This window comes from Streptomyces sp. NPDC048441, from assembly GCF_043200235.1.
Classification (GTDB): domain Bacteria; phylum Actinomycetota; class Actinomycetes; order Streptomycetales; family Streptomycetaceae; genus Streptomyces.
The window spans coordinates 1-57,350 of record NZ_JBICXM010000003.1; the positions used below are offsets into that span (position 1 = coordinate 1).

Here is a 57,350-nt window from a genome sequence, read left to right on the forward strand (position 1 = left end):
GTGTTTCTTTTGTACTGTGTTTCTGTGTTTCGTTCTTGCGTTTCCGACTCTATCAGACTCTTTCGTGTCCGATTTCCTCGGTGCCTTTCCGGTTCTCGCTCCGGCCTTTCGGCTTTCGCGTTTCCCTTTCCGGCGAGTCCGACTCTACCAGATCCTTTCGGGCCTGATTCCCAGTCAGCGGGGCTTGTCTTCCCGGCTGTTGGGCCGTTCCGACGTCTCAAACTCTAGCGGTTCTTCCCGGCTACTCATAATCGAGTCCTGGAATTGAATTCGGACATGCCGAAATCGTTCCCGGTGGGATGTCGTGCAGGGTTTGTTTGCCGCTTCTCAGCGGCGGGAGGTGCTGTCGCAGAACCGTTACGGCTCCGTGGCAACCCGAAGAACCTTACGGATCGGCTTGGTGACTGTCAAACGCCCGAGGTCGAGCGCTTCAGCCGCTCTCAGTCCAGGTCGGTGAGGCGTCCGCCCGCGTCCGGCTGGGCGTGCTCCACCCTGCGTAGGAGGCGAGTCAGTACCTCTCCGAGGGCGCCGCGCTCCTCCTGGGAGAGGTCCTGGAGGAGGTCCTCCTCGAACACCGTCGCGAGGCGCATCGCCTCGAGCCACTTCTCGCGGCCCTCCGCGGTGAGCTCGACGATCACTCGTACACGGTTGGTCTCGTCGCGGTCCCGCGTCACCAGGCCCTCCGCCACCATGCGGTCGATGCGGTGGGTCATGGCCGCCGGCGTGAGGCCGAGGCCTTTGGCGAGCTCGCCGGGGCCCATTTGGTACGGGGCGCCGGAGAGGACGAGGGCCTTGAGGACCTCCCACTCGGCGTTGCTGATGCCGAGGGTCGCGGTCTGCCGCCCGTAGGCGACGCTCATGCGCCGGTTGAGGCGGCCGAGGGCCGAGACGATCTCCTCGACCTGCGGGTCGAGGTCCTGGAACTCCCGCTGGTAGGCGGCGATCTGCTCTTCGAGAGTCGGCTCAGTGGGGCCGGGAGTGTCACCCATGGCCCGCAGTATGGCACGGCCTCGCTTGGCGTTGAAGTCCTTCTGTGTGTATTGTTTAGCTTCTAACTTTAGCTTCGAAGTCTTCACATCTAACTCCTAAGGCAGGTGAAAGTGACCAGGGCGATGGGCGCAGCGATGCGTCGTATTCAGGTCGGCAGCGCGCTCAGCGCGTTCGGCGTCGGGTTCACGGTTCCGTTCCTCTACGTCTACGTGGCGCAGGTGCGGGATCTGGGAGCCGGTGCGGCGGGCATCGTGCTCGCGGCCTTTGCCATGGCCGCGCTGATCGTCCTGCCCGTCACCGGGCGCGTCATCGACCGCCGCGGCCCGCTCCCCGTACTCATGGGAGCCGCGCTGACCGCCTCGGTGGGTGCCCTCGCCCTGGGCTTCGCGAACAGTGAGCCGACGGCGATCGTCTCGGCGGCCCTTCTCGGTGCCGGTACCGCGGTGATGCAGCCGGCGCTCGCGACCATGATCGTCTGGTGTTCTACGCCCACCACGCGTACGCGCGCCTTCGCGATGCAGTTCTTTCTGCAGAACCTGGGGCTCGGTATCGGTGGGCTCATCGGCGGGCAGATCGTCGACGAGCACGACCCGAGCAGCTTCACGACGCTGTTCTCCATCGAGGCCGTGATGTTCCTGGTGCTCGCCGCGATCGTCGTCTCCGTGCGCCTTCCGCACGCGCCGTCCATCCAGGGCGCCGTGCCCAAGGACGGGTCCGCGCCGCAGAGTGGTCTGCGGGCGATCCTTCGGCACAAGGCGATGGTCCAGCTGTGCGTGCTCGGCTTCGTGCTGTTCTTCGCCTGCTACGGCCAGTTCGAGTCGGGTCTCTCCGCGTACGGCGTGGAGGCGGCCGGGATCTCGCCGTCGACCCTGGGCATCGCGCTCGCCGCCAATACGGCCGTGATCGTCATCGCGCAGTTCGCCGTCCTGAAGTTCGTCGAGCGGCGCAAGCGGTCGCGCGTGATCGCTGCCGTCGGTCTGATCTGGGCCGTCGCGTGGATCGCGGCCGGTTACGCGGGGCTCGGGCACGGCAGCCAGGCCATGGCCACCGCCGCGTTCATCTCCACGTACGCGCTCTTCGGGCTCGGTGAGGCGATGCTGTCGCCGACCGTCGCCCCGCTGGTCGCCGATCTGGCTCCGGCCGGGATGGTCGGTCAGTACAACTCGGCCTTCGCCCTGGTGAAGCAGCTGGCGCTCGCGGTCGGTCCTGCGGTCGGCGGTCCGATGGGGGCCGCGCTGCACGGGCCGTACATCGTGACGTTCCTGCTGTTCTCGCTCGGCATCACGGTGCTCGCGGTACGACTGGGGCGGCAGCTCACTCCGCTGCAGAATCAGCCGTACGTGGCCAAGAGCCGGGTGGTCGCACAGGGCGCCCCCGAGCCCGTACCGGCCAACTCCTAGGGCGTTACCGGGCCACTACCCGCGCGGCAGGGCGAATTCGCACCAGACCGCCTTGCCGCCGCCCGGCGTGCGTCGTGAGCCCCAGTTCGAGGCGATCGTGGCGATGATCGCGATGCCACGGCCCGCCTCGTCCGCGGGGTCGGCGCGGCGGCGTCTGGGCAGGTGGTCGTCGCCGTCCGTGACCTCGATGATCAGTCGGCGGTCCGTGCGGCGCAGGCGGAGCCTCATCGGTGGGGTGCCGTGCTGGAGGGAGTTGGCGACCAGTTCGCTGGCCGCGAGGACTCCCAGGTCGTGCAGTTCGGGCGGGAAGCGCCAGCTGGCGAGGACGCCGGTGGCGAAGGCACGCGCGCGTGGCGCCGCTTCCACGCCGCCGAGCAGCTCCAGGGCGGCGTTCCGGAACAGCTCGGCGTCCAGGCCGGTGCGTGCCGGGTGCTGGAGGACGAGGACCGCCACGTCGTCGTCGTGGTCGGCCGTCACTCCCAGGGCGCGGATCAGGCGGTCGCACACCACCTGGGGTGTGCCGGTGGCGCCCGCGAGGGCGCGCTCCAGGGAGGCGACGCCTTCGTCGATGTCCTCGCTGCGCCGCTCGACCAGGCCGTCCGTGTAGAGGACCGCGGTCGAGCCGGGGCCCAGCGGGACCGACCCCGAGGTGTGCAGCCAGCCGCCGGTGCCGAGCGGCGGGCCCGTGGGCTCCTCCGCGCGGTGGATCGTTCCGCCCTCGTCGCGTACGAGGATGGGCAGGTGCCCGGCGGAGGCGTAGACGAGGCTGCCTTCGTTCGGGTCGTGCACCGCGTAGACCATCGTCGCGATCTGGCTGGCGTCGATCTCGGCGGCGAGGCCGTCGAGGAGTTGCAGGACCTCGTGCGGGGGCAGGTCCAGGCGGGCGTAGGCGCGCACGGCCGTGCGGAGCTGGCCCATGACGGCCGCCGCGCGGACACCGCGGCCCATGACGTCGCCGATGACCAGGGCGGTGCGGCCGCCGCCGAGGGTGATCACGTCGTACCAGTCGCCGCCGACCGCTGCCTCCGTGCCGCCCGGTTGATACGTGGCGGCGATGCGCAGGTCGTCGGGCTGCTCCAACTCCTGGGGAAGGAGCGAGCGTTGCAGCGTGACGGCCGTCTCGCGCTGGGTGCGCTCGCTGGCCCGCAGCCTCTCGGCGGCCTCCGCGTGGTCGGTGACGTCGGCCGCGAAGACGAGGACGCCGTCGTCCTTGAGCCCTGCCTCGGAGCCGCTCACGGGGAGCGTCACGGGGGTACAGGTGAACGTGTACGAGCGGCCGCTCGGGGTCTTGCGGGACTTGACCGTGCGCGGCTTGGAGCTGCGCAGGACCTGGTCCAGGAGGGGCAGCAGGCCGAGCTCGTCCAGCTCGGGCAGTGCCTCGCGGGCCGGTTCGCCCACGGGGCGGTCGCCGAAGGCGGTGGCGTACGCGTCGTTGACGTACGCGATGCGGTGCTCGGGGCCGTGCACCAGGGCGACGAGGGCCGGGACGCGGTCGAGCACCTCACGGGTCGGCAGTTGGTCGACGCCGGCGGCGACGGGGGTGAGGGTCGTGCCCTCCTTGCCGCCCTCGGCGCGGGCCGCGGGGACGGAGCTTTCGGGTCGCTGTGGCGGGGAGATCCCCAGGTCGGTGCGCGCCGCGGCGCGGCGCTGCGTTCCGGGGAGCCGGGCGCTCCAGCGCGTGAAGTTCACTGCGGTAGGCCTCGTGATGTCGCTTCTGGATCGGGCGGGGGTTTCCGGCGGTCCTGGCCCGCCCATGGTCACACGAACAGTCTGGCCGACCGGACTGACATCCGTCAGACGCCGGTGTCTCGCGGGGAGTTCCGGCCTCCGGTCAGGAGGACTCCTTCGGGCCTCTGCCCCCGGCAGCGAGTTCGAACTCCGCACGCGGGTGCTCGAGCGACCCCAGGGAGACGATCTCGCGTTTGAACAGGCCGGACAGGGTCCATTCGGCGAGCACCCGGGCCTTGCGGTTGAGGGTGGGTACCCGGCTCAGGTGGTAGACGCGGTGCATGAACCAGGCAGGGTAGCCCTTCAGCTTCCGTCCGTAGACATGTGCGACGCCTTTGTGGAGGCCCAGGGACGCCACGGAGCCCACGTACTTGTGCGTGTACTCCTTGAGGGGCTGTTCGCGCAGGGACGCGGCGATGTTGTCGCCGAGTGTCCTGGCCTGGCGTACGGCGTGCTGGGCGTTGGGGGCGCACTCCTTGCCGGGGTCGTCCGCGGTGACATCGGGGACGGCTGCCGCGTCTCCCGCGCCCCACGCGTGCGCGTGCCCGTCGACGGTCAGCTGGGCGGTGCAGTTCAGGCGGCCGCGTTCGTTCAGCGGCAGGTCGGTCGCGGCGAGCACCGGGTGCGGTTTGACGCCGGCGGTCCACACGACCGTGCGAGTGGGGAAGCGCGAGCCGTCGTTCAGGACGGCGACCCGGTCCTCGCACGAGTCGATGCGGGTCTCCAGGCGTACGTCGATATTGCGGCGCCGCAGCTCACTGACGGTGTACTTGCCCATCTCCTCGCCGACCTCGGGGAGGATCCGCCCGGAGGCCTCGACGAGGATCCACTTCATGTCGTCGGCCTTGACGTTGTGGTAGTACCGCGAGGCGTAGCGGGCCATGTCCTCCAGCTCGCCGAGTGCCTCGACTCCCGCGTATCCACCGCCTACGAAGACGAAGGTGAGGGCGGCGTCGCGGACGGCCGGGTCGCGCGTCGACGAGGCGATGTCCATCTGCTCGATGACGTGGTTGCGCAGGCCGATGGCCTCTTCGACGGTCTTGAAGCCGACGCCGTGCTCGGCGAGGCCGGGGACCGGCAGGGTGCGCGAGACGGAGCCGGGGGCGAGGACCAGTTCGTCGTACGTGATGTCGACGGGGCCCGCGCCCTCGTCCTCGGTGGCGAGCGTGGTGAAGGACGCCGTGCGCTTCGCGTGGTCGACCGCCTTGACCTCACCGATGACGATCCGGCATCTGTCCAGGACACGGCGGAGCGGGACCACCACGTGCCGCGGCGAGATCGAGCCTGCCGCGGCTTCGGGCAGGAACGGCTGGTAGGTCATATACGGGTCGGGCGTCACCACCACGATCTCCGCTTCGCCCCGCTTCAGCTCCGGCTTGAGCTTCCGCTGGAGGCGCAGCGCGGTGTACATGCCGACGTAGCCGCCGCCCACAACGAGAATGCGCACAGGTTCCTTCACCACCCCATGACGCACCCAGCTCTGGAGTTTGTCCACAGCCTCGACAATTTGTGTGACCGGTCGGGGCGTGCGACGCGCCGAAGGGGCCTTGGCGGCGCGCATGAAAGGTGTGCAGGTCAGCGGGGCAAAGAGGGGGGAAGTCAGGGGGTGCAATCGGGTCGGAACCGGCGCGTACTCCGATCGGGGGGCGGTCCGTGCGGAACCCGCCCCTTCTGAATTGACTCTGGCTCAACTATGTTCGTGTGCTGTCGGGGTGTCGGGGGATGCGCTCGTCGGGTCCAGCTACGGGGCTCGGGAATCGGGCTTGCTCCTCACACTCCGGTAGTCAATGGCGGGGAGTGTCTCCGGGGGGAGACGTCATTACCGGGGGAACGCGTATGCATATTCAGGAATCTCACTGGACTTCGACTTCGGCGTCGGCATCAGCCCTCGCCACCAGCGGGAACGGACGCGACATGGGGGACGGACCGCGTTCGACGCCGCTGCGTGTGGACGCACAGCGCAATCTCGAGCATGTCCTTCGCGCGGCGCGCGAGGTCTTCGGCGAGCTGGGGTACGGCGCGCCGATGGAGGACGTGGCACGGCGCGCACGGGTCGGCGTGGGCACGGTCTACCGGCGCTTCCCGAGCAAGGACGTGCTGGTCCGGCGCATAGCCGAGGAGGAGACATCCCGGCTGACCGACCAGGCGCGTTCGGCGCTCGGTCAGGAGGACGAGCCGTGGTCGGCGCTCTCGCGCTTCCTGCGGACGTCCGTCGCGTCGGGCGCGGGGCGGCTCCTGCCGCCGCAGGTGCTCCGGGTGAGCGTCGCCGACGAAGTCGCCGGTGCGCGGGAGGACGACGCGCGGGTGCCGCAGCAGCGGCAGGCGGCTCTGTCCGGCCCTGACCTGCGGCTCGTCGAACAGCGCTCGGCTCCTGCCGAGGAGTCGGTGGCGGACGACCCGGGCGCGGTCGAGCTCCTCGACGTCGTCGGGCGCCTCGTGGACCGGGCACGCGCGGCGGGCGAGCTGCGGGCGGACGTGACCGTGGCGGACGTGCTCCTCGTGATAGCCACGGCGGCGCCCGCGCTGCCGGACGCGGCGCAGCAGGCGGCTGCTTCCTCACGGCTGCTGGACATCCTGCTCGAGGGACTGCGCTCGCGCCCTACGGTGTGACGCGGCACCGGGGAAGCTCAACTGCCGTTAAACACACGGCGGTTGAGTCTTCCCCGAATGAGTGAACGGTAGTGCTCGAATCCGGGAAATCACCTCGGACGGGTGGTTGACCGTCATCGCCGTACGCCGGAGCACGACCGTATGACACTCTTTGCGGTGGCCGGGTCTGAGTCTGCAAGCGGGGGCTTCCGCGATGAGTGGTGACGGGCGGGACGAGTCGTCCCCCGCCTTGGGCGAGGAAGCCGCTGGGCTGCCCTCTCGACAGGTGCCGAGTCAGGGCGGGCCCGGAGGCAGCGGGCCCGCGGGCAGCGGCCTCGGCGGTGCGGATCCCGTCGGCGCGGACCCCAGCGTTCCACCGCAGCGGGAAGGTGTCCGGGGCGAGGCGGCCGCGTCCGCCGCTCCACCGGCCGAGGTCACGGCACCCACGCCCTCGGACGCCCCGCCGTCCGACAGTGACTTGATCGCCCGGATGCGGGCGGGCGACGACACCGCGTACGAGGAGCTGTACCGAAGGCACGCCGAAGCGGTGCGCCGGTACGCCCGCACGTGCTGCCGGGACGCGCACACCGCCGACGACCTCACGGCCGAGGTCTTCGCGCGGATGCTGCAGGCGGTCCGGGGCGGCAGCGGGCCCGAGCACGCGGTGCGCGCCTATCTGCTCACCACGGTGCGCCGCGTCGCCGCCGGGTGGACGAAGTCGGCGAAGCGGGAGCAACTGGTCGAGGACTTCGCGGTGTTCGCGGCACAGTCCGCGCGCAGCTCCGAGGTCTCGAACGACGACACGCTCGACCTGGGCGCGGACGTGCGCGCGATGCACGAGGCCGAGCAGACCATGGCCATGCAGGCGTTCCGGAGCCTTCCGGAACGCTGGCAGGCCGTGCTGTGGCACACGGAGGTCGAGGACGAGTCCCCGAGCGACGTCGCCACGCTCTTCGGCCTCGACGCCAACGGCACCCGCGTGCTCGCCAAGCGGGCCCGCGAGGGGCTCAAGGAGGCGTATCTCCAGGCCCACGTGAGCACATCGCTCGCCCAGAACGAGGAATGCGCTCGCTACGCCGACCGCCTCGGCGCCTACGCCCGCGGCAGCCTGCGCACGCGGGCCGAGCGCGGCCTGCGCGCCCACCTTGCGGAGTGCGCCAAGTGCCGCCTGGCCGCGGGCCAGATCAAGGAAGTCGCGAGCGGGATTCCCGGCGTCGTGCCGATCGCGGTCATCGGTTGGTTCGGTGCCGCGGGGTACGCGAAAGTGGCCGCGCTCGTCGGCGGTGGCGCCGCGGGTGCGGCGGGCGCAGGCGCCGCGGGTGCGGCAGCGGCGAGCGGCGGTTCGTCCGGTGGCGCCGCGGGCGGTGCGGCCGCCTCCGAGGGGCTCGGTGCGCCCGCGAAGGGCGGTATCGCGGCGGCTGTGGTCGTCGCGGCGGCAGCCGTGGCGATCGCCCTCACCGCGGGCGGCGGCGACAAGCCCAAGGATTTGCCGAACGCCGAGAAGCCCCCGGCGGTGCAGCCCGTCGAGCCGAGCAAACCGCCGCCCCCCAAGCCGAAGCCCAAGCCCCCGCCGCCGGCCCCCGAGCCGAAGCCGACGCCTCCCCCGAAGCCGAAGCCCAAGCCGACCCCGACGCCCACCCCTAAGCCGAAGCCGCCGGCCCCCGAGCCGAAGCCGACGCCCAAGCCCACGCCCTCCAAGCCGAAGCCCAAGCCGCCGCCTCCGCCGCCGCCCGCCCCGGTGGTCTACCAGTGGAGCGAGCTGGAGTACGGCGTCGTCGGTGACGGCACCAAGCCCGAGATGCGGCTCGGCGAGAGCAGCTGGGTCTGGCAGCGGAACGGCTTGTCCATCGGCGGCCGGCAGTACGGCCATGGTGTGACGGTCCACGGGCAGTCATCGGTCACCATCGATCTGAACCGGACGTGCTCTTCGTACGAAGCGGTCGTCGGTGTCGACGACATGACGATGGGCCTCGGCAAGGTGCGCTTCTCCGTCTTCGGGGACGGTGCGCGCCTGTGGCAGTCGCCGCTGATAAATGGCGGGGATCCGGCGGTGCCAATGCAGGTGAACCTGACCGGGCGCAAGACGATCCGCCTGGTCGTCGAGCCGCACTCGCCGTTCGACTCGGCCGCGCTCGCGGACTGGGCGCAGTCGCGGTTCCGCTGTACGTAAGCGCTGTACGGGAGCGCTGTACGGGAGCGCTGTACGTAAGCGCTGTACGGGAGCTGCGGGTCGTTACAGCTCGGTCCAGTCGAGCTCGTTTCAGCTCGTTTCAGCTCAGCTCAGCTCAGCGAGTGCCTCTTCGGCGGTGAGTTCGCTGCCCGCCGCGCGCTCGGCCTCGTACCGGCGCGGGCCGATGGCGGCGAGCGCCGCGCTCTCGATCCGCTCGGCGTCGACAAGTTCCGGCATGGGGCGCGGATGGGGAGTCCGCAGCCGGGTGCCGCAAGCGAGCAGGCGGGCCGCGCGCGGATGGTCGTCGAGCAGGCTCACCAGGGCGGCCCCACCGTCCACGAGGCCCGCGACGATCATCTCCGCGCAGTCCTTCTCCAGGGCTTCGCGCAGGCCTTCGGCGAGGATCGGCAGCGCCTGCTCAGGCCCGGACTCCGCGGCCACGATCTTGGCCTCCAGGCCTTCAAGCGCGGCGTTGAACTGCGGTGGCGGCGTGCCGCGCGAGGCATCCTCACGGCACGCGTCGCACAGGGCGCGGGCCTTGACGACGTCGCCGTCGTCCAGCGCCATCAGCGACTGCAACAGCCGCAGGAAGGCGCGGGAATCCGCCACCCCATAGCGGTCGGATTCGACCTCCGCCTCCTGGAGGGTCTTCGCCGCCACCGCACGGTCGCCCTTGCGGTAGGCGATCTCGGCGAGCCGGACGATCAGGAAGGGCGTCTCCGCGTAGGCACCGACCTCTTCGGCGAGCCGCAGCGCGTCCTCGAACGCGATGCGTGCCTCTTCGTGGCGGCTGCGCGCCATCGCGGCCTCGCCCGCGGCGCTGGACACCTGGGCGCGCATCCAGCGGTCGCCCGCACGTGCGCTCAGGACGCGCAGCTCGGCGATGTCCTCGTCGACCCCGCTCAGGTTGCCCGGAGCGTCGACCGCCACGTGCGTACGGAACATCAGGCTGACGCCCAGCTCCCAATCCCCACCGAACCTGCGGCAGTTGTCGACCACCGCGTCCAGGGCGGGCCTGGCCATCATGAAGCCGTCGAGGAAGAAGACGGCGATCGGCCAGATGATCCCGGGAAACCTGGCCGCCGCAGGCACCGGCCGCGCGAAGATGTCCCGCAACCGCCCGATGTACGCGCGATCGATGTCCCCGGACAGCATCTCCGTCGGCCTGGACTCCGCCACCAGGAAGAGGTGCAGGAGGCGCAGGCTCATCCAGGGCCAGTAGAGCGGGTCGCCGTCCGAACCGTCGAGGATGCCGCCGGGGGTGCCATCCGGCCCCTCGGGCCCCTCCGGCTCCTCGGGCCCCATCGGCTCCTCGGGCCCCATCGGTGGTGCGAGGCGCAGGATGCGGACGATCCACTCCGTGCTCTCCCTGCGGTAGTTCCGCAGCCACCAGAACCAGCCCATGCCCAGGGCGAGGGCCAGGGCGTCCTCCTCCGCGGGGGACTCGATCGTGCGCTGCAGCGCCGCGCGGATGTTGTCGAGATCGGTCTCAAGGCGCTGGATCCACGGGAGTTGCTCCCCCGAGCGGAGCAACGGCTCGGCCTGTTCGACCAGGGCGCGGACGTACGCGGTGTGGCGGCGGCCCGCGGCGGCGCGGAGGTCCGGCGTCTCGGCGGCCCGCTCGGACGCGTACTCGTGGATGGTCTCCAACATGCGGTAGCGCATGTCGCCCCTGGCCGTGGGCTCGGCGATGAGCAGGGACTTGTCCACCAGGGCGCCGATGAGGTCGGCGGCGGGCCCGGTGCAGACGGCCTCCGCCGCCGCGAGATCCCAGCCGCCCGCGAAGACGGACACCTCGCGCAGCACGGTCCGCTCGGCCTCGTCGAGCAGCTCCCAGGACCAGTCGACGACGGCGCGCAGGGTCTGCTGGCGGGGCAGCACCGTGCGGCTGCCGCTGGTGAGGAGGCGGAAGCGGTCGTCGAGGCGGTCGGCGATCTGGCGCGGGGTGAGCAGGCGCAGACGGGCGGCGGCCAGCTCGATGGCGAGCGGGAGGCCGTCGAGGCGGCGGCAGATCTCGGCGACGGCCTCGGGGTCACGGGTGGCGTCGAAGTCGGGACGCACCGCCGCGGCGCGCTCGGTGAAGAGGCGGTGCGCAGGATCGGGCGGGAGCGGCTCCACGGGTCGGACGAACTCACCGGGCACGCCCAGGGGTTCGCGGCTGGTGGCGACGACGGTGAGGTCGGGGCAGTGCGTGAGGAGGGTCTGGGCGAGGTCGGCGGCGGCGCCGATGACATGTTCGCAGTTGTCAAGGAGCAGTAGCAGGCTGCGCGGGGCGCAGTACTCGATGAGCAGGGCGACCGGGTCGTCCTGCGGCACCGTCAACTCGCTGGTCATCAGCACGGTCTCGCGCAGACCGAGCGCGCTGACGACAGCGCCGGGGACCGCCTCGGGATGGTCGAGCGGTGCGAGCTCGGCCAGCCATGCCTTCGGATGCCCGGTGGCGGCTTCCTCGGCGAGGCGGGTCTTGCCGGAGCCGCCGGGTCCGGTGAGGGTGACCAGGCGTGCCCGTCGTATGTCTGAACGGATGGCGGCGAGTTCCGGTTCCCGGCCGACGAAGGAGGTCAGGCGGGGGCGGAGGTTCCCTGTTCTGTCGGGCCTGTCGTGTCTGTCGGGGCGCTCTGCCCGTTCCGGTGGCCCGACGGTGGGCGCCGCGGCCTCTCTTGGGCTCAGCAACTCCGCGTGCAGGGCGCGGAGTTCCGGGCCCGGGTCCGCGCCGAGCGTCTCGGCCAGCGTGCGGCGCGCCTTCTCGTACGCGGCGAGGGCGTCCGCACCCCGGCCCGCGTCGCGCAGGGCGCGGATCAGGAGGGCGTGCAGCGCCTCGTCGTACGGCTGGGCGTCAGTGAGTTCCCTCAGCTCCGGTACGACGTCGGATGCGCGGCCCAGGTGCAGGTCGGCCTCGATCCGCGCGCGGATGGCCTCCGAGCGCAGGGCTTCGGGCCGGGTCGCCGCGCTGCGGTCGGGGAGATCGGCGAGGGCGGGGCCGCGCCACAGGGCGAGTGCTTCGCGCAGGGTGCGGGCGGCTGACGCCGGGTCGTCGCGGTCGAGGGCCGCTTTCCCCTCGCGTACAAGGTGTTCGAAGCGGTGCAGGTCGATGTCTTCGGGGATGGCGGTGAGGCGGTAGCCGCCGGGTTCCGATGCGATGGCGTTCTTGCCGAGGGAGCGACGGAGGCGGCCGATGAGGGCTTGGAGGGCGGCGGGGGCGTCGGTGGGGGCGGCCTCGTCCGGTGCCCATACCTCGGCGATGAGGGTTTCCGCGGAGACCGTGCGGTGGGGGGTGAGCGCGAGGGTGGCCAGGACGGCGCGGAGGCGTCGTCCCCCTACGGGCAGGGGTGCCCCTTGTTCGTCGTACGCCTCTGTGGTGCCCAGGATCCTGTACCGCACGGGGTCATTCTCGCCGGTGGGGTGGGTTGGGGCGCGGGGTTTCCTCTCCCAGGCCTGTCCCTTCCGGGACCTGCCCGGACTTTCCGGCTCCGACGAAGGCCGGGTATCCAGCTACCGCCCCGCCCCCAGCGCCCCCCGCTGCGGCACAACGCTCCCCGTGGGCACCGCCCGCTGCCGGGCCGGCGTCCCCGTCCAGCACGTCCCCCTGCGGGACAGCAACCGGCGGAGCCACAGCTCCGTGGAGACCAGGTCCGCCAGGCCGTCCAGCGGCAGTGGCTCTCCCTCTGCCGCCGAGCGCAGTGCCTTGCGGACCACGCGGGCCTCCACCAGGCCCGCCTGCGCGAGCAAGGGTGTGTCGAAGAGGGCGATCAAGTCGTCCACGGCCACCCGCAGGCCCGTGCGCGAGGCCGCGGCGGACGACGCGTGGGACGGAGCCCCCCAGCCGGGTGGCAGCTCGGCCACTCCGGCGCCTTCCAGGACCGTACGCAGGATGGCGGCGCGAGCCCCTGGCTGGACGCGCAGGGCGACGGGGAGCGCGCGGCAGGCCCGGACCACCTGGTTGTCCAGGAAGGGCGCGTGCAGGCGCTGGAAGCGGACCTCGGCGGCCTGCTCCAGGACGCGCAGGTCCGCCGCGTGCCGGGCGAGGGCCGCACGGGCCCGGAACTCACCGGGTCGCTGGCCGGGTCCGGCGCCGGGGCGCCCTGTCGTGTCCTGGAGGCGAACCGATACTTCAGCGAGGGCCTCGCCTGTCAGCCATCTCGCCGCGGGCCCGGGTCTGGCCCACGCGAGGGCGGCGAGCGATGCCCCCACGGCCCCGCCCGGTTCGTCGAAGCGGCGTTGCAGGAGGCGCTCGGCGAGCGAGTCGACGCCCGCGCGGTAGGACATCCGGGAGAGCTTGCGCGCGGCGCCGTACACGCGCGCGGGGACCATCACGGACCCGGCGGAACCGTCCGCCTTCGCCAACGCCGCGACGGGGCGCACCAGATGGCGGCGTCTGCGGTCCATCAGGAGGTCGGCGAGGCGTGCCGGATGCGCGTCGAGCACCTGCCGGGCGCCGTACCCCGTGAAGTGGTCCGCGCTGCCCGACGCGAGCCGCGTGCGGTGGCGTTGGGCGGTGACGAGGGACGCGCTCGGCTCATCCGTGAGAGGGCCGTCCAAGTCGGCGTACGGGAGAGCCTCTTCGCCCGCGGCGACCACTACGTGGTGCAGGCGGGGATTGGCCGCGATGGCGCCCGCCCGTTCGAGCTCGGCCTCGCGGCCGTTGACCGCGAGGTCGTTGAAGGTGACGGCGAGGAGCCGCTCCCCCGCGCCCGTGCCGTGGCCGAGGACCGTGCCCGGCATCCCCGGGAGGCCCGCCGCGAGCAGCGCGAGGGTGCCGGACGCGGGCCCTCCGGAGAGGTCGGCACCGATGCCGGGCACCGGCATTCCGCGCGCCGCACGCCGCTCGGCGGGCCCCATGCCGGGCACGGGCCCCGGGTCGATGTCCGCCCCGGGGACGTGCCGCGGGGCGCCTAGGCGGGTGCGTACCGCCTCTACGAGGGCGTCACGGACGCCGTCCACCGCGCTGGTCTCGTCGGTCGAAGCGGCGGCGACCGCGAGGGACGCCACGTGTTCGTACCCGGCGATCTCCCGTGCGCCCGCGCGCAGGATCAGGGCGTGCCCCGGTGGCACGCGCCGCACGCCCTGGTAGGGCGTCGAGTCCTGGAGCGCCTCCGGCACGTCGGGCGCCGCGAGCAGCGCCGCGAGGTGGCCGATGTCCAGGTGGGCCTCGATGAGGTCGGCGAGCGGCAGCGCGGCCGTCGCGAAGGCCGTGCCGTCCGCCCAGGGGGTGTAGAAGACGGGGCGCGCGCCCGCCAGGTCCCCGGCGACCATGACGCGGCGCCCGACCTGGACGACCGCGGTGTAGCTCCCGGACCACGCGGTCAGGTGCCGCAGGGCGCCGCCGCGTGCCGCGAACAGACCGACCCTGAGCTCCTCGTCGCTCGCCCCGCAGGTGCCGAGGACCGCGATGCGCGTCTGCGCGTCGGCCTGCACCGTGCGCACCTCGTCGGCACGCCAGTCACCCACCGCCCACAGCGGATCCGGGTCACCCCAGAGCAGTTGGGACCCCACGGGGTGAACGGTCTCGCCGTTCTCACCGGTGGCCCCGGCCGAGCCCACCATCGAAGGCTTCGCGGCAGTGCTGCTCCACCCCACCAACCACCGCATCGTTGCCTCCACAGGCTGTGGACAACCAGTGCATCGAAGAACTGGGGTCCCATGCTGCCACGAAGGAGGCGCGCAGGAAGGGCTACGGGGGTGCTCGCACTCCCTTTAATGTGGGCCGGGGGAGCGGTACTTGAAGGGCGCAACCATGCCCTTCCCCTTGTGCCGAGGCGAATTGGCCCGGCTTCCGAGGAGTCGTTTTTCGGCCAAATCAGCGGGGGAAGCTCGCGCGACGGAACCTCACATGGCAACACACAGTCCGGGAGGCGGCGTTCGCCCCCCGGACCGGCTCCGCCACCCGCGGGGATGAAGGTGGCGGTGTCCCCCAGCCCGCTGACTCCAGCGCAGCGGGCCGACCCACGCACCATCTATGGAAGCGCTCCCCTTATGGCCGGTGAAGAGCGCACACGTAGGCGCACGGCCACACACCCGGAGCACACCCCGGCACCTGCGCGCTTCCCTACCGGCAACAATCTCGCCATCCGGAACTGCGCCTCTTAACGCTTGGGATTCGGCGAACTACGCTGTGTGTGCTGATGTTTTCGCGGAGGCATATTCCTGGGGGCTCGGCCAAATGCTCTTGCGGTCGAAGTTCCCAGCCACGGCGGTCGTAGTCGCGGACGCCGCTGCCCCTGAGAGAACGCAGCACGAATGCCGCGCGGTCAAGCCACCGCACGGCAGCCGTCTGTGGTCGAGGGGTGGCGCATGTCCAGGGAGCAACGCGGGCCGAACGAAAAACTCGGCACCGTTCTCGCCCTCGCGGGAATCAGCAATGCGGGGCTCGCGCGCCGGGTCAACGACCTCGGCGCTCAACGCGGGCTGACGCTTCGGTACGACAAGACATCGGTGGCCCGGTGGGTGTCCAAGGGCATGGTGCCGCAGGGCGCCGCCCCGCACCTCATCGCCGCGGCCATCGGGCAGAAGCTCGGCCGCCCCGTTCCGCTGCACGAGATCGGGCTCGCGGACGCCGATCCGGCGCCTGAGGTGGGCCTCGCCTTCCCGCGCGACGTGGGCGCCGCGGTGAAGTCGGCGACCGAGCTCTACCGCCTCGATCTGGCGGGCAGGCGTGCGGGCAGCGGCGGCATCTGGCAGTCCCTCGCGGGCTCCTTCGCCGTGAGCGCGTACGCGACGCCGGCCTCGCGCTGGCTGATAACCCCGGCCGACAGCTCGGTCGCCCGTGACGTTCCCCTGGATGTGCCCCGCGAAGTGGGCCATGCCGATGAGAGCACGAACAGCGCGCAGCCGATGAAGGTCGGCCACAGCGACGTACTGAAGCTGCGGGAGGCCGCCGAGGACGCCCGGCGCTGGGACTCCAAGTACGGGGGTGGGGACTGGCGTTCGTCGATGGTCCCGGAGTGCCTGCGGGTCGAGGCCGCACCCCTGCTGCTCGGTTCGTACTCGGACGAGGTGGGCCGCTCGCTCTTCGGGGCGTCGGCCGAACTGACGCGCCTGGCCGGGTGGATGGCCTTCGACACGGGCCAGCAGGAGGCCGCGCAGCGCTACTACATCCAGGCCCTGCGCCTGGCCCGCGCGGCGGCGGACGTCCCCCTCGGGGGGTACGTCCTCGCCTCCATGTCCCTCCAGGCGACCTACCGCGGTTTCGGCGACGAGGGCGTCGACCTGGCGCAGGCGGCCCTGGAGCGCAACCGCGGTCTGGCCACCGCACGCACGATGAGCTTCTTCTGCCTCGTCGAGGCACGCGCACACGCGCGCGCCAGTGACGCGCAGGCGGCGGGTGCGGCGCTGCGGGCGGCCGAGGGGTGGCTCGAGCGTGCACGGGACGGTGACAACGACCCGTCGTGGCTCGGCTTCTACGGATACGACCGCTTCGCGGCGGACGCCGCCGAGTGCTACCGGGACCTGAAGGCTCCCCGCCAGGTGCGGCGCTTCACCGAGCAGGCGCTGTCCCGTCCCACGGAGGAGTTCGTGCGCTCGCACGGCTTACGGCTCGTGGTGTCGGCCGTCGCCGAGCTGGAGTCGGGGAACCTGGACGCGGCCTGCGAGCAGGGCACCCGCGCCCTTGAGGTCGCCGGGCGCATCTCGTCCGCGCGGACGACGGAGTACGTGAAGGATCTGCTGCACCGCCTCGAGCCGTACGGCGACGAGCCACGGGTGGTGGAGCTGCGGGAGAGGGCGCGGCCCCTGCTGGTCGCCCCCGCGTAGTCCGACGGGATTCCGTGCGGCGCCCCGCGTAGTCCAGCGGGGCTCCGTGCGGCGCCGGAACGGCAGCTCTGTGCGGCGCCGGAACGGCAACAGCAATTCCGCCCCCTGTAACCCTGCGGCCCTCGCCGGGTTTGAGGGCGTTGTCAGTGGCGCAGTGCACTATCGGGGTGGGAGGTGATGCGGGATGGTCCGGACTCTGGCGTACGACTGTGATGTGCTGGTGATCGGCGGCGGGATCGTCGGTCTGTCGACGGCGTATGCCCTCACGCGTTCCGCGCCGGGGACTCGGGTCACCGTCCTGGAGAAGGAGCCGGGCCCCGCCCGGCACCAGACGGGACGCAACAGCGGGGTGATCCACAGCGGGATCTATTACCGCCCCGATTCCCTGAAAGCTCGGTACGCGGTGCGGGGCGGCGCCGAAATGATCAAGTTCTGCGCGGAGTACGGCATCGCGCACGAAGTCACCGGCAAGCTGATCGTCGCCACCGAGCGGGACGAGCTGCCGCGCCTGCACGCCCTCGTCCAGCGCGGCCGGGAGAACGGCATTCCGGTGCGGGAGCTCGGCCCCGCCCAGATCACCGAGTACGAACCCGAGGTGCGGGGCCTCGCCGCCATCCAGGTCGGGACCACCGGGATCTGTGATTACGGGGCGGTGGCGGAGCAGCTCGCGGACGCCTCCGGGGCCGATGTGCGGTACGGCGCGGAGGTCGTCCGCATCGACCGGCGCCCGGCGCTCGGGGTGGCCGTCCGCACGGCCGACGGTTCGGTGGTGCGGGGGAAGGTCCTCGTCAACTGTGCGGGATTGCAGTGCGACCAGGTGGCGATGCTCGCCGGGGACGACCCCGGGATGCGGATCGTGCCCTTCCGTGGGGAGTACTTCGACCTGGCGCGGCCCGAGATGGTGCGGGGCCTGGTGTATCCGGTGCCGGATCCGGCGTTCCCCTTCCTGGGGGTGCATCTGACGCGGGGCATCGGGGGCGGGGTCCACGTCGGACCCAACGCGGTGCCCGCGCTGGCCCGCGAGGGGTACGGGTGGGGCGTGGTGCGGCCTCGCGAGCTCGCGGGGACGCTGGGGTGGCCGGGGGCCTGGCGGATGGCCGGGCGGCACTGGCGGTACGGGGCGGGTGAGCTTCGCCGGTCCTTCTCCAAGGGGGCGTTCACGTCGGCGGTCCGGAGGCTGCTGCCTGCGGTGAGCTCGGATGATCTTGTGCCGGTGGCCGCGGGGGTGCGGGCGCAGGCCGTCCTGCGGGACGGGTCGCTGGTCGATGACTTCCTGATACGGGAGGGGGTGCGGGCTGTGCATGTGCTGAATGCGCCTTCGCCTGCGGCTACGGCTTCGCTGCCTATTGGGAGGGCGGTGGCTCGGCGGGTGCTTGCGCTGCTGTAGGGGCGGGCCCTGCGGGGCTTCCCCCGATCCCGACCCTTCCCAACCCTTCCCAACCCTTCCCGCCCCTTCCCGAGACTGGGGCTCCGCCTCAGCGGAGATAAAATCGCCGCACTGTGTCTGAGTCCTCCCCCACCCCCAGCAGCCCCCGCCCCCCTCGCCCGAAGGGCGAACCCCGGTTCCCCGACGGGCCCGCGCCCGACCCCGCCGGGTCCCACTTCGAGCGGCGGATCCGGAGTTTCCAGCCCCGCAGGAGCCGCGTCACCGCAGGTCAAGCGGATGCGCTCCAGAGGCTGTGGCCCAAGTGGGGGCTCGACATCGACGGGCAGCGCACCCTCGACCTCGCCGAACTGTTCGGCACCGAGAACCCCGTCGTGCTCGAAATCGGGTTCGGCATGGGCGAAGCCACCGCGCAGATGGCCGCCGACGACCCGGAGACGGGAATCCTCGCCGTCGACGTGCACACCCCCGGCCAGGGGAATCTCCTCGGCCTGGCCGAGCGGAACTCACTCACCAACATCCGCGTCGCGAACGGCGACGCCGTCATCCTGCTCCGCGAAATGCTCCCGGCCGCCTCGCTCGACGGGCTCCGGGTCTACTTCCCGGACCCCTGGCCCAAGGCCCGCCACCACAAGCGCCGCATCATCCAGCCCGACTTCCTCGACCTCGCCGCCCCCCGCCTCAAGCCCGGCGCCGTACTGCACTGCGCGACCGACTGGGAGCCGTACGCCGAGCAGATGCTCGAGGTGCTCACCGCGCACCCCGCCTTCGAGAACACCCAGGCCGACGGCGGCTACGCGCCCCGTCCCTCCTTCCGTCCCCTCACCCGGTTCGAAGGCCAGGGGCTCGACAAGGGGCATGTGGTGCATGACCTGCTGTTCCGCCGGCTGTCCTGTCGTCCGCTCCCCGATACATCCGGCCATGGGGCCTGAGACACCGTCGCGGCCCACCCCCGTCCCTCGTTAGGGTCAACGGGTGGCCACCCGTTCTCCTCACCCGCACCCGATGCCCCCCGCAGGGCCCCCCGGGCTGCGGCACCCGCGCTGGTGGCAGCGGCGTGCGCTACGCGTCGCGGCCCTGGTCACGCTGCTCGCCCTGTCGGGCCTCGTGATCCTCGCCCTGGTCAGGGAACAGACCGGCACCGAGGGCTTCCTGGTCGGGCTCGGCCTCGCGACGCTGCCCGTGCCGCTTCTGGTGGCCGCCTTCCGCTGGCTGCAACGGGTCCAGCCGGGCCCCTGGCGGAATCTGCTCTTCTCCTTCGCCTGGGGCGCCTGCGCCGCGGCCCTCATAGCGATCGTCGCGAACAGCTTCGCGACCCGCTGGATAGCCACCGCCACCGCCGACCCCACCGGCGCCGACAACCTCGGCGCGACCGTCATAGCGCCGATCGTCGAGGAGAGCGCCAAGGCCGCGGCCGTCCTGCTCGTCTTCCTCTTCCGCAGACGCGAGTTCACCGGCATCGTCGACGGCGTGGTGATCGCGGGAGTGACCGCCACCGGCTTCGCGTTCACCGAGAACATCCTCTATCTCGGCAGCGCCTTCGGCACCGACCAGCTGAACGGCGGGACGGGGCTCGCGTCCGTGACGGCGGCGACCTTCTTCGTACGCGTCGTGATGTCGCCCTTCGCCCACCCGCTCTTCACCGTGCTCACCGGCATCGGCTTCGGCATCGCCGCGCTCAGCACCGACCGTCAGCACGTGCGCCGCGTCCTGCTCCCGCTCGGCGGGCTGCTCCTCGCGATGGGCCTGCACGCCCTGTGGAACGGCTCGGCGAACCTCGGAGAGTACGGCTTCTTCGTCGTGTACGCGCTCTTCATGCTGCCCGCGTTCGGCCTGCTCACCTGGCTGGTGATCTGGACGAGGCAGCGCAGCCTGCGCATCGTGCGGGCCGAGCTGCCCGCTTACGCCCTCGCCGGCTGGCTCACCGCGCCCGAGCCGTTCGCGCTCGGCACGATGCGGGCCCGCACGCTGGCCCGCGACTACGCCTCGTACACAGCGGGAAAGGCGGCGGCGCGCACGGTCGCGGAGTACGAGACGTACGCGACGGCACTCGCGCTCCTGCGCCACCGGGGGCGCCGCGGCCGGGCGGGCACCGACTTCGTCGTACGGGAGCGGGAGTTGCTGCACGCGCTGTGGGAGCGGCGCGACGCGGCACGGCCCGCCCTCGCCTACGCGGCGCGCGCGACGGCACCGGTGCTGGTGCCGATGCCGCCGCCGTACGGGTATCAGCAGCCGTACGCGCGGCTGTATCAGCAGCAGTACCAACAGCCCTATCCGCAGCCGCAGTACCAGCAGCAGTACCAGCAGCACCCCTACGGATATCCGTACGCCAAGCCCGCGATGCCCTACCCCGCCTACAACCCCTACAGGGGCTAGGGCCCTAGGCGGAAGCCGCCGTGAGCGCCGACACCTCGGCGTCCGTCAGCTCCAGCTCCCCCACCGCGAGCAGCGCGGGCAGCTGCTCGACCGTACGGGCCGATGCGAGCGGCGCCGCCACCGTCGGCTGCGCCGCGAGCCATGCGAGGGCCACGGTCGCGAGCTCGGCGTCCCGGTTCTTGGCGACCTCGTCCAGGGCGGCGAGGACCCGCAGGCCCCGCTGTGTCTCCAGGTGCTTGCCCGCGCCTGCGGCCCGCGCGCTCTCGACCTGCGCACCCGGGCGGTACTTGCCGGTCAGGAAACCGGATGCGAGCGCGTAGTACGGGACGGCGGCCAGGCCGGAGCGGGATGCGACCTGCTCCAGCGAACCCTCGTACGTGTCACGCGATACGAGGTTGTAGTGCGGCTGGAGCGCCGAATAACGCGCGAGGCCCTCGCGGTCGGAGAAGTCGAGGAACTCCTGGAGCCGCTCGGCGGTCACGTTGGACGCGGCGATGGCGCGCACCTTGCCGGACGTCACCAGTTCGTCGAGGGCGCCGATGATCTCCTCGACGGGGACGGTCGGGTCGTCGTAGTGCGTGTAGAAGAGGTCGATGTAGTCGGTGCGCAGGCGGCGCAGCGACTCCTCGGCACCGGACTTGATGGTGCCGGCGGACAGGCCCTTGTATTCGGGGTGGGCGCCGACCTTCGTGGCGAGCACGACGTCGGAACGGTTGCCGCGCGCGGTGAGCCAGTCGCCAATGACGGTCTCGGACTCGCCACCCTTGTTGCCGGGCACCCAGGCCGAGTAGACATCGGCGGTGTCGATGAAGTTGCCGCCCGCGGCGGTGTAGGCGTCGAGCACGGCGAAGGACTGGGCCTCGTCGGCCGTCCAGCCGAAGACGTTGCCGCCGAGTGCGAGCGGGAAGACCTCGAGGTCGGACGAGCCAAGCTTGCGAAGAGAAGTCATATGGGAGGCAACGTACTTACGGAGCGCAGCATTCCGTACACGCATCCCTGGGATCCATAGGAGCAGGAGCCCCGGACATGCCGAACCGGCAGCCCTGACGTCGGGGGGTTGTCGCCAGGACCGCCGGGGTACGGGGTTACGTCAGACCGTCCTGCCCTTGTCGCGCAGCCACGCCGCCGGGTCGACCCCGGTGGAGGCGCCGCCCGGGTGGACCTCCAGGTGGAGGTGCGCCCCGGTCACGTTGCCGGTCGCGCCTACGCGGCCGATGACGTCGCCGGTGGAGACCTTCTGGCCGACGCTGACGCTCATCGAGGACTGGTGGCAGAACCACAGCTCGGTGCCGTCGTCGAGTTCCATGACCGTGCGGTAGCCGTACGCCCCCGCCCAGCCGGCCTCCTTGATGGTGCCGGAGTGGATCGCCTTGATGGGCGTACCCGTGGGGGCCGCGAAGTCCAGGCCTGTGTGGTAGCCGGAGGACCACATCGAGCCGGGCTGACCGAAGGTGCCGGTGACGGTGTACGAGGCCACGGGCAGGATGTAGCTCTTCGCGAGCTTGGCGAGGCGCTCCGCCTCTGCCTTCCTCTTGGCCTCCGCCTCGGCCTTCTTCTTCGCGGCGGCCTTCTCCGCGGCGATCTTCTTCTCGGCCGCGGTCTGCTTGGCGGCGGCCTGTGCGGCAGCCTCCTTGACGGCGGCTTCTTCGCTCGCCTGCTGGACCGCGTCGTCCGCCTGGTCCTGCTGGTTCTCGGCCTGCTCCATGATGCGGGCCCGCAGTGCCTCGCCCGCGTCTGTGGTGCCCTGCTCGGCGTCCGATGTGCTGACGCCGGCGGCGGAGAGGGGCGCGGCGGCGGTCTGCACGCCGTTGTCGGCGGAACCGGAGTCGTCGGAGTCGTCGGATATCAAAGACCCCACGCCCGGCAGCGACTTGGCCTCCGGGAGCGAGTCCGTGACGGCCGAGAGGTCCGGCATCTCGATGGAGACCGGGGGCTTGCCGCCCTGCGCGGTGGCGATGCCGCCCGCGCCGACTGCGGCGATGACGCCTACGCCGAGAACAGTGGAGCTGCGGGCGAGCCCGCCACCGCCCCGCTTGTGGACGCGGTGCCTGCCGCGGACGGGACGGATGGAGTCCTCGGTGGGATTCCATTCCTCCCAGGAAGATGTTTCGTCGTACCCACCGAAATCGTCGTCATTCGGTACGTACACGCCTTGGGGGGCAGGGCGGTTGGACGCCACTGGGGCGCACTCCTTTCCTTCCTTCTCGCCTACCGGGTTAGCTGACGGGTTCGGAGCAGGAAGGTCTCCTACGAACAGCCGGCACGGATGCACAGCTGCCCGATTCACCCCATGTAGGTGGTTCCCCGGCTCCCTTGCGGGATTAGGCGCGTGCGCGCGGAGCCGACTCGAGTGACGGCTGGGACGACCGCGCTGCGTTATCGAACGTTAATAGACAGCAGGGCCGGAATCCAAGCTGTTCCGGCTGATCGTTAACGCCTTTGGCCTGCACTTAACGGGACACGGGGGGCTGGAACGGGGCGAGTTGACCCCAGATCTTCACACACCGGAGCTTCACATTTCCTGGACAGTGCGTCAGTTGCCGGACGGAGGGGTGTCCTTCAGTCACGTCCAGTGACATCAGGCGGAACGCGACGCGGTGAGGTGCCCGTCGCCGACGGCCGCCGCACCGCGAGCAGCGCCATGTCGTCCGTCGTCCCGCCCCCGGTGTGCAGCCACACTTCCTCGGTGAGCGTGGCGAGGAGGGTGTCCGGGCCGTTGGGTCCCGGGAAGATGCGGCCGCCGAGCCGGGCGGCCGGGTCGTAGAACTCGCCCCGGTGATCACGCGCCTCGGAGAGCCCGTCGGTGAAGAGCAGCAGCATCGCCCCCGGCGGGAACTCCGTCTCGTCCGCACGGTCCGGCCAGGTGCCGAGTTCGCCCATCCCGAGCGGCAGCGCGGGCTCGGTGGCGGACAGGACGCACAGCCGCCCGTCGCCGCGCAGGAGCAGCGGCCCCGGGTGCCCGCGATTGATGAGGCGTACGAGACCGCCACTGTGCGGGATCTCCGCGAGGACGGCGGTGGTGAACCCTTCGAAGGCGTCGAGACCGTCCCTGCGCGTGCCCTCACGCGCGAGCGCCCGCTCCAGGCGCTGCGCCACCGCCTCCAGGGTGGCCTCCTGCTCCGCGGCCTCCCGGAACGCCCCGATGACGACGGCGACGGCCGCCACCGCGCTCATGCCCTTGCCGCGTACGTCGCCGACGATGACGCGTACGCCGTGCGAGGTGTCCTGCACGGCGTACAGATCACCCCCGATGAACGCGTCGGCCTCCGCGGCCTCGTAGCGCGCCGCGACGTCGAGCCCGCCGATCCGGGGGTCCGGCTGCGGCAGTACGGCGCGTTGGGCGGCCTCGGCGATGGAGCGTGCGGAGGCGAGCTGTTCGTCGCTGCGGGATACGACGCGGTTGATGAGGACGGCGAGCACGGCCACGGTCGCCACCGTGATCAGTTCGGTGACGGCTTCGACATCGGTCGTGGTGCTGGTCCTGAAGTGCAGGCCGAGCACAGCGGCGCAGGAGCCGACGCCGGTGAGGGCGGTGCTGATCAGCGAGTAGAAGGGGGCGGCGACCAGCGGGGCGGCGGTGAAGAAGGGCGCGGCGGTGAACGCGGCCGGGGTCACGAGGTCGTAGACGATCCCGACGACGAGGAGCAGCAGAGGAAGGGTCCGCACGAACGCCCGCTCATGCCTGACGTCGGAATCCGTGCGGGGCACCTTGCGCAGGCCCCTGCCGCTTCCTCCTCGCTGCCCCACCGGTCTTCTCCTGCCGCGTTCCGCGGCCAGGACCAGATCCATGACCACGCCTCGTCCAGGGTTCCCGGCGCGGGGGCGCGGGGCGACCGGTGTGGGCCGATCGGGTTGAACCGCGCCCCGAAGCGGCGCTCACGCGGAAAACACCGAAGGCCCGGATCCATTACTGGATCCGGGCCTTCGGCCTTTAGTAGCGGGGACAGGATTTGAACCTGCGACCTCTGGGTTATGAGCCCAGCGAGCTACCGAGCTGCTCCACCCCGCGCCGTTGAATGCAACTCTACGCCATCAGAGGGAGTGAAGCGAACCAGCTCAAGGCTCAGGTGTTCTCGGCGTGCGTCAGCGTCTCCCAGGCCACGAACAGATCGTCCGTCCCCTCGGGCCGCCGCTCCTCCGTGTATTTCGCCGTCTCCGGCAGATCCAGCTTCAGCCGGTCCCGCAGGTGGTTGAGGCCGACCTCGGTGTCGGGCCCCATGTCGCGCTGCACCTTGCCGCCGCACAGCCAGCCCGGCGCCCGCGCGCCCAGCTGGTACTTGGAGTGGAACTCGAAAGCGGCCCGCAGCCGGTCCTTGACCTCGCCGTACAGATCGACGCCCTGGTGCCAGGCGGTCTCGGCGATGTGCGCGGTGGCGGCGAGGGAGTAGCTGGCGTGCTTGAAGTTACGGCAGGACTCCTGGGAGAGGCCGTCGGCGAAGGTCTTCTGCCCGAACCAGTACTTCTGGAGCTCCGCCGCGGTGTTGATGCCGCTGCCCTTCGGCGAGACCGGCAGCGGCCCGTCCGACTTCAGGTAGAAGTAGGCGGGCACCCGGGTCCTGAAGTGCGTCACCGCCTTCTCGAAGTCCTCGTGGTCGTCGAGGAAGACCGCCATGCCCATGGTCGCGTCGGCCATCACCAGGTCCCAGTTGCCGTTGAAGTCGGCTGACCCGTTGAGGACTTGGGGCAGATAGGCGGTACGCAGCATCCGCTCGAAACGCAGCAGCTCGCCGTCACTCCAGCCGTCGTAGGTATAGCGCACGGCTTCGGCCGCACGCGCCCACGAGGAGGCGGCCCAGGCCGTCTGGAGGCCCGCGTTGGCCTCCGTGTGCTTGGTGATCACGCCCGACCAGGCGTCCATGATCTGCACGGCCTTCTTGGCGTGCGCACGGTCGCCGGTGATGTTCCAGAGCAGAGCCTGGGTGTACGCGGCGATGGCGTCCTCGCGCTCTTCGACGCAGCCGTGGCCCGGACGGGTGTCGGGCGGGCACTCGACGACGGCGTACGGCTTGGCCTGGTAGTCCAGGGCCGCGTACTTACTGCCCCGCATCTGCTCGAACGCCTTCAGCCAAGGCTGTTCACGAGCCGCGACATGTGCGCGCACCCGCGCCAGCTGCCCCTTGCTGACGAGCACTCCGGGATGCTCGAAGGCCTGACCGGTGGGCCGCGCCCGCTCGGTCGCCCCCTCTGCCGAGCCGCTCCCGGACCCGCCGCAGGCCGCACAGACGCCGACGAGGAGGGGCCCGAGCATCATCACGAGAGCCCGTCGTACGAAACGTACGGAGCGGACGGAACCCATGCTGCACCTCCGGATCGACCACCTGGCAGGCCCAGCGTCGCTCGCGGACCGCGAGGGCGCAGGCGAGGCGGGTCCGTTCGGGCGACCGGCAGACCGGGGGAACGCCACAGGCCCAGGTCAGAAGCTGCCTGACCTGGGCCTGAGTGGTAGACCGTGTGGGACTCGAACCCACAACCAATGGATTAAAAGTCCACTGCTCTGCCAATTGAGCTAACGGTCCTCGTGCCGAGGCACCCCCCGAGCATAGCGGGAGAGGCCCGGCAGTCCGATCGGGTATTGCCTCCTTGGCCCGTCGCGCGTTCCGCGACGGGCCGCTGGCGGGCCTCGGGCGACCGTCGGCGACCGCGGGGCCGGTCAGGGATCGGCCGGGTCGGGTGCCCCGCGCCGGGCCGCGTCGCGGGCCGCCGTGCGCTCGTGGTCCGGGTTGAGGAACCAGTGCCTGGCCGATACCAGCCACCAGGTCGCGGCGAAGCCGAGGACGGCGAGTACCGCGATCGGGGCGTAGTTGAAGGTCTCCCAGGTGACCGGCGAGACCTGCGGCAGCATGAACAGGACCGTGATCACGCCGACCCAGGCCACCGCGACGATGCCGATCGGGCGTGACCAGCGGCCCAAGTGCCAGGGCCCGCGCTCGAATTGCTCGCCCTTGCGCAGCCGGAGCAGGGTCGGGATGACGTACGCGATGTAGAGGCCGATGACGGCGATCGATGTCACCGCCGCGTACGCGGTGACGTTGATCAGGTAGGGCAGGCCGAGGACGAGCGCGCCGAGGGCCGCGAGCCAGACCGCGGCTACGGGTGTGCGCGTACGCGGGTTGACCGAGTGCCAGATGTGCGAGAACGGCAGTGCTCCGTCCCGCGAGAAGGCGTAGATCATGCGGGAGTTGGCGGTCACGGACGCCATGCCGCAGAAGAGCTGCGCGCCGATGACGACAAGCAGGAGCAGCTTGCCCGTGGTCGCGCCGAGTGCGTCCAGGAGGATCTGGGCGGGCGGTGCCCCCGTCGCCGACTCGCGGGCGCCGTCGTACGACTGGATGGCGAAGGTGAAGCCCAGAAGCAGCACGAAGCCCGCTATCCAGGATGTCCAGATGGAGCGGACGATGCCCTTGGGCCCGGCCGTCGACGCGTCGTGCGTCTCCTCCGTCATGTGTGCGGAGGCGTCGTAGCCGGTGAAGGTGTACTGGGCCATCAGCAGGCCGATGAGGGCCACGTAGAGCCCGCTGCCCCAGCCCGTGTTGTTCACGAACTCGGTGAAGACGAAGGACGCCGACTGGTGCGAGTCCGGCGAGAAGGCAAGGGCGCCGACGATGACGGCGACCCCGATGACGTGCCACCAGACGCTCACGCTGTTGAGCAGGCCGACGATGCGCACGCCGAAGGTGTTGAGCAGGCCGTGCAGTACGAGGATCGCGGCGAAGAGGAGGATCGTGCGCTCCTCGGTGACGGCGAAGTCGAACTGCAGGTTCAGGTACGCGCCCAGGAACGACGCCGCGCCGAAGTCGATCCCCGCGGTGACCGCGACCTGGCCGAGCACGTTGAACCAGCCCGTGAACCACGCCCAGGCCGCCGCCGTACGGGGCGGCGCGAGGCGGTGTGCCCAGAAGTAGAGCCCGGCGGACGTCGGGTAGGCGGAGCAGATCTCGGCCATCGCGAGGCCGACGAAGAGCGTCATCAGGCCGACGCCGATCCAGCCCCAGGTGATCAGGGCGGGGCCGCCGGTGTTCATGCCGAACAGGTACATGGTGAGGCAGCCGGACAGGACCGAGATGATCGTGAAGGAGACCGCGTAGTTCGAGAACGCGGACATGCGGCGGGCCAGGACCTGGGTGTAGCCGAGCTGGGCGAGGCGCTCCTCGTCGGAGCCGGTCGTGGGCACGGGTGGTGGTTTCATGCACGAGCGTTGCCCACGGCAGGGACATGACACACGTCACGTTTGGCATACGGCAGCGGGCCCGCCCCCGAAGGGACGGGCCCGCTGCCGTAGTTCAGTTACTCAGAGGCGCTCAGCCGTTGCGCTTCCAGCGCGGCTTGTCGTCACGGCGGCCGAAGGAGCCGGTGCCCGTGCCGGAGCGGTCGCGGTTGAACGCCGGGCGGTCGTGGCCGCCGGAGCGGGCACCACCCGAGGGACGGTCGTCACGACGGTCGCGGTTGAACGGACGGTCGCTGCCACGGTGGCCGCCCGAGGGACGGTCGTCACGGCGGAAGCCGGAGCCGCTGCTCTGGCCACCCTCACGGCGGTCGCCGCCGCGGAAGCCACCACGGTCGCCGCCCGAGGGACGGTCGTTGCGGTCGCGGTTGAAGCCGCCGCCCTGACCACCCTCACGGCGGTCGCCGCCGCGGAAGCCACCACGGTCGCCGCCCGACGGACGGTCGTCACGACGGAAGCCGGAGCCACCACGGTCGTTGCGGTCACGGTTGAAGCCGCCACCCTGACCACCCTCACGGCGGTCGCCGCCGCGGAAGCCGGAGCCACCGCCACGGTTGTCGTCACGACGCTCGAAGGAACGGCCACCACGGTCGTTGCCACGGTCGCGGTTGAAGCCGCCACCCTGGCCACCCTCGCGACGGTCGCCGCCGCGGAAGCCGGAGCCACCGCCACGGTTGTCGTCACGACGCTCGAAGGAACGGCCACCACGGTCGTCACGACGCTCACGCTCGTAGTTGCCGCGGTCGTCGCGCTGCGGACGGCGCTCCTCGCGGGCAGCCTCGGGCTGCGCCGGGACGGAGGCAGCGGCCTCGACGACGGCCTCGGCGGCAGCGGCGGCCTCGGCCACCGCCGTCTCCGGGTCGTCGCCACGCTCACGGGCGGCACGCGCGGTGAGGCGCGCGGCCTCCTCGCGCAGCTCCGTGGCGCGACGCGTGGCGCGCTCCAGCTCCTTGGTGAGGTCCTTGACCTCACGCTCGGCCTGGGTCGCCGCGTTGCCTGCGGAGTCGGCCTGCACCTCGGTCATCGAACGGGCGCCGGTGATCTCGGCGACCTCCGGCTCGAAGGTGCCGCCGCCGTTGATGATGTGACGCGAGGCGTCGACGCCCGCGTCCTCCATCAGGCGGAAGATCTGGCGGCGCTGGTGCGGCAGCGAGAGGGACACGACCGTGCCGGAGCGGCCCGCGCGAGCGGTACGGCCCGAACGGTGCAGGTAGTCCTTGTGGTCACCGGCCGGGTCCACGTTCAGGACCAGGTCGATGCCGTCGACGTGAATGCCTCGGGCGGCGACGTCGGTCGCGACGAGCGCGTTGACGTAGCCCTTCTTGAAGTCCTCGAGGACGCGGGTGCGGGCACCCTGCGTCATGCCACCGTGCAGCGCGTCGGCCTTCACGCCGGACTCGCAGAGCTGCTCGGCGATGCGGTCGGCGCCCAGCTGGGTGCGGACGAAGATGATCGTGCGGCCCTTGCGTGCGGCGATGGCGGCCGTGACGGGCGCCTTGTCGCGGGGCTTCACGATGAGGATGTGGTGCGTCATGGTCGTGACGGCGCCCTGGGCGGCGTCGACCTCGTGCGTGACCGGGTTGGTCAGGTAGCGCTTGACCAGCGTGGAGATCTCGTTCTCCATCGTGGCGGAGAAGAGCATCCGCTGGCCGCCGGACGGGACCTGGTCGAGCAGCTCCGTGACCTCGGGCAGGAAGCCCAGGTCGGACATCTGGTCGGCCTCGTCGAGCACCGCGATCTGGGTGTTCTCGAGCGAGCAGGCGCCACGGCTGATGATGTCGCGCAGTCGGCCCGGGGTGGCGACGAGGATGTCGACGCCGCGCTCGAGCGCGTAGATCTGGTTGCCCATCGACGTACCGCCGCAGACGACCTTCATCTTCAGGCCGAGCACGTCGCCGTACGGCTGAAGCGCGTCCGCGACCTGCATCGCGAGCTCACGCGTCGGGGTCAGGATGACGCCGCGGGGCTTCTTCTTCTCGGTGCGGCCCTCGGACGCCAGCGTCGTGAGCATCGGCAGACCGAAGGAGAGAGTCTTGCCGGAGCCGGTGCGGCCGCGGCCGAGGATGTCCTTGCCGGCCAGGGCGTCCGGGATGGTCGCGGCCTGGATCGGGAAGGGCGCGGTCACGCCGTTCTGGGCGAGCTTGCGGACGATGGCCTCGGGCAGACCGAGGTCACCGAAGGTGGGGCCGGTCGGAGCGGCCTCTTCGGCCTCTTCGACCTCGACCTCGGCGTCAGCCTCGGTCTTGGCCTCATCGGCCTCGGCGACGACCTGCTCGGCGGCCTCCACGACGTCGGCGGCCTCGACGATCTCGACGCTTTCGACGATCTCTGCGGTCTCGACAACGGCCTCGGCCGCCTCGACCGTCAGCTCGTCGGTCGTCTCGTTCTCGGGCAGGACGGCGTGGTCAGAATGAGAAATGGACATGCGAAATGCGAAACCTTCCGGAGTCTCGGCACGCGCCCGTCAACTCCGTGATTTCGCAATGGACCGCCTCTATGCGGTCAGCCACGGCTGGGGAGAGTACGCGCCACGCGGCGCTCTTCTTTTTCGGCGCCGGGCAAATGGGATCAAACGATCTACCACCATACGCACCCAACCCCCCAGAAGGCAAACCACACTGTCCGGGGCACCTTGGATTCCACCCCTCACAGCTTGGCTCACCTGCGAGGAAGCGGGTTTCGGACAGGGCTGAAGCGCCGGCTCGACCCTCGCCCAGCCACTACCTCGCCCCCCGCCCAGCCACGACTAGGCAGGCCCCGCCTCCGGTGAGGGCTCCCGCGACCCGAGCTCCTTCGACCGCTCCCCCAGCTGTGCGTCCTGCTGCGGGGGCTCGTGCGCCGAGGACGAGGGCTCCGGCGTGGGCTCCGGCGGAGTCGGCGTGGGGGTCGGCTTCGGAGGGTCGGGGGTCGGCGTGGGGCGCGGCGGGTCCGGCTTGTCCCGCGTGGGCGAAGGGCGCCCGTCCTTGGTCGGCGGGGCGGGGTCGTCGCCGCCGCGTGATGCGGACGCCGAGGCCTGGTCGGCATCGCCCCCGGCCGCACCGGAACCACCCTTGCCCTTGCCTTTACCGCTCTTGCCCTTCTTGCCGTGCTTGCCGCCCTTCGCGTCGCCGCGATCGGCAGCACCGCCGCCCGAGCCGGCACCCGGCGTGACGTTCCCGCCGTCCGGGGCGGCCGCCGCGCTGTGCCCGCCGGAGGACCGGGCGGGGCCCGGTTCACCGCCCCCGTCGTCGCCGATGCTCATGCAGCCCGCGGTCGCCATGACGGCGACGGCTGCCGCGGCCCATCGGACAGGAACGTACAACTGGCGCACGGCCGAGCACCTCCGAGGCGCTGAGAAGCGGGGACGTCCTACCCAACTCCCTTGCCCCGCAAGAGGACACGGACCGCGGCACCGGACCGTCAGCCGTATCCCAGGGCGTGCAGGCGCTCGTCGTCGATCCCGAAGTGGTGTGCGACCTCGTGCACGACGGTGATCTCGGTCTCCGTGACCACATCCGCCCGCGACTCGCACATACGCAGAGTCGGCCCCCGGTAGATGGTGATCCGGTCGGGCAGCACCCCCGCGTACCACTCACCCCTGTCGGTCAGTGGAGTCCCCTCGTAGAGCCCGAGCAGCTCCGGATCCTCGGCGGCCGGTTCGTCCTCCACGAACACCGCCACGTTGTCCATCAACCGCGTCAACTCGGGGGGAATCCGGTCGAGCGCCTCGGCGACCAGTTCCTCGAACTCTTCCCGCGTCATCTCCAGCACACCCCCATTGTCGGCCACCGCCCGCATAGCAACCCGGCCCCATGGGCATACGGCCCCAATGGCCCGGCTTCGCGACTTTCGTGTGCCCGCCGCTCTCGTACGCCACTACCGATCCCGACACCCGCATCCGGTCGGCGAACTCATCAGCCCTCCGCATCCGTACGGACGTGCCGCGGGCCTGGTAGCGGTGGTCCTCCTGGGCGCCTGGCTGGGCCTGCTGATCATCGGCAGCGTGCACGCGCCGGTGGGGCCGATGGACACGCGCATGACGCTGCGCCCGTCGCTCACCGGCGGCACGAAGATCGACGTCTCCCCGCTGGGAGCCCTGGAACTGCGCTCGCACACCGCACCCATCCGCCTGGACGTGAACGTGGACCGCCTGGACCCGGTCCGCTCCCAGGCCCTGGTCGACCACCCCGAGCGGATCGCCGGCCTCCAGGACGAGGTGGCCAGGGACGTCGAGCACGGCACGCTCGACCTGGCCGTACGCTCCTGCGCGGCGGTCGTCGCGGGCGCCACGGCACTGGGCCTCGCGGTCTACCGCCGCCCGCGCAGAGCCCTGGCGGCGGGCGGCCTGGCCTTGGCGCTGCTAGCGGCATCAGGCGCGGCGGCGTACGCGACGTGGAACCCGAAATCGGTCCTGGAACCGAAGTTCTCGGGCCTGCTCAGCAGCGCCCCGTCGGTCGTCGGCAACGCTCGCAGCATCGTGAGCGAATTCGACGTCTACCAGCGGGAGTTGGCGCGCCTGGTCACCAACGTGACGAAGCTCTACGACGTGACATCGACGCTCCCCGCGTACCAGCCGGACCCGTCCACCATCCGTGTCCTGCACGTCTCGGACATCCACCTGAACCCGGCGAGCTGGAAGATCATCTCTTCTCTCGTCGAGCAGTACGACATCAACGTCATCGTCGATTCCGGCGACACGATGGATCACGGCAGCGCGGCGGAGAACGGCTTCCTGGACCCGATCGAGGACCTGGACGCCCCCTACATCTGGGTCCGGGGCAACCACGACTCGGCGACCACTCAGCGGTATCTCCAGCGCATGAAGAACGTCCACGTCCTGGACGACGGCAAGGCGGTGTCGGTCGCGGGCCTGCGGTTCGCCGGGACGGGCGATCCGCAGTACACCCCGGACCGCGCGGTGGCGGCGGAGGGCAAGCCTGCCGAAGAGATGGCGGGCATCCGCCTCGCCTCCGCGCTGCGCGACCAGCAGGCGGCAGGCACTCCGGTCGACATCGCCATCGCGCACAACCCCGATGCCGCGCGCGAGACGGACGGCGAGGTGCCGCTCGCCCTTGCGGGCCATGTCCACCACCAGGAGATGGAGGTCATGGACCTCGGGACGCGGCTTCGCATCGAGGGCTCGACGGGCGGCAGCGGGCTGCGTGCGGTGGAGGGGAAGTATCCGGACCCGGTCGAGGCATCGGTCCTCTACCTGGACCGGGACACGCGGCGCCTCCAGGCGTGGGACGAGATCAAACTGGGCGGCTTGGGCCTGACGAAGGCCGAGGTCAGCCGCCATCTCCCGAAGGAGAACCAGCCCGGGGCGACCCCGTCGCCGCCCCCTCCTGACCGCTCTCCGGGCACCGGCCCCCCGACCCCCCGATAACCGTTTTGGCGATAGCTCCCCGCATCCCATATGCTTCTCACGTCCCCGACGCGCCGCAAGGCGCCCAGGTGGGCCCTTAGCCCTCATCGTCTAGTGGCCCAGGACGCCGCCCTTTCAAGGCGGTAGCACGGGTTCGAATCCCGTTGGGGGCACGCAACACCTTGTGCGAGACTTGTGCTCGCACAAAGCTTGGTCCTGTGGAGCAGTTTGGAGTGCTCGCCACCCTGTCAAGGTGGAGGCCGCGGGTTCAAATCCCGTCAGGACCGCTTGCGATTCCACGCGGATCGCGTGGCTGGGTAGCTCAGTTGGTACGAGCGATCGCCTGAAAAGCGATAGGTCGCCGGTTCGATCCCGGCCCCAGCCACCACTTCCCGAAGCCCCGCCCCTCCCGGCGGGGCTTTCGGCATTCCCCTGAGCTACGCCGGCCCCGGCGCAGCCCCCGCATGTGCCGCAGGCCTCTCCCGTCCCCCCGGATGCCGGTGGCGCCAGACCCAGAAGACCGCCGAGGCCAGCACCGCCCACCCCGCGAGCACCAGGAACGGGAACGCGTGCTGATGCCCGCCGAAGTACACCGCCGTGTGCTGCGCGTTCACCGACGCCCCCGGCGGCAGCCACCGCCCGATGTGGCCGAGGACCGACGGAAGCAGCGGCCACGAAACCGCCCCGCCCGACGACGGGTTGCCGAGCAGCACCATCAGGCCCCACGTGGGAATCATCGCCCAGCGCCCGAACAACGTGTTGAACATCGTGAACACCATGCCCGACGTGAACATCGTCAGCGCGAGGATCAGCCACGACTCCACGAACGGCAGATCCACCGCCCCCAGCCACCAGTCCACCACCGCCGCGATCACGAACCCGCCGAGCAGCGCGTAGAGAACCGTGAAGGCGATCCGCTCCGCCGGGTTGAGACCCCGAGCGTGCACGCTCAGCTGGATCGCCCCGACGAAGCCGATGATGACGGCGGCAAGCGAGATGTAGAAGATGGCGAGCCCCCGCGGATCCCCCTCCTGGAGCGGCTTGATGTCCTTCACCGTCACCGGAACCCCCACCTCCGCCCCCACCTTCGGCGCGGCCTCGGCAAGCACCTGCGCGACCGATGCCCCGGAGGCACCCGAGACGTCGAAGAGGACCCTGTCCCCCGGAGCCACCGCGAGGATCGCGAAGACCTTCTGTTCCTCCACCCCGTCCCGCGCCGCGGCCACACTGTCGTACGCGTGCACCTCCAGCGAGGCGTTCAGCGCCTTCTCCATGCCGTCGAGGAACTCCTTGCCCCGCGGAGCGTCCTGCGCGCCGACCACCGCCATGGGGACGCGGTGCGGGGTCGGGTCCGCCATGGAGTACGTGTACGAGCCCGCGAAGAGCCCCGCCGCGGCGGCCAGGATGAACACCAGCACGGTCGCGGGCAGGAACGGCGACTCCTTGAACGACGCCCACCGCTCACCCCGTGCAGGGGTCCTGCCATGGGCGCCGTGCTGGTGCTCAGCAGGCTCGGGCCGCTCAGGCTGCTGCTGCTCAGGGTGGGACATAGAAACACGCTAAACCACCCAAAGCGGACCCACCCTCGCTCAGCCTCGCCTGCCCTCACTCACCCTCGCTCGGCCTCCACCACCGCACGCCCCCTCCGACGCCAAGCCCGCACCCCGAACCCCACGCCCACCAGCGCCACAACCCCCACCAACAGCACCGAATCCGGCACCGCCCTGCCCACTCCGCCAGCCCACTGCTCCACAGCGAACGAGTCGTCCACATCCAGCAGACCAGGCAGCGCAGTAGTCCCGTCATACGCGAGGAAGACCGCACCGAGGGCTACAAAGAAGAGCCCCGACAGGAGCGAGGTCGTATGCAGCTCGAAGCGGCCGACCCGGAAGGAACGCCCCCGCAGCCACCTCCGCCGCCCGAGATCGAACCGCTCCCACAGCAGAGCGAGCACGAACAGCGGCACCGCCATCCCCAAGGCGTAGACAGCGAGCAACAGCCCTCCATAAACCGGGCTCCCGCTCACCGCCGCCACCGTGAGGACGGAGCCCAGGATCGGCCCCGCGCAGAATCCGGCGAGGCCGTACACCGCCCCAAGGGCGTACACGGAGACGGCCGTCGTCGGCCGGATACGGCCCGAGAGCTCGGCCATCTTCCGCGAGGCGAACCCCATCCCCACGACCTGCAGCACCCCGAGCGCGATGATCAGCCACCCGGCGACAAGCACCAACTGATCCCGGTGCCCGAAGAAGAACCGCCCCGCCACCGACCCGGCGGCGCCCAGCGGCACGAGCGTCGTCGCGAGACCGGCGTAGAAGATCCCCGTACGAGCGAGGAGCCGCGAGGCCGAGTCGATCGAGTACGCGAAGAAGGCGGGCAGCAACAGCGCACTGCACGGGCTCAGCAGGGCGAGAAGCCCCCCGAGGAACGCCGCGAAGTACCCGACATCGGCGGTCACTTCTTCCCGCCCTTGCCCGAAGCTCCCTTGCCCGAAGCTCCCTTGCCCCCGGCAGCCGCAGCCGCCTGCTCGATCGCCTGGTCGAACACCTCGTCCGGCTGCGCTCCCGAAATGGGCCGCCCGTTGACCAGGAAGGACGGAGTGGACGTCGCCCCCAGGCCGTACGCCTCATCCTGGTCCTTCTTCACCGCCGACTTGGCGGCAGCACTCCCCGCGTCGTCCGAGAAGCGGCCGATGTCCTTGACCCCGGCCTCCTTCGCGAGTTCCTTGAGCCGGTCGCCGCCGAACCCCTTCTCCTTGGAGCCCTCCGCGTACGCTGCCGCGTGGAACTGCCAGAAGCGCCCTTGCTCACCGGCCGCCCACGCGCCACGCGCCGCCGAATCGGAGTCCGCGCCGAAGATGGGGAAGTTGCGCCATTCGATGCGCAGGGTGCCGTCGTCAACGTACTTCTTCACCAGGCCCGGCTCGGTGTCGCGGGCGAACTTCCCGCAGTAGCCGCACTTGAAGTCGGCGTACTCGATCAGTACGACCGGCGCGTCCGCGCGCCCCTGGGCGAGCGGGTCCTCGGCGTCGCGCCGGGCGAGCTCGGCAAGCTCCGGGTAGACGCCGGCCTGCGGATCGGCGGAGACGTCCGCGGCGGGCTCCTCCTTGGCGGTGAGCGACGAGGGCTCGTCGGGCCGGGTGGCGCTGTATGAAGCGGCGCCGAGCAACAGCGCGGCAAGGGCCACCCCGGCCCCGATAGCGATGTTCTTCTTGCTGGACTTGCTGGTCTTACTGGACTTGCTGGACTTGCTGGGCCTGTCGGACTTCTTGGGCATAGCTGTGCGTTTCTCCTGTTGCGTACGTCGATCAAGGGACCCCTGGCAAAGACAGGGGTCTCCTAGACGCGCAGAACGGAGAGTTCCATCGGGGAGGGCGGCGCGAGCGCGGGTGGCGCGCGGCCCGGCGCGACGGCGAGCACGGCCTGGTCGGCGCCCCAGGAGCGGGTCTCCGTATGGGCCTCGTACAGAGCAGGGAGCAGTTCGTGTGCCGAACTCGGACGCGGCGGTGCCACCGGACGGCCCCCGCTGTCCTGCTGCCCACCCTTGCCACAGCCGGGCACGCTGTCGAACTCGTGAACGAAGGCTGTCGTCGCGGCTCGCGGCTGCTGCGCCGAAGCGGTGGACGCGACGGCGGCGGGCCCGCACAACACCCCGAGCACGACAAGCAGCACCCCGAAGAGGGGGCACCACGACAGACGCGCACGGGACGACATGCCCGGAATCGTACGTGCCAAGGCGCCCCGCCAGAGAAATCGGTTCGCCACCTCCGAGCGGCGGGTGAGATCCTGGACGCCGTATGTCTACGCAGCCTGCCCTCACCCTCGACACCCTCGCCCCCCGCCTGTCCGAGCTCTCGCTGCGCGACGAGCACCGGATCGGCCGCCGGCTCGAGGGTGCGCGCCGGATACGCAAACCCGAGGCCCGAGCCGTCGCACTCGCCGAGATCGCGGCGGACCTCGACAGGGCCGCGGCGCGGATGGCCGAGCGGGGCAGCCGCCTGCCCAAGATCACGTACCCGCCTGAGCTGCCGGTCAGCCAGAAGAAGGACGACATCGCCGCGGCGATCCGCGACCACCAGGTCGTGATCGTGGCGGGCGAGACGGGCTCCGGCAAGACCACGCAGATCCCCAAGATCTGCATGGAGCTCGGCCGTGGAGTCCGCGGCATGATCGGGCACACGCAGCCCCGCCGCATCGCCGCCCGCACGGTCGCGGAGCGCGTCGCCGACGAGCTGAACACCCCGCTCGGCGAGGCCGTCGGCTGGAAGGTCCGCTTCACGGACCAGGTGGGCCCTGACACGTACGTGAAGCTGATGACGGACGGCATCCTGCTGGCCGAGGTCCAGACGGACCGCGAGCTGCGCGCGTACGACACGATCATCATCGACGAAGCCCATGAGCGGTCGCTCAACATCGACTTCTTGCTCGGCTATCTCGCCCAGCTGCTGCCCAGGCGCCCGGACCTGAAGGTCGTCATCACCTCGGCGACCATCGACCCGGAGCGGTTCTCGCGGCACTTCGGGGACGCGCCGATCGTCGAGGTCAGCGGCCGTACGTATCCGGTCGAGGTCCGATATCGCCCGCTCCTCGAAGAGGATGCCGACGACAGCGACCGCGATCAGATCACCGCGATCACCGACGCCGTCGAGGAGCTCCAGGGCGAGGGCAAGGGCGACATCCTCGTCTTCCTCTCCGGAGAGCGCGAGATCCGGGACACGGCGGACGCGCTGAACAAGAAGAACTATCGGTTCACGGAAGTCCTGCCCCTCTACGCCCGCCTCTCGCACGCCGAGCAGCACCGCGTCTTCCAGCAGCACACAGGCCGACGCATCGTCCTCGCCACGAACGTCGCCGAGACCTCCCTCACCGTCCCGGGCATCAAGTACGTCATCGACCCCGGCACGGCCCGCATCTCGCGCTACAGCCACCGTACGAAGGTGCAGCGGCTTCCCATCGAGGCGATCAGCCAGGCCAGCGCCAACCAGCGCAAGGGCCGCTGCGGCCGTACGTCGGACGGCATCTGCATCCGCCTGTACAGCGAGGACGACTTCGTCGCGCGCCCCGAGTTCACGGACCCGGAAATCCTCCGGACGAACCTCGCATCGGTCATCCTCCAGATGACGGCGGCCGGGCTCGGCGACATCGAGAAGTTCCCCTTCATCGACCCGCCGGACCACCGCAACATCCGCGACGGCGTCCAGCTCCTCCAGGAACTGGGCGCGTTGGACCCGACGCAGAAGGACCCGAAGAAGCGCCTCACCCAGGAGGGCCGCAAGCTGGCCCAGCTGCCGGTGGACCCGCGCCTGGCCCGGATGGTCCTGGAGGCCGACAAGAACGGCTGCGTACGCGAGGTCATGGTGATCGCCGCCGCGCTCTCCATCCAGGACCCGCGCGAGCGCCCCGCCGAGAAGCAGACGCAGGCCGACCAGCAGCACGCGCGCTTCAAGGACGAGACCTCCGACTTCCTGGCCTATCTCAACCTCTGGCGGTACGTCCGCGAGCAGCAGAAGGAGCGCGGCTCGTCCTCGTTCCGCCGGATGTGCAAGTCGGAGTACCTGAACTTCCTGCGAATCCGTGAGTGGCAGGACATCTACACGCAGCTGCGTACGGTCGCCAAGCAGATGGACATCCATCTGAACGAGGACGACGCCCCTGAGCAGCGGGTCCATGTCTCGCTCCTCGCCGGGCTCCTCTCCCACATCGGGATGAAGGACGTGAAGGAGGGCGCGAAGAACGAATATCTGGGCGCCCGTTCCGCCAAGTTCGCCGTCTTCCCCGGTTCGGCGCTCTTCAAGAAGCCCCCGCGCTTCATCATGTCGGCCGAGCTCGTCGAGACCTCGCGTCTCTGGGCCCGCGTCAACGCGAGGATCGAGCCCGAGTGGGTCGAGCCGCTCGCCCAGCATCTGCTCAAGCGCACTTACAGCGAGCCGCACTGGGAGAAGGATGCGGCGGCCGTGATGGCGTACGAGAAGGTCACGCTGTACGGCGTCCCGCTCATCGCCCAGCGCAAGGTGAACTACGGCCGCATCGACGCCGAGGTCTCCCGCGACCTGTTCATCCGCAACGCGCTCGTCGAAGGCGACTGGCGCACGCACCACAAGTTCTTCGCCGCCAACCGCAAGCTCCTCACCGAGGTGGAGGAGCTGGAGCATCGCGCACGGCGCCGCGACATCCTCGTCGACGACGAGACGCTCTTCGACTTCTACGACCAGCGGGTGCCCGAGGACATCGTCTCCGGGGCGCACTTCGACTCCTGGTGGAAGAAGAAGCAGCGGGAGGAGCCCGAGCTGCTCGACTTCGAGCGCTCGATGCTCATCAACGAACGTGCCGGGGACGTCTCGAAGGACGACTATCCCGATACGTGGCGCCAGGGGCCGCTCAAGTTCCAGGTGACGTACCAGTTCGAGCCGGGCGCGGACGCGGACGGCGTCACGGTCCACATCCCGCTGCAGGTCCTGAACCAGGTCACGGCGGACGGCTTCGACTGGCAGATCCCCGGCCTGCGCGAGGAGGTCGTGATCGAGCTGATCCGCTCCCTGCCGAAGCCGATCCGCCGGCACTACGTCCCCGCCCCCAACTACGCGAAGGCGTTCCTGGAGCGGGCGGTGCCTCTTCAGGAGCCGCTGCACGTGACGCTCGCGCGGGAGCTCCAGCGGATGGTCGGCGTCCCCGTCTCACCGGACGACTTCGACCTCACCCGCGTACCGGACCACCTGAAGATCACCTTCCGGATCACCGACGAGCGCCGCAGGAAGCTCTCCGAGGACAAGGATCTGGAGGCGCTGAAGCTCCAGCTCCGCCCGAAGGCCCGCAAGGCGCTCTCGCAGGCGGCGGCCGCCACCGCGGAGAAGACGGGCGGCTCGGCGATCGAGCGGACGGGCCTCACGGACTGGTCCATCGGCTCCCTCAGCCGCGTCTTCGAGACCCGGCGCGCGGGCCAGCCGGTGAAGGCGTACCCAGCGCTCGTGGACGACGGGGACACCGTCTCCGTACGCCTCTTCGACACCGAGGCCGAGCAGCAGCAGGCCATGTGGAAGGGGACGCGCCGCCTCGTCCTGCGCAACATCCCGGTGAATCCGGCCAAGTTCGCGTCGGACAAGCTGACCAACGCGCAGAAGATCGCCCTGTCCGCGAACCCGCACGGTTCCATCCAGGCGCTCTTCGCCGACTGCGCGATGGCCGCGGCCGACAAGCTCATCGCCGACTTCGGCGGTCCCGCCTGGGACGAGGAGTCGTACCGCAAGCTGTACGAGAAGGTGCGCGCCGAGATCGTCGACACCACGGTCCGCACGGTCGGCCAGGTCCAGCAGGTCCTGGCCGCCTGGCAGGCCTGCGAGCGCCGCCTGAAGTCGACGAAGAGCCCGACGCTCCTGGCCAACCTGACGGACGTACGGGCGCAGTTGGACGCCCTCGTCGGCCCCGGCTTCGTCACGGCCACGGGGATCCGCCGCCTCGGGGACCTGATGCGCTACATGGTGGCCGCCGACCGCCGGCTCCAGCAGATGCCGACGAACGTCCAGCGGGACACGGCGCGCATGGAGAAGGTCCACGACATGCGGGACGAGTACGCCTGGCTCCTGGAGCAGCTTCCGCAGGGGCGCCCCGTCCCCCAGGAGGTGCTCGACATCCGCTGGATGCTGGAGGAGCTCCGGGTCAGCTACTTCGCGCACGCGCTCGGCACGGCGTACCCCGTCTCGGACAAGCGGATCGTGAAGGCGATCGACGCGGTGGCGCCGTAACGACCCCCTCACACAGAGCGAGTTCGACCGGCGCCCTCGGCCTGCTGTAGAGTCTCGTTTCGCAGCGCAACGCAGCAACAAGCGCCGCAAAGCAAGGTCCTGTGGAGCAGTTTGGAGTGCTCGCCACCCTGTCAAGGTGGAGGCCGCGGGTTCAAATCCCGTCAGGACCGCAGTGGAGTGAGGGGCCGCATCCGGCAAGGATGCGGCCCCTACTCGTATGCCCACACGCACACCCCGTCAAGGTGGAGGCCTCGCCCGCGGCGCAGCCGCACTCGGCGAACGAGTGCGGCCCTTCTTGCGTACGCCGGCGGGCCGTACCCCTTACGGGCGCGGCCCGTTGTCGTTCCCGCCATCTTGACTGCGTCACATTCCGCCGGTACCCAGACATCAGGGAAGCGGGCGGGACCGCTCCCCACCGGGAGGCGGCACATGACGGCTTCGGCGGAATCTGTACGGCACGAGACGCGCGCCCTGCTGCGCGCCCACCTCTCCGCGGCGACGGGCTACCGCCACCTGACCCGGCACTGCCCGATCTGCCACCGGCTCGAGCGGCTCGCCCTGGAGGCCTCTCCTGCCGCCCAGGGAGCCCGCGAGGGCAGCCGTGAGGGCGACTGCGCGACGAGCGAGGACGAAAGTCCCCCTGACGCGTGACCAACGCCGCCCCGCGACCCTCCTCTGTGGTGGGAGGCTGAGAGGGAAGGACGTCGTGCGCACGGAACCAACTCCCCCGCAGGGGACGGGTTCCGCTCGGGTTCCGCACGGATTCCCCTCTAGCTCAGAGGCATCACCGGCAACAAGGCTCACGACGTGTGACGGGTGTCACCGGACCAGTTCTGAAAACCCCGGAACTTACCCCCGTCTTACAACAGGTCAATTTAATATGTGCAATTGCACCATCCCGCACAGCGTCCGCCGGGGCCGCACAAGGGTGATCCCGAGGCCCCGCCACGGCGCCGCCCCAGCACCCCTCAGAGACCAACAAGCCCGCCCACAGGGGCGCTCACCAGCACCTCCAGGGCGCACAAAAAAGATCGCGCTGGACCCGGCGGAGTCCAACGCGATCGAAACGACGCACCCATGAGGCTCAGGCGTGGGGCCCGTTGGGGCGGGACCCTCGTCGCGTGTAGCTGAAGATCGGACGGTGCGGCCGGGTTGGGGGACCCGACAACGGTCGTACTTTTCGTCCGAGTACTGCGGTTATGCGGTAATTCAGGCCTCGCTGCGCTGCTGCGGGATACCCGCGAGCAGTGCGCGGACCTCAGCCTCGCGGTAACGGCGATGCCCGCCGAGCGTGCGAATCGACGTGAGCTTGCCAGCCTTGGCCCAGCGCGTCACCGTCTTGGGGTCGACGCGGAACATCGTGGCAACCTCAGCCGGGGTCAGCAGCGGCTCGGCATCAGGGGTGCGAGCGGTCATGAGCGGCCTCCTCGGAGAACCGAACCTTCTCGGTTCATTCCTCTAAATTCTGCACCTTGACCCGCGTTGCCCGAAATGGCGGACGCGAGTCGAGTCGGTTATAGGACGAACGGCTTGTCTTCGGCACTACAACTACACCATCCGTCCAGCCACGTCGGCCAAACCGATGGAATTGCCCTCCCAGGTGTCTATCAGCGACGGAAGCCGATGGACCATGCCATAGCGGACAGTCACGCCACAGTGACGATCAGTCACAGAGCGATCAGGAGTCAACAGACTTCTCATAGCGTGCAATACCGAGCATTCCGGCCGTACATGGACGGAAGGAGCCCTCCCCGGACTCCTTGTCCTATTTTGGCACGAGGAAGGGTGATGGGCGCAAGGGCGCGGTAAGTGCGGTCCGTCACGCTTGAGACAAAAGCCCGGATCAGGACCTACGTCCCGTGTAGGCGGCACGTAGGGGTGACCTACGCACGGCCCCGCTGACGTCAGTTCGAGAACTGACGGTCCCGGACCGCCCTCCATCGCTCCATGAGCCTCGCATACGCCTCGCCGGCCCCGTCTCCGTCGCCGCCCCGCAGCGCCTCGATTCCCTCCGCCACGTCCGCCGCCGAGTGGTCCTCGTCGAGCTGCTCGTCGGACAGGGCGTGTACGAGCCCGCCGTAGTCGAGCTCGACCAGGGAGCGCGGATGGAACTCCTCCAGCCACCGCCCCACGTCCAGGAGCCCATCGACGAGCGGCCCGTCGTCGATCGCGTCCCGCAGCGTCCTGAGGCCACGGGCCACCCGGCGCCGCGCCTGCACCATCGGCGTCCGGTAGCGCAGGACGGGCGCGCAGACCGCCGCCGCATCGCCCTCCTCGCCCTCCTGGCCCCCTGCGCCCTCTTCGCCCCCCGCCTCGTAACCCTTCTCGTACTGCCGCTCCTCGTCCGCGACGAGCACGAACCAGTTCAGCGGCACCTCCCACGTCGACGTACGGATCCAGGGACGCGCGTCCGGATTGCGGACGAGCCAGCGTTCGTAGTCCGCGGTCGTCTGGCGGCGCACCACCGGCGGCAGGACCGCGTCGAGCACCGGTGTCGGCAGCTGCCCCGGCAGCTCCCCCAGGGCCTGCCAGCCGCGCAGCCGGGTGCGCCACGGGCAGACGCACACCACCCCGTCGGCCTCCACCACGAACGCGTCGCTGCTCTCGTGCACCGGCACCGGGATGGGCGGCGTGGGCAGCAAGTCGGCCAGGGAGCGCCGGAGTTCGTCCTGGTACGAGGGGCGGTCGGGGCGGCGGGCGTAGCGAGCCCAGTGGCCGCGCTCGGGCTCCGGGAAGGCAGCCAGCGGTTCATACACACGCAAGTAGGACGCGTACGGGACGATCAACGAAGACACCTTGGGCACGGCTGCTCCCTCCCCCGGGTACCGGCTGGAAAACACTGCAAATCGTGCCATGGCCGAACTCCGCCGTACTCCTGACCGCACCGGGAGAGGGTGATCCTCGGCACTGCGCGGCCACCGGGTTCTCCCAGGCTCTAGTCTCAAGCCCATCGGGCCCCGCCACCCGCACGGGCGCCCGCCCAACCGCCGCTACTTGACCGGGAGTCACCACAGTGACCGAAGCAGACAACGGCGTCCTGCACACCCTGTTCCACTCGGACCAGGGGGGACATGAGCAAGTAGTGCTCTGCCAGGACCGTGCCAGCGGCCTCAAGGCCGTCATCGCCATCCACTCCACCGCCCTGGGCCCGGCCCTCGGCGGCACCCGCTTCTACCCCTACGCGTCAGAGGAAGCCGCCGTCGCCGACGCGCTGAACCTCGCGCGCGGGATGTCGTACAAGAACGCCATGGCCGGCCTCGACCACGGCGGCGGCAAGGCCGTGATCATCGGGGACCCCGAGCAGATCAAGAGCGAGGAGCTGCTCCTCGCCTACGGGCGCTTCGTGGCCTCGCTCGGCGGTCGCTACGTGACGGCGTGCGATGTCGGTACGTACGTCGCCGACATGGACGTCGTCGCACGTGAGTGCCGCTGGACGACAGGACGCTCCCCCGAGAACGGCGGCGCGGGCGACTCCTCCGTGCTCACCGCCTTCGGTGTCTTCCAGGGCATGAGGGCCTCGGCTCAGCACCTGTGGGGCGACCCGTCACTGCGCGGCCGCAAGGTCGGCGTCGCGGGCGTCGGCAAGGTCGGCCACCACCTCGTGGAGCACCTCCTTCAGGACGGCGCCGAGGTCGTGATCACCGACGTACGCGAGGACTCCGTACGCCGCATCACCGACAAGCACCCGTCCGTGACCGCCGTCGCCGACACCGAGGCGCTGATCCGCGTCGAGGGCCTCGACGTCTACGCCCCGTGCGCGCTCGGCGGCGCCCTGAACGACGACTCCGTGCCGGTGCTCACCGCCAAGGTGGTCTGCGGCGCCGCCAACAACCAGCTCGAGCACCCCGGCGTGGAGAAGGACCTCGCGGACCGCGGCATCCTCTACGCGCCCGACTACGTGGTGAACGCGGGCGGCGTGATCCAGGTCGCCGACGAGCTGCACGGCTTCGACTTCGACCGGTGCAAGACCAAGGCGTCCAAGATCTTCGACACCACTCTTGCCATATTCGCTCGCGCAAAGGAAGACGGCATTCCGCCGGCCGCCGCGGCCGACAGGATCGCCGAGCAGCGGATGGCGGAGGCCCGCCGCCGCTGACCCCTGACGTGCCGCGAAGAGGGCCCCGCCGACGCCCGTGAGAGACAAGACTCACCCCCGTCGGCGGGTCGCCCGGCAAGAAGAGGTTAAAATCGCAGTTGACCAGCGAGGACAGGGCTCCTCGCCGGTTCTGCGCCTAGGCGCGTCCTGCGGGCGACGTACCGTATGGCCGCAGGAGCAGGTACCGTGGAAGCCCTACGGACCGGCCTCTCCACGGAGAGTCCGTTCCTGATCATGAACGCGTGTCAAGACTCTGGGGTCACCAAGCCCCATATCCGAGGGGGTCGAGCCATGGGGCGCGGCCGGGCAAAGGCCAAGCAGACGAAGGTCGCCCGCCAGCTGAAGTACAGCAGCGGCGGGACTGACCTCTCGCGTCTGGCCAATGAGCTGGGCGCTTCGACTTCGCAACAGCCGCCGAACAGCGAGCCGTTCGAAGACGACGACGAGGAAGAAGACGACCCGTACGCCCAGTACGCGGATCGCTATAACGACGACGATGACGAGGACTCTTCCGATGAGTCCGGTTCTTCGCCGCAGCGCCGCGGCGCTTGACCTCGTTGCATTCGCAGCACTTGCAGTATTCGCAGTTCTCGTAGCAACTGCACTTCACCCGGTCCGGGGTGGTCATCACGCCGGACCGGGTTTTGTGCTGCTCTCGTAAGCGGCTCATCGGCCTACTTGGAGGCGTATTTAATTTGAATACGTACCGATCAGCGCCGCGCCGTCCGCGTGGTCGCCGCGCTCCGTGATCTCACCGGCGATCCAGGCCTCCACGCCACGGTCCGCGAGGGTCGCGAGGGCCGCGTCGGCGGACTCCTCGGGGACGATCGCCATCATGCCGACGCCCATGTTCAGCGTCTTCTCCAGCTCCAGGCGCTCGACCTGACCGGCCTTGCCGACGACGTCGAAGACCGCGCCGGGCGTCCACGTCGCGCGGTCGACGATCGCGTGCAGACCGTCCGGGATGACCCGGCCCAGGTTCGCCGCGAGGCCGCCGCCCGTGATGTGGCTGAAGGCGTGGACGTCCGTGGTGCGGGTGAGCGCCAGGCAGTCCAGGGAGTAGATCTTGGTGGGCTCCAGGAGCTCCTCGCCGAGCGTGCGGCCGAACTCCTCGACCCGGCGGTCCAGGGACCAGCCCGCGCGATCGAAGACCACGTGCCGGACGAGCGAGTACCCGTTCGAGTGAAGACCCGAGGACGCCATGGCGATGACCGCGTCACCCTTACGGATGCGATCGGGGCCGAGCACACGGTCGGCCTCGACCGCGCCCGTGCCGGCGCCCGCGACATCGAAGTCGTCCGGGCCGAGCAGGCCCGGGTGTTCGGCCGTCTCGCCGCCGATGAGGGCGCAGCCCGCGAGCACACAGCCCTCGGCGATGCCCTTCACGATGGCGGCGACACGCTCGGGGTGGACCTTGCCGACACAGATGTAGTCGGTCATGAAGAGCGGCTCGGCGCCGCACACCACGATGTCGTCCATGACCATCGCCACGAGGTCGTGGCCGATGGTGTCGTACACGCCGAGCTGGCGGGCGAGGTCGACCTTCGTGCCGACGCCGTCGGTGGCGGAGGCGAGCAGCGGGCGCTCGAAGCGCTTGAGGGCGGAGGCGTCGAAGAGTCCGGCGAAGCCGCCGATGCCGCCGAGGACCTCGGGGCGCTTCGTCTTCTTCACCCACTCCTTCATCAGCTCGACGGCGCGGTCGCCCGCTTCGATGTCTACGCCTGCGGCTGCGTAGCTGGCACCAGTGGTCTCAGGCATGGTGATTGAGAGCTTTCGTGTCGTTACTACGGGTGGCTTACGGGCGACGGATCGCGTCGGCCGCAGCGGTGGACGCCGGACCGGCGGCCAGCTCCGTCTCCAGGAGCTGCTTGCCGAGCAGCTCGGGGTCGGGAAGGTCCATCGGGTACACGCCGTCGAAGCAGGCGCGGCACAGGTTCGGCTTGTCGATGGTCGTGGCCTCGATCATGCCGTCGATGGAGATGTACGAGAGCGAGTCGGCGCCCATGGACTTGGCGATCTCGTCGATCGTCATGCCGTTGGCGATGAGCTCGGCGCGGGTCGCGAAGTCGATGCCGAAGAAGCAGGGCCACTTCACGGGGGGAGAGGAGATCCGGATGTGGATCTCGGCGGCTCCGGCCTCGCGGAGCATCTTGACCAGGGCGCGCTGGGTGTTGCCGCGCACGATCGAGTCGTCGACGACGACAAGACGCTTGCCCTTGATGACTTCCTTGAGCGGATTCAGCTTCAGACGGATGCCCAGCTGGCGGATCGTCTGCGAGGGCTGGATGAAGGTCCGGCCGACGTAGGCGTTCTTGACGAGGCCGACGCCGAAGGGGATGCCGGAGGCTTCCGCGTAACCGACCGCGGCGGGTGTCCCGGACTCCGGCGTCGCTATGACGAGATCGGCTTCGGCGGGAGCTTCCTCGGCGAGTTTCCGGCCCATCTCGACGCGCGAGAGGTAGACGTTCCGGCCCGCGATGTCCGTGTCGGGGCGCGCCAGATAGACGTACTCGAAGACACAACCCTTGGGCTTCGCTTCCGCGAATCGGGACGTTCGCAGTCCGTTCTCGTCGATCGCGATGAACTCGCCGGGCTCGACCTCGCGGACGAAGCTCGCACCGCAGATGTCGAGCGCGGCGGACTCCGACGCGACGACCCAGCCACGCTCCAGACGGCCGAGGACCAGCGGGCGGATTCCCTGCGGGTCGCGGGCCGCGTACAGCGTGTGCTCGTTCATGAAGACGAGGGAGAAGGCGCCCTGCACGTCCGGGAGGACCTTGCCGGCGGCTTCTTCGATGGTCAGCGGCTTGCCGTCGTCGTCCACCTGGCCCGCGAGGAGAGCCGTCACCAGATCGGTGTCGTTGGTCGCCGCGACCTGGGTCGCGCGGCCGTTCTCCTGGGGCAGCTCGGCGACCATCTCGGCGAGCTGGGCCGTATTGACGAGGTTGCCGTTGTGCCCGAGCGCGATGGAGCCGTGCGCGGTGGCACGGAACGTCGGCTGGGCGTTCTCCCAGACGGAGGCCCCGGTGGTCGAGTAGCGGGCGTGACCGACCGCGATATGACCCCGGAGCGAGCTGAGAGAGGTTTCGTCGAAGACCTGGGAAACGAGCCCCATGTCCTTGAAGACAAGGATCTGGGAGCCGTTGCTGACCGCGATTCCCGCGGATTCCTGGCCTCGATGCTGGAGGGCGTACAGCCCGAAGTAAGTGAGCTTGGCGACCTCTTCACCCGGAGCCCAGACACCGAAGACGCCACAAGCGTCCTGGGGGCCTTTCTCACCGGGGAGCAGATCATGATTGAGTCGACCGTCACCACGTGGCACGGCACCGAGTGTAGGCGAGATCGACCACTGGTCCGAATTGGGGATACGGGCCCCGCACGGAGCGTAATCATGCTGCCGTTGCGTACGGGGAGTGCTACGCCCTTGTGAACAGGTGAGCGGAAGCGTTGACGGGGGCGGGTGGGCCCGTGAAACTCCTGGTCCATGCCCCAGCAGCCCCTCGGTGACCCGACGGTCACCCTTGTGGAGCGCCGCCACGTAGACCTGGTCCGTGTCGCGAGCGCGCTCTGTCGCTGCCCTGCCTGAGCTCACCCTCCGTCTCACTTCTTCACGACTCCGGGTACGTGGCGCTGCCGCGCCGTGCCCCGTTCAGGAGCGCAGCCATGTCCTCGACGTCTTCGCACCACCAGTCCGCCCACCAGTCCGCTCTGTCCCGTCGCGCCTTCGGGGGCGCCGTGGGAGCCGGTGCCGCCGCCGCGGTGGGTCTGCCCGCCACGGCGGAGGCCCGGGAGCAGCCCTTCCGTGCGGCTCCGCGCCGCGGCGCCAAGCGGCCCAACATCCTCTTCATCCTCGGCGACGACCTCGGCTGGGCCGATCTCTCCTCCTACGGGTCTCCGCACATCAAGACCCCGAACCTGGACCGCCTCGCACGCCAGGGCGTGCGCTTCACCGACGCCTACTCCGGGTCCGCGACCTGCTCACCGACCCGATTCAGCCTCTACACGGGGCGCTTTCCGGGGCGTACGAAGGGCGGGCTCGCGGAGCCGATAGCGGACAAGTCGGCCGGGCTCGAACCGACACATCCCACGCTCGCCTCGCTGCTGCGGGACACCGGGTACGCGACCGCGCTCATCGGCAAGTGGCACTGCGGCTACCTGCCGGAGTACTCGCCGACGAAGTCGGGCTGGGACGAGTTCTTCGGGAACTTCGGCGGGGCCCTGGAGTACTACTCGAAGCTGGGACTCGGCGGTGAGTACGACCTCTATGAGGGGGATGTGCGGGAGGGTGACGCCGAGTACAAGGACCTGCGCTACTACACGCGCATCCTGACCGAGCGGGCGAGCGAGTACGTCCAGCGGGACCACGGCGACCAGCCCTGGCTGCTCAATCTGAACTTCACCACCCCGCACTGGCCGTGGATCGCGGACGGGGACACGGAGGAGAGCGCCGAGATCGTACGGAGGATCAAGGCGGGCGAGAAGGGTGCGCTCTGGCACCAGGACGGCGGCTCCGTCGAGAAGTACACGGAGCTGGTCCAGGATCTCGACCGGTCGGTCGGTGAGGTCCTGAAGGCCCTGAAGAAGTCCGGGCAGGAGAAGGACACCCTGGTCTTCTTCGCCTCCGACAACGGCGGCGAGCGCTTCTCGTACAACTGGCCCCTCTCGGGCAACAAGGCCTCGCTCCAGGAGGGCGGCATCCGGGTGCCGACCATCGTGCGGTGGCCCGCGCGACTCGACGGCGGACAGGTCAGCCACGAGCCCGTGTTCACCCCGGACTGGACTGCGACGCTGCTCGAGATCGGCGGGGCACGGCCGGATCCCGCGTACAAGCTGGACGGGACCAGCCTCGCGCCCTATCTCCTGAAGGGCGAGGAGCTTGCCGAGCGGGAGCTGTTCTGGCGGGTGCGCGGGGAGCGGGCGCTGCGGCGCGGGGAGTGGAAGTACTACCGGGGCAAGGGCGGCGGCGACCAGCTCTTCAACCTCGCGGCGGATCAGCGGGAGCAGGCCGACCGGGCGCCGGACGAGCCGAAGCTCCTTGCCGAGCTGAAGGCGGCCTGGGAGAAGACGGACAAGGGACTGCTGCCGTACCCCGCTGCCTGAGCGAGCGTTCTGGCTTTCCGGCTTTCTGGCTATCTGGCTTTCGGCTTTCTGCCTGAACTGAGCCTTAAGCGCGCCCTAAGAAGCCTTCCCGGGGGTTCGCGCGGGCCGATGTGATCGCTAACGTGCCTCGCGCGCGCCCAAGTTGATCTACAGGTCCGCGCGAACCCCCCACTCGGAAGGTCCCCCATGAAGCCGTCCCCGCGCCTCTGCCTCATACCGGCAGCCGTGGCCGCCGCCCTGACCGCTGCCGCCGCCGCTCCCGCGCCCGCCGCCGACGAGCCGGAGCGGCGCGTCCAGGTGGCCATGGTGAACTTCACGGACAGCCGGATCCCGGACGCGGGCAAGCTGGAAACCGCCCTGAAGGACAACTACTTCGGCGGCAGCGGCTCCCTCACCTCGTACTACAACGAAGTCACCGGCGGCGCGACCACCTTCAAGGCCGCCGGGGGCGACGGGGTCACCGGGCCCGTGGACATCGACCTCGCGGCCACCGGCTGCGACACCGGCAAGATCAACGACCTGACGCGCAAGGCCCTCGCCGCGAAGGGCGTACCCGAGGACAGCTACGACCACCTGTCGCTCGTCTTCCCCTCGGAGAAGGCCGGCTGCGACTGGCTCGCGCTCGGTACCGTCGGCGGCGGCACCACCTGGATGCCCATCGGCGCCGACGGCAAGATGTCGATGACGGCCCTGGTCCACGAGTTCGGCCACAACTTCGGCTACAGCCACCACATGCGGCTTCGCTGCCCCGAGGGCGACCTCGGCGCGGGCTGTAAGGAGGACGGCACCAGCCACAAGACCCCGATGGGCGGCGGCGGTTGGGAGGCCGGCCTCACCTCGCCCGAGCTGCTTCACAACAAGTGGCTGACGGAGAGTGAAGTCGCGAAGGTCGGCAAGTCGGCGACCTACACGCTGCGTCCGCTGTACGGAAAGGGCAGCGGGGTCCGTGCGCTCGACATTCCGCTGGGCGACGACCGTCTCGTCGTAGAGCTGCGGCACAAGTCAGGCACCCTCGACGGCGAACTCCAGGGTGTGCACGCCTACCGGGTGCCGGACGCGGACTACGCGAAGTCGGCGCTCGTCGACCCGACGCCTGACGCCGACGAGTCCACCGGCGGCGAAGCCCCGGCCGACGCGGACGCCCTCAAGACAGGGGCGACGCTGACGGACAAGGCACGGAAGGTCGAGGTCAAGGTCGTGAAGGCGGGGACGGAATCGGCGACCGTGGCGGTGAGCCTGAACGGGGTGGCGGCCCCGGCGGAGGCCGCGCCCGCCAAGTCCGCGGAGCCCTCCGACGCGGAAGCCGAGGAAGCCGGGGAAGCCGCGGAAACACCCAACGACGCCCGCCCCGAGGGCGGTTCCACCGAGCTCGCCGAGACCGGCGGCGACCCCGACACCACGCTCGCGTACTCCGTCGGCGGTGGCCTGCTGCTCGCGTTCGGCGGCGCGTTCCTGCTGAAGTCCCGTACCAGGGCTACTTCTTCTGGTCGGCGTTCGCGCTGACGACCGTGCCGTCGTCTGCGGTGAGCGAGAGCCCGTGCTGGGACACCTTGTAGCTCACCGTGCCGTCGAAGAGCTCGAGGAGCTTCTTCTCGGTCTCCCCAGCGGCTCCCTGGCACATCATCCGGGTGCTCCGGGGAGCGCCCAGGGTGATCTTTTCGCCCTTCACCTCGGCCTTGGCCGAGACGTTGTTGCAGCCGAGGTTCCCGTGGACGGTGCCGTCCTTGCCGAAGGTCAGATGGGCCTTGCCCGCCACTTCCTTCGGCAGGGACGTCGAGGCCTTGCCGTCACCGATGGCGTTCACGGTCCACTTGGTGCCCGTCAGCGGGGCGTCCGGCTCCGATGCCTCCGACGGCTCCGATGTGAGGGCCACGCGGTCTCCCTTGTCGGTGGTGAGTGTCAGCCTGTCACCGTCGACCGCGGCCTTCAGACCGCCGTTGTCGAGAGCGCGCTTGAGGCTCTCCTCGAAGTCCAGCTTGTCGCAACCCCTCTTGGTGGAGATGGAGTTGGCGAAGTCGACGGTGTCTCCGTCCATCGACACGTCCGCGGAGAAGCCGTTGCAGCCGTAGTTGCCCTCGGCCTTGCCCTTGTCGTCGAACTTCACGTGGGCGTCGGCAGGGGCCTGCTGCTTCTTGCCGTTCACCGTGACGCTCTCGACGTTCCAGTGGACGCCGGTGAGACGCGGCCCGGACCCGACGGACCCGCTGCCTGAGCCGCCGGTCTCGGTGCCGCACGCGGTGAGCAGCCCTGCGGCGGCCAGGGCCATGACGGTCGGGGTCAGTCGCTGCTTCTGCATGTCGGTGTGACGGGACAAGTGGGTGATCTGGTTCCCCTGGCTCCCCCTAGCTCATCACCGGGAGCAGCTCCGCCAGATCCGCCCGCTCCCCGCTCGCGCTGACCTTCGCCGCGTCGAGGGCCGTCTTCCAGTCCGTACGCCCGGTCGCGAGACGGATCCACGTGAGCGGGTCCGTCTCGACGACGTTCGGCGGGGTGCCGCGGGTATGCCGAGGCCCTTCCACGCACTGGACCACGGCGAACGGCGGGATCCGCACCTCGACGGCGCCTCCAGGGGCCTTCACCGCGAGGGCGTCCGCGAGAAGCCGGGTGCAGGCGGCGAGGGCTTGACGGTCGTACGGGACGGTATCCGGGCCCGGCAGTGCCTCGTTCAAGTCGTCGGTGTGGACGATGAGTTCGACGGTACGGGTGACCATGAAATCGTCCAGGGTCATCGCACCGAACCGGGTGGCAAGGAGACGGCCCTCCGTGCTGTCGGGCAGCGCGTCCTCGAAGCCGGCGAGCGTGCGCGCGTACAGCTCGTCGAGGTCCTGGCCCGCGAAGGCCCGCGACGCCTCGTCGATCTGCGCGGCGGCCGAAGCGGTCGCGAACGGCCAGTCGAGCAGGGCCACTTCGCGTGCCGCGGGCTCCGGCACGGCGAGGAATCGGGTGACGGATCCGAGCCCCATGGTGAGGTGCGCGGCCAGCTCGCGGACCGTCCAGCCGCCGAGCCGGGTCGGCAGGGCGAGCTGCTCGGGGTCCAGGGCGAGGACCGCTTCTCGTACGTTCGCGAACTGGGCGAGGACGGAGGTGCGGATCTTGGCGGAGTCGTACGAACGCGTGCGCTTCTTGGCCGGTGGCATGGGCCGAGCCTAATTCGTGCCGGGGTATCCCTGGAGACCCTTTTCCACCTGGTCGAAGACGCGCTCGGTGGCCGCCACGCAGCCCTTGACGATCTCGTCGAGCGGGTCGCCGTCGAGCGTGCGCTGGTGGTTCTCCATGATGAGCGCGTTGCGGGCGCCGATCAGCTGTGCGGCGGCGACCCGCGCGAGGAGCACGTCGCCCGTCTCTTCGGCGAGGGCGTCGGCGAGGAGCCGGACGCTGGACATGTGGAAGCTCACCATGCGGTGCGCCAGCGTCGGCGTCTCGCTGACGAGGTGGCGCACCTTCATCGCGCGCGGGTCACCGCTGAGGCCGATCGAGGGGTCGCGGGCGGCGATCTGCGCCAGGAACACCTCGCGCATCGCGGCGACGGCGGACTCTCCCGGCTTCCGCTCACGCACCGCGCGGGCGGGATCGCCGACGTGCTCCTCCATGGGACTGACGATCACGCCTTCCTTCGTACCGAAGTAGTTGAAGACGGTCATCTTCGACACCTCGGCCGCCTCGGCGATCTCCGCGACGGAGACGTGGTCGAAGCCGCGCTCGGAACAGAGGTCGACCGCCGCCTGCCAGATCCGCGACGCGGTCTGCCTCTTCTTGCGCGCGCGCAGCCCCTGCTCCTCTGTCATGCAGGTCACGGTACCGGGACGACTTCTCCCTCCACCGTGAACGTCTCGCCGTTGGCGGGCACCCCGACCCCACGCCAGCGGAACGGCACACCCCGCGCGGTGTCCAGGTCGGGGCCGTCCATCAGCTGGAAGTGCACATGGGGTTCGGTGGAGTTGCCGGAGTTGCCGCAGCGGGCCATGACCTGTCCGGCCAGGACCTCGTCCCCCGCGCGGACCGCGAGAGAGCCCTGCTGGACATGGGCGTACATGGCGTACGTCCCCGCACCGAGGTCGAGCACGATGTGGTTGCCGACGACGCGGCGGGTGCCGCCGATGGTCCGGCCGACGCCCTCGATCAGCCAGAAGTACAGGACGCCGACGAGGGAACTGCGGCTGAGGTGATCGCGCTGGGTGTCCTCGGCGTGTACGACGGTGGCGTCGGCCACCGCGTGCAGCGGCGCCCCGAAGGCGGGGTAGGCCTGGCCGGGGCGGGCGACGGGCCAGAACCAGACGGGGGCGGGGCGGGCCCCCTTCTCCGGCTCGGCGGTGATGTCGATGGCGTAGGTCTGCCCGAAGCCGTGGGTGCCGTGGCTCGGCACCTTGGTGGCGGGGCTGTTGAGGGCGGACCAGCGGCCGGTGACCGGGGCATCGACCTCGACCGGCGCCGGGGGCGACTTCTCGATCCCGCGGCGGACGGAGCGGGAGTTCACCAGGCTGATGGCGATCGCACCGAGCGCGGGCAGCCAGCTCAGCAAGTAGTTGTACGGCAGGTCCACGAAGAACCTGACGACCATCTGGGCAAAGAAGATCAGCCACAGCAGGTGCTGGACCAGTGCGGCGAACTTGCGTCGGCGTACGGACATGACTTCCCCCTCGTACAGAAACCTCTACAGAAGCGCATACAGAAGCGCATACAGAAACGCGTACAGAAAGCGGTCAGGTCACGGGGCGCGAGGCCGTGAGCACCACCAGCAGCGGCACCACCCGCCCGGCAGGAACCTCGTATCGGCCGCGCTCCGTGGTGTGCAGCCAGCCCGCGCCGGTCAGTTGACGCAGGTGGTGGTAGATCTGGCCGGTCGTGCCCGCGCCCTCGAGCGCGGCGAGCTCGGCGGCGGTGCGCAGGCCGCCGAGGATCTCCCGCAGCAGCCGCAGCCGTACGGGATTGCCGAGCGCGGCGAAGGACTCGGCAGCGTCGGACCAGTCGCCCTCGAACACCGTCTCGGTGAGCAGGCCGTACTGCCACTCGTACCGATGTCCCGTCGGCACGCGCACCGCTCCGGTGAACAGGACGGCGCCGTCCGCGTCATCGGTCACCGGGTGCCGGGCCTTCAGCGCGTCGAGCGCCCAGAAGTCGCCCTCTCCCACGGCGGGCGCGGCCGGGCCCGCGCTCTCCAGCTCCGCCATGCGCCGTTCGAGCTCGGCGACGCGTTGTTCCAGATCCATGCATCGAGATTACGTAATTACGTAACTTCAATCAAGTGGCCACGACAAAGCCCCCGCCAGGACCAACAGGTCCGGACGGGGGCTTCGGCAGAAGAACCTCAGGCGAAGAGCCCCGGAAGTGTCGCCTCGTGCGCCTCGCGCACCTCGGCCAGCGTCAGCGTGAACTCACCCTGGAGCTCCACCGCGTCACCGTCGACCACACCGATCCGCGTCGCGGGAAGGCCCCGCGCCCCGCACATGTCGGTGAAGCGCAGCTCCTCGCTCCTCGGCACGGAGACCACCGCGCGGCCCGCCGACTCACTGAACAGGAGGGTGAACGCGTCAAGGCCGTCCGGGACGACCAGGCGCGCGCCCTTCCCGCCACGGAGGCAGGACTCGGCGACGGCCTGCGCGAGGCCACCGTCGGAGAGGTCGTGCGCCGCGTCGATCATGCCGTCGCGCGAACCCGAGATGAGGATCTCGGCGAGCAGCCGCTCACGCTCCAGGTCGACCTTCGGGGGAAGCCCGCCGAGGTGGTCGTGGACGACCTGCGACCAGGCCGAACCGCCGAACTCCTCGGTGGTGTCACCGAGGAGGTAGAGCAGCTGGCCCTCTTCGGCGAAGGCCATCGGCGTGCGGCGCGCGACGTCGTCGATCACACCCAGGACGGAGACGACCGGCGTCGGGTGGATCGCCGCCTCGCCGGTCTGGTTGTAGAGGGAGACATTGCCGCCGGTCACCGGGGTGCCCAGGATTTGGCAGGCGTCGGCGAGGCCACGGGTGGTCTCGGCGAACTGCCACATGACGTCCGTGTCCTCGGGCGAACCGAAGTTCAGGCAGTCCGATACGGCGAGCGGCCGTGCGCCGGTCGCGGCGACGTTGCGGTACGCCTCCGAGAGGGCGAGCTGCGCGCCGGCATACGGGTCGAGCTTCGAATAGCGGCCGTTGCCGTCGTTGGCGAGGGCGACACCGAGGCCGGTCTCCTCGTCGATGCGGACCATGCCGGAGTCCTCGGGCTGCGCGAGCACCGTGTTGCCCTGCACGAAACGGTCGTACTGATCCGTCACCCACGCCTTGGAGGCCTGGTTCGGCGACGCGATGACCGCGAGCACCTGATCACGAAGCTCCTGCGAAGTCGCCGGGCGGGCCAGCTTGTTCGCGTCGTCGGCCTGGAGGGCGTCCTGCCACTTCGGCCGCGCGTAGGGGCGCTCGTAGACCGGGCCGTCGTGGGCGACGGTGCGCGGGTCCAGGTCGACGATCTTCTCGCCGTGCCAGAAGATCTCAAGCCGGTCGCCGTCCGTCACTTCACCGACGACGGTCGCGATGACGTCCCACTTCTCGCAGATCGCGAGGAAGCGCTCGACCTTCTCGGGCTCGACGACCGCGCACATCCGTTCCTGCGACTCACTCATGAGGATTTCCTCGGGAGTGAGCGTGGAGTCACGAAGCGGTACGTCGTCAAGATCGACGCGCATCCCGCCGGAGCCGTTCGACGCCAGCTCGGAGGTCGCGCAGGAGAGTCCGGCCGCGCCCAGGTCCTGGATGCCGACGACCAGCTTCTCGGCGAAGGCCTCCAGGGTGCACTCGATGAGGAGCTTCTCCTGGAAGGGGTCGCCGACCTGGACGGCCGGACGCTTCGACGGCTTCGTGTCGTCGAAGGTCTCCGAGGCCAGGATCGAGGCGCCGCCGATGCCGTCGCCGCCGGTGCGGGCCCCGTAGAGGATGACCTTGTTGCCGGGGCCCGAAGCCTTCGCGAGGTGGATGTCCTCGTGCCGCATGACGCCGATGGAACCGGCGTTGACCAGCGGGTTGCCCTGGTAGCAGGCGTCGAAGACGAGCTCGCCGCCGATGTTCGGCAGGCCGAGGCAGTTTCCGTAGCCGCCGATGCCCGCGACGACTCCGGGGAGCACACGCTTCGTGTCGGGGTGGTCGGCGGCGCCCATCCGCAGCGGGTCGACGACCGCGACCGGGCGCGCGCCCATCGCGATGATGTCGCGGACGATGCCGCCGACACCGGTCGCCGCGCCCTGGTAGGGCTCGACGTACGAGGGGTGGTTGTGCGACTCGACCTTGAAGGTCACGGCATAGCCCTGACCGACGTCCACCACACCGGCGTTCTCGCCGATGCCGACGAGCATCGCGTCGTTGGCGGGGGCCTTCTCGCCGAACTGGCGCAGGTGGACCTTGCTGCTCTTGTACGAGCAGTGCTCGGACCACATGACGGAGTACATGGCGAGCTCGGCGCCGGTGGGACGGCGGCCCAGGATCTCGCGTACGC

At 70.2% G+C, this 57,350-nt stretch carries 42 protein-coding genes, 6 tRNA genes and 1 riboswitch (1 of these 49 running past the window's edge); of the genes, 19 read left to right on the forward strand and 29 right to left on the reverse strand.

The genetic code is table 11. The features are described 5' to 3' along the window. Nucleotides 1–440: 440 nt before the first annotated feature. The gene (locus ACGFSB_RS07935; protein ID WP_393395852.1) at nt 441–989 is read right to left on the reverse strand and encodes a MarR family winged helix-turn-helix transcriptional regulator; all 549 of its coding nucleotides are present in this window, start codon (nt 987–989) and stop codon (nt 441–443) included. Between the two features lie 135 nt (nt 990–1,124). Between ACGFSB_RS07935 and ACGFSB_RS07940 the strand changes: the two genes are divergently transcribed. Next, nucleotides 1,125–2,390 carry an MDR family MFS transporter gene (locus ACGFSB_RS07940; RefSeq protein ID WP_393395855.1) on the forward strand — a complete coding sequence of 422 codons (1,266 nt, stop codon included), beginning with the start codon at nt 1,125–1,127 and terminating at the stop codon, nt 2,388–2,390. 15 nt (nt 2,391–2,405) lie between these two features. Here ACGFSB_RS07940 and ACGFSB_RS07945 read toward each other — a convergent pair whose 3' ends face one another. Together ACGFSB_RS07945 and ACGFSB_RS07950 are read right to left on the reverse strand one after the other, a co-directional pair. Next, nucleotides 2,406–4,079 (reverse strand): SpoIIE family protein phosphatase, encoded by a 1,674-nt coding sequence (locus ACGFSB_RS07945; RefSeq protein ID WP_393395857.1) that lies wholly within the window; start codon nt 4,077–4,079, stop codon nt 2,406–2,408. Nucleotides 4,080–4,221: 142 nt separating this feature from the next. Continuing rightward, nucleotides 4,222–5,580, reverse strand: a complete 1,359-nt coding sequence (locus ACGFSB_RS07950; RefSeq protein WP_393396996.1) for an NAD(P)/FAD-dependent oxidoreductase — start codon at nt 5,578–5,580, stop codon at nt 4,222–4,224. Nucleotides 5,581–5,954: 374 nt separating this feature from the next. Here ACGFSB_RS07950 and ACGFSB_RS07955 point away from each other — a divergent pair, with 374 nt between their 5' ends. Together ACGFSB_RS07955 and ACGFSB_RS07960 are read left to right on the forward strand one after the other, a co-directional pair. Next, complete coding sequence (locus tag ACGFSB_RS07955) at nt 5,955–6,728, forward strand: TetR/AcrR family transcriptional regulator (RefSeq protein WP_393395859.1); 774 nt, start codon at nt 5,955–5,957, stop codon at nt 6,726–6,728. Nucleotides 6,729–6,921: 193 nt separating this feature from the next. Further along, a complete protein-coding gene (locus tag ACGFSB_RS07960; RefSeq protein ID WP_393395862.1) occupies nt 6,922–8,877 on the forward strand; it encodes a sigma-70 family RNA polymerase sigma factor in 1,956 nt (651 codons plus the stop codon). Between the two features lie 105 nt (nt 8,878–8,982). Here ACGFSB_RS07960 and ACGFSB_RS07965 read toward each other — a convergent pair whose 3' ends face one another. After that, a complete protein-coding gene (locus ACGFSB_RS07965) occupies nt 8,983–12,258 on the reverse strand; it encodes a BTAD domain-containing putative transcriptional regulator (protein WP_393395864.1) in 3,276 nt (1,091 codons plus the stop codon). Between the two features lie 111 nt (nt 12,259–12,369). Further along, nucleotides 12,370–14,466: an asparagine synthase-related protein gene (locus ACGFSB_RS07970; protein WP_393395866.1), complete on the reverse strand. Its 2,097-nt coding sequence runs from the start codon at nt 14,464–14,466 to the stop codon at nt 12,370–12,372. A 702-nt stretch (nt 14,467–15,168) separates the two neighbouring features. Here ACGFSB_RS07970 and ACGFSB_RS07975 point away from each other — a divergent pair. From ACGFSB_RS07975 to ACGFSB_RS07990, 4 genes are all read left to right on the forward strand, one after another. Further along, the gene (locus tag ACGFSB_RS07975; protein WP_393395869.1) at nt 15,169–16,626 is read left to right on the forward strand and encodes an MFS transporter; all 1,458 of its coding nucleotides are present in this window, start codon (nt 15,169–15,171) and stop codon (nt 16,624–16,626) included. 184 nt (nt 16,627–16,810) lie between these two features. Next, a complete protein-coding gene (gene lhgO, locus ACGFSB_RS07980) occupies nt 16,811–18,013 on the forward strand; it encodes an L-2-hydroxyglutarate oxidase (RefSeq protein WP_393395872.1) in 1,203 nt (400 codons plus the stop codon). A 113-nt stretch (nt 18,014–18,126) separates the two neighbouring features. Then, nucleotides 18,127–18,942 carry a tRNA (guanosine(46)-N7)-methyltransferase TrmB gene (gene trmB, locus ACGFSB_RS07985; protein ID WP_393395874.1) on the forward strand — a complete coding sequence of 272 codons (816 nt, stop codon included), beginning with the start codon at nt 18,127–18,129 and terminating at the stop codon, nt 18,940–18,942. A gap of 73 nt (nt 18,943–19,015) precedes the next feature. Further along, on the forward strand, nt 19,016–20,386 hold the full coding sequence (locus tag ACGFSB_RS07990; RefSeq protein ID WP_393396998.1) for a PrsW family intramembrane metalloprotease: 1,371 nt from the start codon (nt 19,016–19,018) through the stop codon (nt 20,384–20,386). A 4-nt stretch (nt 20,387–20,390) separates the two neighbouring features. Here the strand turns inward: ACGFSB_RS07990 and ACGFSB_RS07995 are convergent, their stop codons facing one another. The 10 genes from ACGFSB_RS07995 to ACGFSB_RS08040 form a co-directional block, all read right to left on the reverse strand. Continuing rightward, complete coding sequence (locus ACGFSB_RS07995; protein ID WP_393395877.1) at nt 20,391–21,335, reverse strand: aldo/keto reductase; 945 nt, start codon at nt 21,333–21,335, stop codon at nt 20,391–20,393. A 141-nt stretch (nt 21,336–21,476) separates the two neighbouring features. After that, nucleotides 21,477–22,565 (reverse strand): M23 family metallopeptidase, encoded by a 1,089-nt coding sequence (locus tag ACGFSB_RS08000; protein ID WP_393395880.1) that lies wholly within the window; start codon nt 22,563–22,565, stop codon nt 21,477–21,479. An 11-nt stretch (nt 22,566–22,576) separates the two neighbouring features. Beyond that, nucleotides 22,577–22,724: riboswitch (cyclic di-AMP (ydaO/yuaA leader) on the reverse strand. Between the two features lie 221 nt (nt 22,725–22,945). Beyond that, nucleotides 22,946–24,175 (reverse strand): PP2C family protein-serine/threonine phosphatase, encoded by a 1,230-nt coding sequence (locus tag ACGFSB_RS08005; RefSeq protein WP_393395883.1) that lies wholly within the window; start codon nt 24,173–24,175, stop codon nt 22,946–22,948. 146 nt (nt 24,176–24,321) lie between these two features. Then, nucleotides 24,322–24,395: transfer RNA gene (locus ACGFSB_RS08010), tRNA-Met, on the reverse strand. 54 nt (nt 24,396–24,449) lie between these two features. Further along, nucleotides 24,450–25,682 (reverse strand): alginate lyase family protein, encoded by a 1,233-nt coding sequence (locus ACGFSB_RS08015; protein WP_393395887.1) that lies wholly within the window; start codon nt 25,680–25,682, stop codon nt 24,450–24,452. Between the two features lie 144 nt (nt 25,683–25,826). Next, nucleotides 25,827–25,902: transfer RNA gene (locus ACGFSB_RS08020), tRNA-Lys, on the reverse strand. A gap of 134 nt (nt 25,903–26,036) precedes the next feature. Further along, nucleotides 26,037–27,572, reverse strand: a complete 1,536-nt coding sequence (locus ACGFSB_RS08025) for an amino acid permease (protein ID WP_393395890.1) — start codon at nt 27,570–27,572, stop codon at nt 26,037–26,039. Nucleotides 27,573–27,684: 112 nt separating this feature from the next. Next, complete coding sequence (locus tag ACGFSB_RS08030) at nt 27,685–30,033, reverse strand: DEAD/DEAH box helicase (protein WP_393395893.1); 2,349 nt, start codon at nt 30,031–30,033, stop codon at nt 27,685–27,687. 321 nt (nt 30,034–30,354) lie between these two features. Next, nucleotides 30,355–30,918 (reverse strand): hypothetical protein, encoded by a 564-nt coding sequence (locus ACGFSB_RS08035; protein WP_393395895.1) that lies wholly within the window; start codon nt 30,916–30,918, stop codon nt 30,355–30,357. A gap of 89 nt (nt 30,919–31,007) precedes the next feature. Continuing rightward, entirely contained in the window at nt 31,008–31,358 is a 351-nt protein-coding gene (locus ACGFSB_RS08040) for a metallopeptidase family protein (RefSeq protein ID WP_393395897.1), read from the reverse strand. A 58-nt stretch (nt 31,359–31,416) separates the two neighbouring features. On the opposite strand from ACGFSB_RS08040, the gene ACGFSB_RS08045 reads away from it, so the two are divergent. The 4 genes from ACGFSB_RS08045 to ACGFSB_RS08060 all read left to right on the forward strand — a co-directional run bounded on the left by ACGFSB_RS08045 (nt 31,417) and on the right by ACGFSB_RS08060 (nt 33,340). After that, nucleotides 31,417–32,973, forward strand: a complete 1,557-nt coding sequence (locus tag ACGFSB_RS08045; RefSeq protein ID WP_393395900.1) for a metallophosphoesterase — start codon at nt 31,417–31,419, stop codon at nt 32,971–32,973. 79 nt (nt 32,974–33,052) lie between these two features. Further along, nucleotides 33,053–33,125 (forward strand) — tRNA-Glu (locus ACGFSB_RS08050). A 39-nt stretch (nt 33,126–33,164) separates the two neighbouring features. Next, a tRNA-Asp gene (locus ACGFSB_RS08055) sits at nt 33,165–33,239 on the forward strand. 24 nt (nt 33,240–33,263) lie between these two features. Further along, nucleotides 33,264–33,340, forward strand: a tRNA-Phe gene (locus ACGFSB_RS08060). Between the two features lie 49 nt (nt 33,341–33,389). Here the strand turns inward: ACGFSB_RS08060 and ACGFSB_RS08065 are convergent. From ACGFSB_RS08065 to ACGFSB_RS08080, 4 genes are all read right to left on the reverse strand, one after another. Continuing rightward, complete coding sequence (locus tag ACGFSB_RS08065; RefSeq protein ID WP_393395902.1) at nt 33,390–34,502, reverse strand: ABC transporter permease; 1,113 nt, start codon at nt 34,500–34,502, stop codon at nt 33,390–33,392. Nucleotides 34,503–34,561: 59 nt separating this feature from the next. Then, nucleotides 34,562–35,410: a cytochrome c biogenesis CcdA family protein gene (locus ACGFSB_RS08070; RefSeq protein ID WP_393395905.1), complete on the reverse strand. Its 849-nt coding sequence runs from the start codon at nt 35,408–35,410 to the stop codon at nt 34,562–34,564. Continuing rightward, entirely contained in the window at nt 35,407–36,228 is an 822-nt protein-coding gene (locus ACGFSB_RS08075) for a DsbA family protein (RefSeq protein ID WP_393395908.1), read from the reverse strand. Before ACGFSB_RS08075 ends, ACGFSB_RS08070 begins: the two co-directional genes overlap by 4 nt. A 62-nt stretch (nt 36,229–36,290) precedes the next feature. Beyond that, nucleotides 36,291–36,665: a hypothetical protein gene (locus tag ACGFSB_RS08080; RefSeq protein ID WP_393395910.1), complete on the reverse strand. Its 375-nt coding sequence runs from the start codon at nt 36,663–36,665 to the stop codon at nt 36,291–36,293. Between the two features lie 83 nt (nt 36,666–36,748). Here ACGFSB_RS08080 and hrpA point away from each other — a divergent pair, with 83 nt between their 5' ends. The 3 genes from hrpA to ACGFSB_RS08095 all read left to right on the forward strand — a co-directional run bounded on the left by hrpA (nt 36,749) and on the right by ACGFSB_RS08095 (nt 41,341). Then, complete coding sequence (gene hrpA / locus ACGFSB_RS08085; RefSeq protein WP_393395913.1) at nt 36,749–40,690, forward strand: ATP-dependent RNA helicase HrpA; 3,942 nt, start codon at nt 36,749–36,751, stop codon at nt 40,688–40,690. Between the two features lie 95 nt (nt 40,691–40,785). After that, nucleotides 40,786–40,860: transfer RNA gene (locus ACGFSB_RS08090), tRNA-Asp, on the forward strand. Between the two features lie 259 nt (nt 40,861–41,119). Then, nucleotides 41,120–41,341: a DUF6274 family protein gene (locus ACGFSB_RS08095; protein WP_393395916.1), complete on the forward strand. Its 222-nt coding sequence runs from the start codon at nt 41,120–41,122 to the stop codon at nt 41,339–41,341. 558 nt (nt 41,342–41,899) lie between these two features. Here ACGFSB_RS08095 and bldC read toward each other — a convergent pair. After that, entirely contained in the window at nt 41,900–42,106 is a 207-nt protein-coding gene (gene bldC, locus ACGFSB_RS08100) for a developmental transcriptional regulator BldC (protein WP_003949541.1), read from the reverse strand. A gap of 488 nt (nt 42,107–42,594) precedes the next feature. After that, nucleotides 42,595–43,494 (reverse strand): hypothetical protein, encoded by a 900-nt coding sequence (locus ACGFSB_RS08105; protein ID WP_393395918.1) that lies wholly within the window; start codon nt 43,492–43,494, stop codon nt 42,595–42,597. A gap of 209 nt (nt 43,495–43,703) precedes the next feature. On the opposite strand from ACGFSB_RS08105, the gene ACGFSB_RS08110 reads away from it, so the two are divergent. Both ACGFSB_RS08110 and ACGFSB_RS08115 read left to right on the forward strand, forming a co-directional pair. After that, a complete protein-coding gene (locus ACGFSB_RS08110; protein WP_393395921.1) occupies nt 43,704–44,786 on the forward strand; it encodes a Leu/Phe/Val dehydrogenase in 1,083 nt (360 codons plus the stop codon). Between the two features lie 291 nt (nt 44,787–45,077). After that, nucleotides 45,078–45,338, forward strand: a complete 261-nt coding sequence (locus tag ACGFSB_RS08115; RefSeq protein ID WP_393395924.1) for a DUF3073 domain-containing protein — start codon at nt 45,078–45,080, stop codon at nt 45,336–45,338. 138 nt (nt 45,339–45,476) lie between these two features. Here the strand turns inward: ACGFSB_RS08115 and purM are convergent, their stop codons facing one another. Together purM and purF are read right to left on the reverse strand one after the other, a co-directional pair. After that, the gene (gene purM, locus ACGFSB_RS08120) at nt 45,477–46,544 is read right to left on the reverse strand and encodes a phosphoribosylformylglycinamidine cyclo-ligase (protein WP_393395926.1); all 1,068 of its coding nucleotides are present in this window, start codon (nt 46,542–46,544) and stop codon (nt 45,477–45,479) included. 37 nt (nt 46,545–46,581) lie between these two features. Next, on the reverse strand, nt 46,582–48,108 hold the full coding sequence (gene purF / locus ACGFSB_RS08125) for an amidophosphoribosyltransferase (protein WP_393395928.1): 1,527 nt from the start codon (nt 48,106–48,108) through the stop codon (nt 46,582–46,584). A gap of 162 nt (nt 48,109–48,270) precedes the next feature. Between purF and ACGFSB_RS08130 the strand changes: the two genes are divergently transcribed. From ACGFSB_RS08130 to ACGFSB_RS08140, 3 genes are all read left to right on the forward strand, one after another. Continuing rightward, nucleotides 48,271–48,372 carry a putative leader peptide gene (locus ACGFSB_RS08130; RefSeq protein ID WP_393395931.1) on the forward strand — a complete coding sequence of 34 codons (102 nt, stop codon included), beginning with the start codon at nt 48,271–48,273 and terminating at the stop codon, nt 48,370–48,372. A 77-nt stretch (nt 48,373–48,449) separates the two neighbouring features. Continuing rightward, complete coding sequence (locus ACGFSB_RS08135; protein ID WP_393395933.1) at nt 48,450–49,886, forward strand: sulfatase; 1,437 nt, start codon at nt 48,450–48,452, stop codon at nt 49,884–49,886. 186 nt (nt 49,887–50,072) lie between these two features. Next, the gene (locus tag ACGFSB_RS08140; protein ID WP_393395935.1) at nt 50,073–51,389 is read left to right on the forward strand and encodes a hypothetical protein; all 1,317 of its coding nucleotides are present in this window, start codon (nt 50,073–50,075) and stop codon (nt 51,387–51,389) included. Here ACGFSB_RS08140 and ACGFSB_RS08145 read toward each other — a convergent pair. The 6 genes from ACGFSB_RS08145 to purL all read right to left on the reverse strand — a co-directional run. After that, entirely contained in the window at nt 51,361–52,182 is an 822-nt protein-coding gene (locus ACGFSB_RS08145; RefSeq protein ID WP_393395938.1) for an META domain-containing protein, read from the reverse strand. The genes ACGFSB_RS08140 and ACGFSB_RS08145 overlap by 29 nt on opposite strands. Nucleotides 52,183–52,228: 46 nt before the next feature. Beyond that, the gene (locus tag ACGFSB_RS08150; RefSeq protein WP_393395940.1) at nt 52,229–53,023 is read right to left on the reverse strand and encodes a sterol carrier family protein; all 795 of its coding nucleotides are present in this window, start codon (nt 53,021–53,023) and stop codon (nt 52,229–52,231) included. 9 nt (nt 53,024–53,032) lie between these two features. Continuing rightward, nucleotides 53,033–53,671 carry a TetR/AcrR family transcriptional regulator gene (locus tag ACGFSB_RS08155; protein WP_393395943.1) on the reverse strand — a complete coding sequence of 213 codons (639 nt, stop codon included), beginning with the start codon at nt 53,669–53,671 and terminating at the stop codon, nt 53,033–53,035. A 5-nt stretch (nt 53,672–53,676) separates the two neighbouring features. Continuing rightward, complete coding sequence (locus tag ACGFSB_RS08160; protein WP_393395946.1) at nt 53,677–54,513, reverse strand: M23 family metallopeptidase; 837 nt, start codon at nt 54,511–54,513, stop codon at nt 53,677–53,679. 73 nt (nt 54,514–54,586) lie between these two features. Next, a complete protein-coding gene (locus ACGFSB_RS08165) occupies nt 54,587–55,093 on the reverse strand; it encodes a helix-turn-helix domain-containing protein (RefSeq protein ID WP_393395948.1) in 507 nt (168 codons plus the stop codon). A 98-nt stretch (nt 55,094–55,191) separates the two neighbouring features. Beyond that, nucleotides 55,192–57,350, reverse strand: the 3' portion of a protein-coding gene (gene purL, locus ACGFSB_RS08170) for a phosphoribosylformylglycinamidine synthase subunit PurL (protein WP_393395951.1). It continues 91 nt past the right edge of the window; 2,159 of the gene's 2,250 nt are visible here — the last part of the coding sequence; the start codon falls outside the window, past its right edge; it ends in the stop codon at nt 55,192–55,194.

What these genes read in the sequence shown, in the direction of transcription:
- ACGFSB_RS07935 (WP_393395852.1), bottom strand. Translation starts at nt 989, where the DNA reads ATGGGTGACACTCCCGGCCCCACTGAGCCGACTCTCGAAGAGCAGATC.
- ACGFSB_RS07940 (WP_393395855.1), top strand. Translation starts at nt 1,125, where the DNA reads ATGCGTCGTATTCAGGTCGGCAGCGCGCTCAGCGCGTTCGGCGTCGGG.
- ACGFSB_RS07955 (WP_393395859.1), top strand. Translation starts at nt 5,955, where the DNA reads ATGCATATTCAGGAATCTCACTGGACTTCGACTTCGGCGTCGGCATCA.
- ACGFSB_RS07960 (WP_393395862.1), top strand. Translation starts at nt 6,922, where the DNA reads ATGAGTGGTGACGGGCGGGACGAGTCGTCCCCCGCCTTGGGCGAGGAA.
- ACGFSB_RS07970 (WP_393395866.1), bottom strand. Translation starts at nt 14,466, where the DNA reads ATGCGGTGGTTGGTGGGGTGGAGCAGCACTGCCGCGAAGCCTTCGATG.
- ACGFSB_RS07975 (WP_393395869.1), top strand. Translation starts at nt 15,169, where the DNA reads ATGTCCAGGGAGCAACGCGGGCCGAACGAAAAACTCGGCACCGTTCTC.
- lhgO (WP_393395872.1), top strand. Translation starts at nt 16,811, where the DNA reads ATGGTCCGGACTCTGGCGTACGACTGTGATGTGCTGGTGATCGGCGGC.
- ACGFSB_RS07990 (WP_393396998.1), top strand. Translation starts at nt 19,016, where the DNA reads ATGCCCCCCGCAGGGCCCCCCGGGCTGCGGCACCCGCGCTGGTGGCAG.
- ACGFSB_RS07995 (WP_393395877.1), bottom strand. Translation starts at nt 21,335, where the DNA reads ATGACTTCTCTTCGCAAGCTTGGCTCGTCCGACCTCGAGGTCTTCCCG.
- ACGFSB_RS08005 (WP_393395883.1), bottom strand. Translation starts at nt 24,175, where the DNA reads ATGGATCTGGTCCTGGCCGCGGAACGCGGCAGGAGAAGACCGGTGGGG.
- ACGFSB_RS08015 (WP_393395887.1), bottom strand. Translation starts at nt 25,682, where the DNA reads ATGGGTTCCGTCCGCTCCGTACGTTTCGTACGACGGGCTCTCGTGATG.
- ACGFSB_RS08025 (WP_393395890.1), bottom strand. Translation starts at nt 27,572, where the DNA reads ATGAAACCACCACCCGTGCCCACGACCGGCTCCGACGAGGAGCGCCTC.
- ACGFSB_RS08030 (WP_393395893.1), bottom strand. Translation starts at nt 30,033, where the DNA reads ATGTCCATTTCTCATTCTGACCACGCCGTCCTGCCCGAGAACGAGACG.
- ACGFSB_RS08045 (WP_393395900.1), top strand. Translation starts at nt 31,417, where the DNA reads ATGGCCCGGCTTCGCGACTTTCGTGTGCCCGCCGCTCTCGTACGCCAC.
- ACGFSB_RS08065 (WP_393395902.1), bottom strand. Translation starts at nt 34,502, where the DNA reads ATGTCCCACCCTGAGCAGCAGCAGCCTGAGCGGCCCGAGCCTGCTGAG.
- ACGFSB_RS08075 (WP_393395908.1), bottom strand. Translation starts at nt 36,228, where the DNA reads ATGCCCAAGAAGTCCGACAGGCCCAGCAAGTCCAGCAAGTCCAGTAAG.
- ACGFSB_RS08080 (WP_393395910.1), bottom strand. Translation starts at nt 36,665, where the DNA reads ATGTCGTCCCGTGCGCGTCTGTCGTGGTGCCCCCTCTTCGGGGTGCTG.
- hrpA (WP_393395913.1), top strand. Translation starts at nt 36,749, where the DNA reads ATGTCTACGCAGCCTGCCCTCACCCTCGACACCCTCGCCCCCCGCCTG.
- ACGFSB_RS08095 (WP_393395916.1), top strand. Translation starts at nt 41,120, where the DNA reads ATGACGGCTTCGGCGGAATCTGTACGGCACGAGACGCGCGCCCTGCTG.
- bldC (WP_003949541.1), bottom strand. Translation starts at nt 42,106, where the DNA reads ATGACCGCTCGCACCCCTGATGCCGAGCCGCTGCTGACCCCGGCTGAG.
- ACGFSB_RS08115 (WP_393395924.1), top strand. Translation starts at nt 45,078, where the DNA reads ATGGGGCGCGGCCGGGCAAAGGCCAAGCAGACGAAGGTCGCCCGCCAG.
- purM (WP_393395926.1), bottom strand. Translation starts at nt 46,544, where the DNA reads ATGCCTGAGACCACTGGTGCCAGCTACGCAGCCGCAGGCGTAGACATC.
- ACGFSB_RS08130 (WP_393395931.1), top strand. Translation starts at nt 48,271, where the DNA reads ATGCCCCAGCAGCCCCTCGGTGACCCGACGGTCACCCTTGTGGAGCGC.
- ACGFSB_RS08135 (WP_393395933.1), top strand. Translation starts at nt 48,450, where the DNA reads ATGTCCTCGACGTCTTCGCACCACCAGTCCGCCCACCAGTCCGCTCTG.
- ACGFSB_RS08140 (WP_393395935.1), top strand. Translation starts at nt 50,073, where the DNA reads ATGAAGCCGTCCCCGCGCCTCTGCCTCATACCGGCAGCCGTGGCCGCC.
- ACGFSB_RS08145 (WP_393395938.1), bottom strand. Translation starts at nt 52,182, where the DNA reads ATGCAGAAGCAGCGACTGACCCCGACCGTCATGGCCCTGGCCGCCGCA.
- ACGFSB_RS08150 (WP_393395940.1), bottom strand. Translation starts at nt 53,023, where the DNA reads ATGCCACCGGCCAAGAAGCGCACGCGTTCGTACGACTCCGCCAAGATC.
- ACGFSB_RS08155 (WP_393395943.1), bottom strand. Translation starts at nt 53,671, where the DNA reads ATGACAGAGGAGCAGGGGCTGCGCGCGCGCAAGAAGAGGCAGACCGCG.
- ACGFSB_RS08160 (WP_393395946.1), bottom strand. Translation starts at nt 54,513, where the DNA reads ATGTCCGTACGCCGACGCAAGTTCGCCGCACTGGTCCAGCACCTGCTG.
- ACGFSB_RS08165 (WP_393395948.1), bottom strand. Translation starts at nt 55,093, where the DNA reads ATGGATCTGGAACAACGCGTCGCCGAGCTCGAACGGCGCATGGCGGAG.